Here is a 54,938-nt window from a genome sequence, read left to right as displayed (position 1 = left end):
ATTTGGAGTAACTTGAAGATAATAACCGTAAACATAACCAACTTGTCCATTAACTTCAACTTTGTACCATTCGCCATCTTTAGCAAGAACAGTAATTTTACTATTTTCATTTAAAGTTGAAATAATTGGTGAATCAATAGAAGCTTGTTGTCTAAAGTGAAGGAAAGTAGTATTAACAAGAGAACCAGTACCTATTCCTTGAACATTAGAGCTGCTATTGTTTGATTGTGAACCATTTGAACTATTTGAGTTATTATTTGAATTGTTACTTGAGTTATTTGGAGTAACTTGAAGATAATAACCATAAACATAACCAACTGTACCATTTACACTAACTTTATACCAAGCACCATCTTTAGCAAGAACAGTTATTGAATCATTAGGATAAATTGTTTCAATTATATTTGTTTGTATTGAAGCTCCATCTCTAAGATGAAGGAAAGTAGTATTAATAAGAGAACCAGTACCTATTCCTTGAACATTAGAGTTATTGCTTGATTGAGAGCTACTTGAGTTATTGCTTGAACCGTTTGGAGTAACTTGAAGGTAGTAACCGTAAACATAACCAACTGTACCGTCTACACTAACTTTATACCAAGCACCATCTTTAGCAAGAACTATAATATTACTATTTGTATTTAAAGTTTCAATTATATTTGTATTAGTTGAAGCTCCTTCTCTAAGGTGAAGGAAAGTAGTATTAATAAGAGAACCAGTACCTATTCCTTGAACATTAGAGTTAGTATTATTTGATTGTGAACTATTTGAGTTATTACTTGAGTTAATTGGATTAACTTGAAGATAATAACCATCAACATAACCAACTTGTCCGTTAACTTCAACTTTATACCAAGAACCATCTTTAGCAAGAACAGTAATTTGGCTATTTTCATTTAAAGTTGATATTATATTTGTATCAATTGAAGGACCTTGTCTAAAGTGAAGGAAAGTAGTATTAACAAGAGTTCCAGTTCCAATAGCATTAGTATTTGAGCTATTGCTTGTATTACTTGAACTATTACTTGAGTTACTATTTGAAAGTTGAATATAATAACCATCAACATAACCTATTTGACCATTAACTTCTACTTCATACCATGAACCTCTTTGTGCAAGAACATTTATAACGCTGTTTTCATTTAAAGTTTCAATTATATTTGAATCTATAGAAGGTTCTTGTCTGAAGTGAAGGAAAGTAGTATTGACAAGTGTAGCAGTACCTAAGGCATCTGGATTTAGTATTTTTACGTAAGAACTATCCACATAACCAGTAGTACCGTTTATAATAACTTGATACCATGTTCCGTATTGCGCTATTATATCCATCTTTTGATTTCCGTTTAATGTTTCAATTATTGGGTAGTTAAGACCAGCTCCGGATCTAAAATGAAGAAAGCTTGTATTAGTCACTTCTCCAATAACTTTAGTATTAGCTGAATTATTTACAGCTAATAAATTAGTATTATTATGCTTTGGTAAACTTGGCTTTTTTACTTCTGCATGAGCAGTTGTAGTATTACTAGCAACAACAGTACCTAAAATAGCTAAAGTAGCTAAAATCTCCTTTTGTTTCATAAATCCTAAAATCTCCTTCTTATGTATTTCTAATAAAATCTTCTCATGTAAATCTAAAGTTAATAAACATTAATAAAATTGTAATTTATAAATTTAATCAATACTTAAAATTATAATATGATTTAAATAAAATTTCATATTATGGTATTTATAAATAAATATCTGTTGGCATAATATACAAATGATTTTCTAATATATTCTATAAGTACTTAGTGATTAATAAGGTTAAATGATAATTTTATTAATAATATGTTAATTAATTGTTAAAAGTAAAACAATAAAGATAGTTTGACAATCAAAATATTTTTTTGTATTATTTATTGAGAAGTAAATATATTAATAAAATTAACAAATGAAGAGGTAAAAAATGAACAAGACTAAAAACATATACAGAGGAACTGTTGGAATTATAGTTCTAGCAGCATTATTACTTTCGCTTTTTGATCAATTAACTACTAATACTATTCCTACTATTGGGGGAAGGTTATTAGGATATATATCTTATTTCACTGAATTAAGTAATATAACAGTGACTATATGGTATTTTAATAAAGTATTTTTCAAAGAGAAGATTACATTTTTAAATAAAGATTCAGTAAGAGGTGCTATAACACTTTATATATGTGTTGCAGGACTTATATTTTTCTTAATATTAAATCAAGATTGGCATGCACATGGAAGAGTTAAATTAGAAGAATATACACTTCATGGATTTTCACCAATAGCATTTATTTTAGATTATTTATTATTTGAAAGAAAAGGAATATATAAATTTAAGAATGCTTTATTATGGCTTATATTCCCTATAATTTATTTATTCTATGCATTAGGAATAGGTGAGATTATAGATTCATATCCATATCCATTTTTAAATATGAATGTTATAACTATTATGGGACTAATACATAATTTAATATTTATATTAATACCAGCATTTTTAGTTCTAGGATTCCTTATAGTATCAATAGACAAGCTGTTAGCGGCATTTAAATTTAATAGAAATGGTGAAAGAATTGAAGCTTAAAAAAAGCAGTCTAGAAATAGACTGCTTTTTTATATATTAATGTAGTTATTGTTTAAACTTTGATTTGATTTTATCACTAAGTGAATTTGTTAAACATATAGTCTTATAATAAATCCAATATATAATATTAGAAGTAAATAGTATACCTTCAAGAATAGAGAAGAATACTAGAATTGCTGTTGAGATGAAGTTGCCTGAAGCAACAAAAATAGCAATACTTATTGATAAGGCTATAATAGTAGCTATATGAGAATAAAAAATTATATTTAATTTCTTTTTCTTTTTAATTAAAGTATTTTTTTTATTTTGTACTTTTAATTGAACATTATATTCTTTTTCTAAAACTGAATAAGTATTTTTATATTCATTAAGTTTTTCTCTTGCTTCAAGGGTTTCAAAATCTTTTAAGCTCATAAGTTCTAAGAAAAGCTCTAACCCCTCTTTTTTATTCATATCAAATTTATAAGATTCAGTATCTATATAATATAGTTCATCTTGAACTTTTTGAACTTCTTCAAGAGTAGAGTAATGTCTACCATTAAAGTTTTTAGCTTCAGTTTCTAAAACATGAAGTTTGGCTGTTATATCTGCAATACATTTATTGATTTCAGGATTTATAAATTTATGTTTTTTTATTTCTGAAACTTTTCTTTTTATATTTATAATTGCAGAGATTTGTATTTTTTCATCTAAAATTTCACTAAGCTTTATAAATTCTTTTAATTGATTTTGTTCTTCTAAAGCAATTTCTAATTCTTCAAAAGTATTATAATGTACATCATTATAAGTTTTACATGCAGTATCTACTTCAAAGAGTAGAGGTGCTATATTTTTATTAACAAATCCCATTGAATTAATCTTATCTAGGATTTTTTTTCTTTCATTAATATTTAAAGTATTTTGTGCAATTTTTTTTAGTCTATAAATATCTCTATATTCTTTTTCAGCTTGCTTTTTCTCTTCTATAGTAGCATACACAATTCCGGAAAATGTTCTAGCATCTTTTTCAAGAGAATTATATAAATCTAAAATTTCATTTTTTAATTTATTAAGGCCTTCATTTTCAAAACTATTTAATAGTAGAAGATCTATATCATTTTGTATATTTTCCACTATACCAGAAGTTTCAAGAGTAGCTTTGATTCTAGTTAGCGTATGTAGTGTTTCTACTTCTTTTGTTAAATCAGCGGTTATTTCTTTGTTAGAATTTAAAGTTTCTTTATTTAAATTTATCAAAGAATCCTTTGAGCTATTTTCCATATAATAACCTCCAAATTAAATCACATGATATATATATAATACCATTAAATTAAAATTAGTTTAAACATATATAGTAATTTTTAATTAATTTTGTATTAAAATATTAACTATTTATTCTCTAATTGATAAATAGTAATTAAATGATTAAAAAATCTAATTGAGAATATAATTTCAATACAAAAAATATGAAATTTTTAATTAATAAAACTAAATACAAAAAATAATTTAAATGAAAAAGATTATTTTTGTTTAAATTATTAAGAAATAGTTAATTATTAATTAATTTGTTGTTAACTCTTTATTTACACTTTGTAATCAATGTTATAAAATGTGAATGAATTGATTACAAATTAGTTTTTACTAGTGAAAATTAAAACAATACTATTAAGAAAAAAATAAATAGTTAGTTTTAGGAGGAGAAAAAATGCATATACCAGATAATTACCTTAGCCCATCTACATGTGCGGTTATGGGTGCAGTTATGCTTCCAGTATGGAAGAGATCAGCAACAAAAGTTAAAAATGAATTAAGTAAGAAGAAGATGCCTTTATTAGGAATATTTGCAGCATTTTCATTCTTAATAATGATGTTCAACGTTCCAACACCAGGTGGTACAAGTGCTCACGCAGTAGGAACAGTTATTACATCTTTAATACTTGGACCTTATGCAGCAATAATAGCAACAACAATAGCATTACTTATTCAATGTCTATTCTTCGGAGATGGTGGAGTTTTAGCATTTGGTGCAAATACATTTAATATGGCATTTGTAATGTCAATAGTAGGTTATAATTTATTTAGATTCTTAAAAAATAGAATAAAATCTCCAAAGGGAGAATATATAGCAGCATTTATAGCAGGTTATATTGCTCTTAACGCTGCAGCATTCTGTGCATCTATTGAGCTTGGAATTCAACCATTATTATTCCACACTGCATCTGGACAACCATTATACTGTCCATACCCATTAAGCGTTTCAATACCAGCAATGCTTTCAGCTCATGCAATTATTGGATTAATTGAAGGAACAGTAACTGTAGCTATATACTCATATGTTAAGAAGGTATCACCAGCAACTATTTACAAGGCAGAAGAAATAAAAAATGTAGCAGTAGAAAAAACTGGTTCAATCTTTAAAGGTCTTGTTGGTCTTATAATAGCAATGATAATCTGTGTACCAGTAGGTCTTTTAGCAACAGGTACAGCTTGGGGAGAATGGGATCACAGTGAATTAAAAGATAAAATAGGATTTATTCCTCAAGGAATGCAAACAGGATTTAGTTATCACGCAATTGGTGATGGATATGGATTTTCAGGTATGTCAGAAACAGCAGGATATATATTATCAGCTATAATCGGTGCTGCAATATTAATAATCTTATTCAAAGTGCTTTCAAGCTTTAAAAAAGAAGATAAAGTACAATTCTAGAATATTTTAATAATGATCATCCTTATTATTATGATAGGGGTGATTATTATTATAAAGGTAATTTTTGTATAAAGTTTAAAATTAAGAGAGGTAAATAATATGGAAGATAAAGAATGGCTCTTTAAAAAAGAAGTATATAATCCACCAAAGGATAAGGATGGATTTATAAATAAAACTATAATGGGGTTTATGGGTGTTTTATCAATGATAAAAAGGGAAAAAAATTATGAAGATGGTATTCTTTATAAAATAAATCCTATGGTAAAGCTATTTTCAACTTTACTTTTAATTATATTTTTATCATTATCAAGACAATCAGTATATACATATATAATTTCAGCATTCTTTCTACTATGTTTGGCAACAGTTCAAGCAGATGTAGTTAAAAGAATCTTAGCAATAAGTGTTACAGTACCTATATTTACATTAATAATTTTAATTCCTTCAATGATTATGGGAAATATACATAATAGTTTAATGATGGTTTTAAAAATAGCTATTACACTTATAGCAGTTAATTTACTTTCAAATACAACTAAATGGCATGATATAACAAAAGCATTTAAGATAATTAGAGTACCTGATATATTTATTTTTGTTTTTGATATAACAATAAAATATATTTATATATTAGGAGAATTTTCTTTAGAAATGTTATATGCTTTAAAATTAAAGTCAGTAGGAAAAAATAACAAAAAGATGACTTCAATTACAAGTATAATGGGAAACCTATTCTTTAAATCAAAGAATATGGGGGAAGACATGTATATGGCTATGGAATGCAGGGGATTTACAGGTGAATATGTTTCATATGGTAAGTTTAAATTTACAGCTATAGATGCAGTATATATATTAATAATAGCTATATTAATAGCGCTATTCTTTATCTTATAAAATAACTAGAGATAAATAAAAGGAGAGAAAATTTATGATAAAACTTGATGGAGTTTGCTTTGCATATAAGGATACAGTTGCTTTAAGAGATATAAATCTTGAAATAAAAGATGGAGAATCAGTAGCACTTATAGGACCTAACGGAAGTGGTAAGTCTACATTTTTAAAAGTTATAAATGGTTTAGTTAGTCCTAATAAAGGTTCATTTATATTTGATGGTGAAGAAGTAACTCATAAAAAACTTGAGAATAATAGCTTTAGTAAGAATTTTCATAAAAGAGTAGGTTTTATATTTCAGAATTCTGATGCTCAATTATTCTGTTCAACTGTTTATGAAGAAATAGCTTTTGGACCTAGACAAATGGGACTTCCAGAAGAAGAAGTGGATAAGAGAGTTAATGACTGTTTAGAAATATTAAATATAACAGAACTTAAAGAAAGACAGCCATATAATTTAAGTGGTGGAGAAAAGAAAAAAGTAGCTATTGCTAGTGTTCTTTCATTAAATCCAGATGTTTTAGTTTTAGATGAACCTATGAATGAAATAGATCCTAAAGGTAAAAGATTCTTAAGAGATTTCTTAAAGAAATTAAATGAAAGTGGAAAGACTTTAATATGTTCAACTCATGAATTTGGATATGTTGAAGGAGTATTTAAAAGAGCAATAGTGTTCTCATCTGATCATAAGGTAATAAGAGATGGAGATTATCACGAAATATTATCAGATAAAGAATTCTTAGAAAAGCATAATATATTATAAAAAAAGAGCTTGTATCAATATAGTTGATACAAGCTCTTTTTATTTTATATTGTAAGTAAGTGAAGTACTGATAAAATTATAAATGCTATTCCTATATATTTATGTCCTTTTATTGATTTATTAAATATTCTTGCTATACCAAGAATCACTAGAATTAATAAGCAAATAGCTGCTAATAAGCCCAATATGTATCCAATTGTCCATTTCCAACCCATATAGAAAGCTATATATACATGATATCCGATAATTGATAGACCTATTATTGATAGTGGTATATGTAAAGATTGAAATATTTTAGCCCAATATGATAAGAATTTTTTTATAGCTGTAATATTATCATTGTTTAGATGTTTTGATAAATTACTAGATTTATTTTTAAATATCTCATCTAATTTATTTATGTTTTTAGGGTTTATATTTTTAAGTAGTAATCTTAAAATGTATAAACTAATAGATCCACCAAAGATTATAAGTCCTATTATACCTGTATATTTTCTAATTATTGAAAGATGATGTATGTTATCAAGCATAGATCCATAAGCAGAATAAAGTATTAATGCTATTGAAAGTAGTATAAGTGGTGAGAATATAAGTGACCATTTTATTCTCTGTTTTACTATTTTATTAAATTTCATAAATTCACCCTCTAATTTTAAATTTAAATTCCTCAGTAAATTTATATATTAAAGTGCTAGATAAATCCTCACAAATTAATAACATAATATTATCTAAAAAAATAATACAATATAATATTTGCCAAAATATATGTATTTAAATCTATAAATAGAGTTATACATAAAATATTTTAGTAGTTAGATGATTATAAAAATTTAGCTTTGTATATATTATAAATAAAGTATTTTAAGTATAGACATATAAAATTTTAAGCTATAAAATTAAATGTAAATTTAATTAGATGAAGAATAGGAGTGACATAATTAATGTATGTAAATTTTTATACACAAGTTGTTGATAGTAAGGAAATAAAAGAGATAATAGAAAAAGAAAGTGATTATAGAGTTATTACAGATTTAAGCAAGGCTTCAAAGAGAGAAGATATAGTTGCTTATGAGCTTTCAATTTCAGTAGATATATTAAGAAAAATGTTAGAAGAGGATCTTGATTTATCTCAATGCACAGAAGATGAATTATTTGAAGAGTATTTAAATATTGCTGATGAAATGGCAACAGATTTAGCAGAATTTATGCCAGATTATGCTTTTATGGATGTTAGAGCTTATACAGTTGATGAAGTAGAAAATGTAGTAAAACTTGTTATGGCACTTGCTCCTGAAAGACTTGGAGAATTAAAGTTAAATGATGTTATGATAAGACTTTTAAAACAAGTAGGTTAATTATATTATATGGTGAAAGTATTTAAGTAAGGTAATTAGATTAAAAAGCCAGTTAAAGAGTTTCTTAATATATATCGATAATATATATTAGAAATTTCTTTAGGTGGTGAATAACTTGAGAAAAAAATTTATATTTATATTAGGGATATTTGCTATGACTTTTACAGGATGTACAGCAGAAGAAAATAGTGAAAATAAAGAAGAAAAAAATATTAAGGTTAATAGTCATATAGAAACTTATAAGGAAGTTACTCATGAAGAGGAACTTTTAATTGTAGCTGAAAATCAAGATATTAGTTCAGGAAAAATAGTAGAAACTGAAAAAGAATATTTTTATTCCTCTATTAAAGATAATAACAGAATTTATAGAGCTTATAAAAACACTTCAGGAATGGAAGGAAAATCAGAAGTATCTATGCTTACAGGAGTAAATCTAGTTTTAAACTCAGATAAAGTTTATTTTTCTAATACTAATGATAATTATAATATTTATTATTTTGAAACAGATAAATTTGATGAAAATTATGTTCCTACTAAAGTAAATAATATGAGAAGTAGAAATTTAGTTTCAGCTAAAGATGGAATTTACTATATTAATGAAGATGATAATGAAAAAATTTATTTTGTAAGCTATGATGGCGATATAGATGAAGCTATAACTCAAGAAAGAGCTGCGAAGTTTATAGTTTCAGGAGATATAATTTATTTTCAAAATGCAGATGATGGATATAATTTATATGCTATAGATAAAGTTAAAAAGGAAAGATATAAATTAACGGATTTTGCTGTTGATAGTTTTACAATTGTAAATAAAGTTATAGTAGCTAGTAATAGTGATGATAATAATAGTATTTATCTTATTAGAGGAACTAATGATATAAAAAAAATCTCTAATATATATGCTGCTAATATAAAAAGTACTTTAAGTGTGGAAAATACAGTAAATAAGGAATTTTATTTTATTTCTGATGATAAAAATTTATATAAAATGAGCCTAACTGATAGAAATGAAAAAGATAAAGTAACTTTAGTTAGTAAGGAAAATATAGAGGATTATTATTTTACTTCGGATAAAATAGTAATAGAGGATGAATCAAGAATTTATAAATCTATAAGAAATAAGTAAATAAAAATAGAATATCTAAATAGATATTCTATTTTTATTTACTTTGTTTTAATGAATATATTTGATTTAAATTTAGGATAATAAGAACAAGTGGATTTAATATTTTTATTAAGGATATTAAAGAAAAATATTAAATAATATTAAAGAATGTATAAATAATAATAATAATATGTACTATATGCTAAAAATAGACACAAAGCTGTAATAAAAAGTTATTATACTAAGCTTGTATTTAACTTACAAATTTATGATTTTATTTGGTTATGGAGTCAACCTTTAACCGCAGAAATGCTGATGACCCCTACATATTATTCCTTATTGCAAAATAGTGTAAACTAAAGATAAGGTTTAGCTTGTTTTATTTTTTAGAAAAACATGCAATGTTAGGAGGAAAAAAATATGACAAAATCATTATTAGTATTGGTAGTAGGTTGTGGAGGTTTCATAGGTGCAGCAACAAGATATTTAATATCTTTATGGGCTACAAAAAGTATTCCAGGTACTATACCATATGGAACATTAATAGCTAATATATTAGGTGCTATAATTATAGGATTCGTAAGTGAAATGGCTTTAAGAACAAATTATGTATCACCAACAGCTAAGACTTTTATTACAACAGGAATGATGGGAGGATTAACAACTTTCTCAACATTCTCATTAGAAACAATAACAATGTTATCAAATGGTAATATTGGATTTGGAACAATTAATATAGTTCTTAACTTATTCTTAAGCTTAATAGGAGTTGTTATAGGACAATTTATAGCTAAAGCTATTTTTTAATTTTTAAAATGGATATAAGAATATAAAAATATGTTATTCTAAAAATTTAAAACAAGATTAAGTTATAAATAAAAAATATAATAAATACAAGATGATATATAAGCGTTTTTATGGATTATTGATTTCTTACAGTACTATTTATAGCTAAGGTAAAAATTCGATAAGAATTTTTATTATGGTATATAGTTATAAGACCTAATACACAGAGAGATAAAGATGAATTTCAAGGAGTTGGAGAGATGTTTAATTTAAATCCTAAGGAAGATAAGTTCTACAAATTATTCAAGCAACAATCACAAAACACATTAGATGCTGCTGAACTTTTAAGAAAATTTTTAAGTAATATGGAAAATGCCGTTGTTCATTCTCAAGAAATACAAAAGCTAGAGCATGAAGGCGACAAAATAGTACATAAAATTATTGAAGAGCTTAATAATGCATTTGTAACACCTATCGATAGAGAGGATATTTATGCAGTTGCTAAAAAAATGGATGATATTATAGATCATATAGAATCTCTTTTACATAGCTTTATAATGTTAAATGTAAAAGAATGTACTGATGAAGCTAGAATATTTGCAGATTTTATAGTTTCTGCTACTAAAGAAATCAATGAGTTAATGCAAATCTTAGCTTATATGCATAAAGCTCATGAAAATAAAATCATAAATGAAAAGATAATAGCAATAAATAAAATAGAAAATGAAGCAGATGTATTCTTCAGAGAAGTAGTTGGAAAATTATTTAGAGAAGAAAACATTGATGTTTTAAACGTCATAAAGTGGAAAGATTTATATAAAGCATTTGAGAATACTATAGACTCATGCGAAACAGTTGCAAATATAATCGGAGGAGTTGTAATGAAACATGCATAGTTCATTATTAATAACTATTGTTATAATAGTTTTAGCATTAGTATTTGATTTTATAAATGGTTTTCACGATACAGCAACAGTAGTTGCTACTTCTATATCAACTAGAGCTTTAAGCCCTAAAGCTGCTATAGGATTATGTGCAGTATTTAATTTTTTAGGTGCTTTTATTAGTACAGCAGTTGCTAAAACTGTTGGTTCAGGAATCGTAGATGATAGGCTTATACCTTTATGGGTAATAGCAGCTGTTTTAGTGGCAGCTATTACTTGGGATCTATTAACATGGTATTTTGCTATACCAAGTAGTTCATCATATGCACTTATAGGTGCTTTAATTGGTGGTGCAATAGCATTTTCAAAATCATTCAGTATAGTTGATTGGGGAAATCTATTTGATGAAGTTATATTATGGCTATTCTTGTCACCTATAATAGGTTTAATAGTTGGATATATCTTTATGGTTATTTTAAATAAATTAGTAGGATCATCTAAGCCAAGAAAAGTTAATAAGTTATTCCAAAGATTACAAATAATTTCAGCTATTTTTATGGCTTTAAATCATGGTGAAAATGATTCACAAAAATCAATGGGAATAATAACAATGGCTTTAATAAGTGGAGGATTCCTTGGAGCGTTTAATGTACCTTTATGGGTTATATTCCTATGTGCTACAGCAATGGGACTTGGAACAGCTTTAGGTGGAAAAAGAATTATTAAAACTATGGGTAACGGAGTTACTAAATTAAACCCAGTTAGTGGTTTTGCAGCTCAATCAGCTGCCGGAGCTATAATAGCTATGGCAACTGCATTTAAAGCTCCAGTAAGTACTACTCAAATAATTACAACAAGTATTATGGGAGCTGGTGCTGAAAAGAGCATTAAAAGAGTTAAATGGGGAGTTGCTAAAACAATAGTATGGGCTTGGGTATTAACAATACCAGGAGCTGCAATATTAGCATTTATTTATGTTGAAATAGTAAAATTATTTATGTAAAGGCTTATCTATTAAAAGAAGTATTTCTTTTAATAGATGGGCTTTTTTTATTTCAAGAAGAAATTATTTTACTTTATGTTAATAGAATATAAAAAGTGATAAAATTAAAGAAAAAGTAATTTTACTTATATTGGTAATATTCATATATAAATTTATGGGGAGATTTAAATATGGTAACTAAGGTGAGAAAGAAAAAAAGGCTACCAAAAAGGGTTTATATTTTAAGAAGAATTTTAGTGTTTATACTATTTATTATTTTCATTATAGGTATATTTTTTGCATTTAAATTTTTTAGACAAAAATATAATGAAAGAAATAGTTATAGAAGTATTTATAATGTAGAACTTTCTAAAAAGGAACTTAGTAAATCTGAATTAGATTTAGATATTCAAAAAAGTAATTTTTTGTGGACTGAAAAATTAAATTATGTTAATAAGCCTAATCGTATAATAGTACATCATTCAGCAAAGACAGGATTAACTCCTCAAGATATAAATGCTATGCATAAGGCAAGAGGTTGGGCTGGTATTGGTTATCATTTTTATATTAGAAAAGATGGGACTATCTATGAAGGGAGACCAACAAATGCTATAGGGGCACATGCTTCTAATAATAATATTAATACTTTAGGAATTTGTCTTGAAGGAAATTTTGAGCAAGAAAAGATAGAAGATATTCAATTAGAGTCTATAATTAAGTTATCAACATATTTATCTCTAAGGTATCCAATAGAAAGCATGGTGAGACATGGAGATGTTAAAAGTACTTTATGTCCTGGCAAGAATATAGACGTTAAAGATTTAGAGAAAAGAATGATAAATAACATTAAAACTTTGGGTTAAATGGATTTGTGTGTATGTAAAATTGAAGCATTCTTATTTTATGTTATATATTAGCAATTTAATATATAAATATAAATTAATAAAAAATTAAAATGATTTTTACAAAAGCGTTACTAAAAGTGATGCTTTTTTTATTTTTATTTTGATAAATAGATGATTTAATATAATAATTATAATTTTATAGCTTGTTCTTTAGGAGAGCTTAAATAATAGGTTTTGAATTAGATAGCCTAAGATGATAAAATTTTTTATAGAGGATTTTCAGGAGGGCAAAATGAATAGTAAATTTCAAAAAATAATGGTTGCTATAATAGCCATTTTAGTTTTTGTTGTTACCTTTTTTGGATCTAGTAAAGAACAAGTAATTGTTGAAACAAAGAAGATAGTTAGTGATAGTAATAATATAAATAATAAATATTTAGTTGGAGTAGAATGGTTAAATGAGAATATTCATAATGCTAACTTAGTTATATTAGATATTAGAAGTAAGAAGCAATATGATGAAGGCCATATACCTGGAGCTATTAATGTTTCATGGAATCAATTTATAAGTAATAGTTCAAATAATAATGGTAATGAAAATAATACTAATAATGAGAATTCAAATAATCAGAATTCAGATAATGAAACATCAAATAGTCAGAATGTAAATACACAAAGTAATTCTGATAATCAAAATAATACTAATAGTAGCAATAATTCAACTACAGAAAATAATGAGAATAGTAATGGAGAAAGTACAAATAATTCAACTTCAGTAAATAATGAAGGAAATACTACTAAGAACTGGACAGCTTTATTAAATAAGAAGAAATTGAGTGAAGAGTTACAAGATCTTGGTATTACTCAAAAATCTATAGTTGTTATATATGGAGATTCAAATTCTCAAAACCTAGATGATTTAGGTAAGTTTTCTTGGATGTTTAGAATGGTAGGAATTGATTCAAAAATGCTTAATGGTGGATATGATAACTGGAAAGCAGAAGGTTTTGAAAGTATAAAGGGTGTACCACTTCCAAAGAAGAGTAATATAGAAATTGAGAATTTTGTTACTAATAAGGCTATTACACTTGATGAAATTAAAAAGAATATTTCTAAGCTTAAGATAGTTCAACTTGTTAACGATATTAAACCTAAAAATATCAATACAAATAATTCACAAACAAATGGAAATAGTAACAGTTCTAATGTGAATGGACAAAATCAAGTAAATAATTCAAGCTTAAACAATCAAGAAGTAAATTCAAATGTTGAAAGTACTTCTAATAGCAGTAATAGTGGTAATAATAGCAATAGTTCAACTAATACCTCTAATGGAACTAATCAAGCATATATTACTGAATCAAATTTACCACCAGCTGGTGTTACTCAAATAAAGCTTAGTGAGCTTTTAAATTCTAATGGAACTATAAAATCAGTTAATAGATTAGATAATTTATTTAATAATAAAGGTATCAATCAAAATGACATAATTTTATTCTACAACAGTGATAAAGGAAATATAGCGTTTATGTCCTTAATACTAAAGATGGCAGGATTTGATAATATTAAGTATTATAATGCTAATCTTACACAGGTTGCAGCTATTAGGAATGCGATAATTAATCAGCAAAATAATCCTAACTCAAATTCAGGATCAAACTCAAACAGTGGAAATTCAGCTAATACAAATAATGATAGTAATAGTAATTCTAGCAATAGCAATAATTCTACTGCAACAAGTAATAATAGTACTAATAGTAGTGCAAATAATAATTCTAACAATAGTTCAAATAATAATTAAAATAATTAGAAATGAAAAAAAACTATCCTATAGTGTTAAAACATTATAGGATAGTTTTTTGTATTTTATAGATTTAAGTCTTACTTTAAATTAAGGATATAAATATTTTATAGTATAAAAAATAGATTTAAGAAAATTAGATAAGTATTTTTGTAATATAGGATAAAATGTATAATGAAATGATAAATATATAGAATCTGAGATTAATAAAAAAGGACTATTTCATATTAGAATTAAATCCTAGTATGAAACAGTCCTTTGAGTTTATAATATCTTAGAAGATACCATCTTTCTTATAAACATATTGCAGAACTAATAAAGAAACTACTCCTATTAATGCTCCCACTATTATAAATACCATAGAAGCATTCCAGCCATAGTATTGAGTTATATAGCCAAGTCCATAATTAGAGAATGCAAATAGTACTCCAGCAACTCCAGAGAATCCATCAGCACTTCCTATTGCAAATTCAGGCACTACATCCATAACGCTGACACTTAAAAGTAAGAATGGACTATATGTACATATACTTATTAGTGAAGCAGATATTAATGTTAAGACATAGTTATCATTCATCCAGTATAAAATTAAAGCAAGAACAACACCTATCATAGATATTATTGCTAATGGAGCTCTATTACCTTTAAAGAATTTATCTGAAAGCCAACCAACAATTAATGTAACAGGTATAGCTGAATATTGATATGTGAATAATACCCAGTTACTTTCTTGAGGTGAAAAATGCTTAAATTCTGTTAAATATAAAGGAAGCCAATCAGCAACACCTCTTTTAATAACAAAAATAGAGAATATAGCAGGCATAAGTATCCAAATATATTTATTCTTTAATACATATTTTTTAAAGATTTCAAAGCTAGACATAGTAGTTACTTCACTATCTAGTTTATTATTTTCTTTAAATTCAGTCATTGATGGAAGACCTACTGATTCAGGGCTATCAACTCCTATAAAGAATATTAATATAATAAATACTATACTAATTATTGCAGGAATAAAGAATATCCATCTAAATCCACTAACACCAAATAGTAAAATTGCTAAATTTGCTAATGGTCCAACTAAACCAGCACCAATATTATGAGATATATTTACTATAGACATTGTAAATCCACGTTCTTTTTTAGAGAACCACTTACCAATTGCTATATGACCAGCAGGTGAAGATATAGCAACAAATACACCATTAAATAGCATTAATCCAACAAATACAGGAACACTTCTAGAAAATCCTAATAATACAGATGTTATAGATGCCCCTATAAGACCAAGAAGAATAGCTTTTTTGCTATTAACTCTATCTAAATATATACCTAGAACGATTTTTCCTATAGCATATGAGAATGAAAATGTACTTGCAATAAGTCCTATTTGAACTTTAGTAAAATGTAACTGCTTAACTAAAAATGGAGTAGTTACATTGAAATTTTCTTGATATAGACAGTAAATTGTATATGATAAGAATACCATTATTACAGCCCTTGTACTATATGTTTTATATTTATTTCTAATAACATTAGAATTCGTTTCCATATTTACCTCCGTTATATTGAAATACTTCAATATAAGAAATTTTATTTAAATTCGAAATTAACTATTGTTTATGATATTTTTTATGTAGTCTAAAAGTTTATCTGCTGCGATATTAGGATCATCAAGATCATTATTTATTTTATATATAGTATCATCAGCTTCTATATCTTTAAAATCTTCAGAATCGGATAGATATCTTGAAATAATTTGAGAACATTCTGGATTTGCTTCCCTAGTTAAACTTCTAAGAAGTCTATTTTTATCACTTGTATCTATATAAATAGGTATAAATCTATCTTTATAAGACGATTTCATTTGATAATAACCACTAGCTTCAAGAACTGTCACTGAATGATTAGTAAGATTATCTAAATAATCTTTTCTTAACCCATACCAATACTTTCCATATTCTATGAAGACTGCATATCCATTATTTTCTCTTAAATTTTGCATATATGATGATGTCTTATAAAAATGTTCTCTACCTTCAACTTCATTATCTCTAGGCTCCCTGTTTGTATCTAATACTAGACTTTTTATATTTAATTTACTTATAAGTATTTTTTCTAAACAAGTTTTTCCTGCGCCACTTTTACCGATGATTCCAAATATAAATTTCTTATTCAAAATATCACCCCTTTGGTTTTATTAATTTTAGTAGTTAACTTCGGTTGATAAATAATATCATATAATTTTATAGTTGAAAATTATTCGTAATTGATAATATGAAAAAATAATCTATAATTTATTAAAATGAGTATGCAAAATACTCTTTAAATATATGGTATTTTAAAAGTATTAATTAATTATATTTTAAATTAATAATATTACTATACAATTTTTTTATATGTTACATTATTAAATATAATAAATTAAATAATGTGTAATTTAATTTATTAATTGAATACTATAATAGATTTTTTATCTATATTAATTTGAGCTATTTACAAGTTAATAATAGCTTCTTAATGATAATAAAAGTAAAGTTAGAATATTGTTTTAAAAAGGTATTTATCTTTTTATAATTAAAAATTAAGTATTTTATAAAGGGACATAATATATAACTCATGTTACATATAAATATTAAGAATAGTTTATGTAAATGGGAGGCAAGGAATGGATGTTTTTTTTAAGACAATACAATCGATAACTTCACAGAATATTCTTGGTTGGTTTGTTATAGTAATAGTAATTTTCACCTTTATTATTGGATTAGTTTTAGCAGTTTTAATAAAAAGATATTATGTATCATTAACAACAGAAATTTTTGATTGCTTAAATGATGAGGGGGAAATACTTTTTGAAAGCCAAGAGTTAAATAAGATGGTAAGTGACTTTAAGAAAAGTGCAGCAAATGGAACAGATAATATAAATACAGAAGTTATAATAGAAAAAAATCTTGAAAATAAATTTATAAAATTTGAGGGTATGATAAATTTATTATCATCTATACTAACAGCGTTAGGATTATTAGGTACATTTTTAGGTTTAACACTTGCAATTTTTGAGACTAAAACAGCTTTAGTTGGAATAGAGAATATAAGTAATTTTACAAAGGAATTACAAGGACCGATAGCTAGTATGGCTACTGCTTTTTGGACAAGTATTTTTGGAGTAATAACATCAATTATTTTAAATCTTAAAAATCAATCTACAAAAGATGCTAAATTAAATTTTTATAATGAGATGGAAAACCTTTTAGATAATAGAGTTTTTGCAGAGCATGCTGTAACATTTAATACAGTTTTTGAAGAGTTTAGTAAAACAGTTAAGTTTACTATGTTAACTTTAACTGAGGAAATGACTAACTTATTTAAAAATGGGGTAGAGGAACTTGTAACTAAAATTAATTCAAGTTCTTTAGATTTAACTGAATCAGCAAATGGTCTTAAAGAATATATAAAAGAATTTAAGGGACTTGTAGAAACTTTTGATAATACTGTTCGTAGCTTTGAAGCACCAGTAGAGTCATTTAATAAGTCCATTAGTAATTTTGTAGTTGTATCATCAGAGCTTAGTACAAGTGTTGATAAAGGATTTAGAAATTTTGTTAATAGTGCAGAAAATCTTGATGGATCTATGATAAAGCTTTCATCTAATATTGATAGTTCATTTGAAGCTATGAGTAGAACTATGGATATTGCATTAGAAAATCTTTCAGCTAATTTAGGACAATGTTTTGGAATAGTTTCTAATCAATTTAGAGATTCTATGATTGAAATAGGGAATGGTGTAGATTCTGGTTTAACTAAAATAAGTGAAGCTATAAAAATTAATGAAGAGATGACAAAAGAAGTAAGTGAATCTATAATGTCTGAAAGTAGAAGTATTATAGAGAATCAGAAAGCTATGAAGTTAATTATAAATGAAATAAGAAAATATAATGAAATTCAAAATAAGGGTAATGCATACCAAGTTTTAATGTTAAATAAACATAGTAAAATGCTTGATGAAAGTTTTAAAAAGTTTAGTAGTAGTATAGAAAATATATCACCTTATCTTGCAGAAAAATTTTCAATTGCATTAAAGCAATATCTTGATGGAATAGGTATACAAATATCTGATTATTTAGAAGATGCTATAGGTAATGTTACAGAAGATATAAATCAAGCAAATAAAAATTTAGATGATACTATAAGTATCTTAGAATCATCATCAAATCTTATGAGAGAGACAACAGACATTAAAAATAGATTAAGAGGTAGAAAAGAATGAAGCTAAGAAGAAAAAGATATAGGCATATAGAAGAAAATCCATCCTATTGGCCATCTTTTGTAGATATTATGTCTATTACATCTTTAGTTTTTTTCTTTATTATGATATTAGCAATGGGATTTTTGACTGTATTTGTTGATGATATTTCTGCAAAGAGAGAAGTTTTATATGACAAAATAGAATATGAACTTAATCAAAATAAGGTTGATCCAAGCATAATTAGGTTTAATAGAGATGAAGGTAAAATTGATATTAAAACTGAAACTTTCTTTGATACTGATTCTGCAATGCTTAAAGATGATGGTAAACAAGTAGCAGCTATGTTTAGAGATGTTTTTTATAATCTTTTAGATGTAAAAGATATAAATAAAGAAATTGATTATATAGAAATAGTTGGACACACTGACTATTCAGGAGATACTTTTAGTAATAGAGAGCTTTCTACTATGAGAGCAGTAAACTTTTTAAATGAAATTATGCCAATGAATAGTGAACTTGAAAATAAATTTGGTGATAAATTTAAAGCATCTGGTATGTCAGAGTTTGAGACAAATAGAACAGTAGAAGAAAGAAATAGGAGTGAAGAAAATTATAATAAGGATGATTATATTCAGGATAGAAAAATAGAGATTAAAATGGTATTTAGTAATAAAGATTTAGAAGAGGCAATAAAGCAAAGACTTAATTCAAATAAAAAGAAATAAAAGTTATTTAAGAAGAGGAGGTTTAAATAAAAGCTCCTCCTTTTTGTTATTTATAGTTATAGATATATAACTTTATTTTTTAAAATTTTGTTAAGAAAGAATAGTTAAGGGAAAAATCAAATAGATAGATAGTATAATCAAGTTATTAAAGATTTAAGGAGATAAACAGATGAAGATTTCAGCTAGGGATTACATAACTATGTTTTTTTCATTTTTTAAGATAGGTGCTTTTACCTTTGGGGGAGGATATGCAATGATTCCTCTAATTGAAAAAGAAGTAGTTGATAATAAGGGATGGCTAACAAAAGAAGAGTTTATGGATGCATTAGTTGTAGCACAAAGTTTACCAGGCGCACTTGCAGTAAATTGTTCTATATATGTTGGTTATAAGATAGGAAAAATTAAAGGAGGAATTATTGCACTTCTTGGAACTATAATACCATCAGTTTTGATAATTTTAGTAATAGCAACAGTTTTAATGGATCTAAATAAGAATAAGTATGTTCAGTTGGCTTTTAAAGGAATTAATGGAGCAGTTCCAGTTTTAGTTTTAGTAGCAATAATTTCACTTGCTAAATCATTTAAGAGAACAATTTTAAATATAATTATGTGTATAGTTATAACTATACTTTTAGTATTCTTTAATTTAAGTCCAGTACTTGCAATTATAATAGGAATAATTTATGGAATTACTATGTGTAAGCCAAAGGAGGTTGAAAAATAATGAGTGTTTTATTAAATTTATTTTTAACCTTCTTTAAGATAGGAGTATTTGGATTTGGTGGAGGATATGCAATGCTTCCATTTATAGAGCAGCAAGTTGTTTTATCAAATTCTTGGATTTCTAAATCACAGTTTTTAGAGATAATAGGAATATCACAAATGACACCAGGGCCAGTTTCTATAAATACAGCAACTTTTGTTGGATATAAAGTAAATGGGGTTATTGGTGGACTTATAGCAACTCTTGGAGTTATAACTTTTTCATTTATAGCAGTTATATTAGTTAGTAAATCATTAAGTAAATTTAAGAATAACAGATATATTGAAGGAGCTTTATCAGGTATGAAGCCAATTTTAATAGCTCTAGTTATTAGTGCATTTATTTCACTTGCAAAAGAATCATATTATGATATTAAAAGTATTATAATTGGTGTTATTTCATTAGGACTTCTTTTATCTAAGAAAGTTCATCCTATTTTAGTAATAGTTATAAGTGCAGCTCTTGGATTAATTTTATATATGATTTAATAGAAATTTATTCATGATAATATAAGAAATCTTCATATGCTTGGAGAGTATATGAAGATTTTTTTATTATTAAGAGAAATATTTTTTATAAATATAGTTTGATTTTAATAAAAGTGTATATTAAAAAAGTTAATTTAAATTCTTTTATTAATTTCATCAGCTATTAATGCTTTTGAGATATACATAGCATTTATTATGTTCTTAAAACGAGTATGGTGTGAAGTACCCTCAGCAAATTTTATTTGAGCTTTTTCACATTTGCTAATAATTGAAGATACTGGGGGAAGTGCTTGTATTAATTCTTCTTTAGTATATTTATTTGTGATATTTTCATTTGTTATTAGTGACTGTGAAATATAGAGAGCTTTTATTCTATTCTTTAGTAGTGTGTGTTGAGAAGTACCTTCTACAAATTTTTTATGCATTTTTTCACAATTCTTGATAGTTGAAGATACAAGTTTTAGTGATCTTGACAAGTCTTCTTTTGAATATTTATCCATAGAATCTCACCTCAAATTCTTAGTTATTACTTGGTTTTATAATAAGCTAGTATGATAATACAATATAACTAATTTTGTCAACTAAACAAATTTTAATAATATTAAAATTACTTTGTTTATATTTAGTGTTATTTTTATGATAGAGTGTAAGGGAATTCCAAAAGGAGGTTTTTTATATGGAGAGGAAAGGAGTAAATAAGGGGATAATTATAGGAATAGTTATTGCTTTAATTGTAATAATATTTTGTATTTGGGTTAAAGTTTTAGCTGATGATAAAATATATAAATTAAATCAAAAAGGTGATATGGGAAAGTATCAAATTACATTAAGTGATTTTAGAAATACAAAATCTGCTTCAAATGGTCCAGCAAATGTTATTACTACTGATGGTAATCTTGTTATTGTTAATATGTCTGTTGTTAATATAGGTAATAGTCCATTAGAATCTTTAGCTCACTCAGAAATTACATTAAAAGCTGATGGAAATACTTATAAAGAAAATTCTTTAGATACTATGTCTATATCTAATTCAAATAGTTATAGTAATTTATTTAATATTGTAAATAGGCTAAACCCTGGCGTGAATAATACAGTTTCATTAGTATTTAGAACAGGTGAGCCTATAAAAAGTGGTATTGTGAAAATAAACTCTGGTTTTGACAGTATTTCATTTCAAGTATAGTTAAGTTATTTATTGAGTTTAATAAAAAAGTGGATATAAAAGTTAGACGTTATAGTTCAAAAGCTCTATATGTTTTATAGTAGATACTATAAAACATATAGAGTTTTTGTATTTATATAATAAGTTTTCAAGTTGATGTTACTAGATATCTTAAAAGCTTTGATAAAACTTTATAGTATTTTAATTGTTTAAAGGAAGTAAAGACTATAAAATATACTTATTATGGATTATATTAGATAATTATTTTAGATTTTATAAATGAGGGGATAATTAAATGATAAAAGTTTTGCTTGTTGAGGATAATGTAAAAATAGTTGAGAACATTACTACATATTTTAAAGAAGAGATGGATATTGAAAGTGTTTATGATGGTAGTGATGCGATAAATTACTTAAATTCATATAATTATGATATTGTTATACTTGATTTAATGTTGCCGGAAGTTGATGGAATGTCTGTTTTAAATTATATTTCAAAGAAGTCCTTAAATGTTGGAGTTATTGTATTAACTGCTAAAGAAGGATTAGGGGATAAGCTAAAGGCATTTAATTTAGGAGCTAATGATTACTTAACTAAACCATTTTATATGGAAGAGTTAAAAGTTAGAATTAATGCTATTTTAAAGAGTATGGGAAAGATAAAAAGCTCAAATTTAATTGAGTTTAATGATATGCAAATAAATATGAAAACTAAAAAAGTGTCTATAAGAGGTGAAGAAATAGAACTTAATGAAAAGCTATATAATTTACTTGAGTATTTAATAATGAATAAGGGTGTAGTTCTTTTTAAAGAGCAGATATTTGATAATATATGTGGCTATGATAGTGATGCATCAATAGAAATTATAGAAGTTTATATTAGTAGATTAAGAAAAATTTTAAGTCCTTTTGATTATGATAAATATATTATTACTAAGAGGGGAATGGGGTATATAGTAGATGAAGAGGCTTTTAAATAAATTCAGTAAGAAAAATATTTTTTATAAAACTAGAATAAATGTAATTATGATAAGTACTATTATAGTTTTTTTATGCTTGTTTATATTTTCTATAATAACTAAGATTTTATATACATCAAGAGTATTTAATTCAATAGATGATCAATTATTAGCTCAGAAAAAAGTTGTTGAAGATATTTCTAGAGCACATAACGATTTTATGTATCCTAAAAAGCAAGGGCCTATGATACATCCAATTCCACCTAATTTCATAGTAGCTGTTTATAAAGATAATGAAGTAATTTATGTTAGACCTAATGCATATTTTGATAAAGATACTTTACCGAGTATTAGTGATAAAGCTTTAGATAAAGTAATAAAGATAGATGCTAATGGTTATGAGTTTAGGGGAATTATATTTGAAGAAAATAATATTAAGATGGAGTTTCTTGTTAATGTAGATTCAGAGTTAGAGTCAATAAATCAGCTTATGACATCAATAATAATAAGTTTAATTATATTAAGCGTGATTGCATTAGTTTTATCCTATTTTCTTTCATCAAGAATAATAAAGCCTGTTAAATATGCTTATGATAAGCAAGTCTTTTTTGTTCAAGATGCTTCTCATGAGATGAGAACACCACTAGCTGTTATTAGAGGAAAGTTAGAAATTTTAGCTAAATCTGTTGCTAAAAAAGATACAGAAGAGAGTTATGAGAATATATCAAAAATTATGAGTGAAGTAAGAGCTATGGAAAAGCTTAATAATGATTTATTATTTTTATCTAAGGAAGATTTAGATTCAGATATTAAGACTAAAGAAATAGATTTATCTAAATTTATAGAAAGTATAAGCGAATTTTATTTTGATTTAGCTGAAGTTCAAGATAAAAAGTTTCAACTTTTTAGTAAAACCAATAATGTAAAGGTTAATTGGGATTATGATAAAGTTAAAAGAAGTATAATAATCCTTCTAGAAAATGCGTTTAAATATACTAAGGCTGATGGAGAGATTATTTTAGAAGTTCAAGAGCTTAATAAGAGTATTAAAATAACTGTAAAAGATAATGGGATAGGAATAAAGGAAGAGGATAAAGCACGTATTTTTGATAGATTTTTTAGAAGTGATGATGTTAGAGGAAAAAATATAAGTGGTAGTGGTATAGGTTTAAGTTTATTAAGTTCTATATCAAAAAGTTTAGGAGTAAAAGTTAAATTTACATCAAATTATGGTCAAGGTACAGAATTTGAATTACTTATTCCTAAGGATATTAAATAGTTTATAGAAGTTAAGTACACGATTTAATAAGTTAAATGCTTATTTAATCGTGTATTTTTATTTTTATATAAAACTTAATTAGCGTTAAGGAAACGTTAAGCTTTGTTATATAAAATGTAATTGTTAAGTGATTGGGGGTGATATTAATGGAAGATAAGAAGTTTAGACATGAGCTTAAGCATTATATAAATATGTCAGATTATTTAACTATTAAAAATAGATTAGTGCATATTATGAAGCTAGATAAAAATTCGAATAAGAATAGTGAATATAAAATAAGAAGTCTTTATTTTGATAATTTAAGGGATAAAGTTCTTATGGAAAAGATTAATGGTGTAAATCATAGAGAAAAATTTCGTATAAGGTTTTATAACAATAATTATTCCTTTATTAGATTAGAGAAAAAATCAAAGATAAATGGATTATGTAAAAAACAAAGTGAGTTTTTAACAAAAAAAGAGTGTGAGGACATAGTTAAGGGTAATATAGATTTTTTAAAAGATAGTAAAAAGCCTTTGTTAGTAGAGTTTTATACAAAAATTAAAGGAGATTTATTAAGACCTAAAACTATAGTTGATTATATAAGAGAAGCTTATATTTATGAAATAGGAAATGTAAGAATAACTTTTGATAAAAACATAAGAACAGGAATTTATGGAACTGATTTATTTGATGATAATTTAGCTACTATTGGTTCTATAGATAATAATATTGTTGTCTTAGAGGTTAAGTACGATGAGTTCTTGCCTGAAATAATACAAGATATTATACAAACTAATAATCGAAGGGCTTCAGCTATTTCAAAGTATGCTTTATCAAGAATTTATGGATAGAACTTATTTAAATAAGTGAATTTAAGGAGGAAAAAATAGTGGAACAACAATTTAAATTTGGAGATATTTTTAAATCAAGTTTTCTTGAAAGAATGAACTCAGTATCACTTTTAGATATGGTTATTGCTTTAGTACTTGCATTTATATTGGGATTATTAATTATGCAGGTATATAAGAAAACTTTTAAGGGAGTTATGTATTCTGAAGGCTTTGGAGTATCATTAATGGCCCTAACTTTAATAAGTACATTAATTATTTTAGCAGTTACATCAAATGTAATTCTTTCACTTGGTATGGTTGGTGCTTTATCTATAGTTCGTTTTAGAAGTGCAATAAAAGAGCCACTAGATATAGCCTTTTTATTCTGGTCTATAAGTGTAGGTATAGTTCTTGGTGCAGGACTTATTTCTTTAGCAGTTATAGGTTCAATCTTTATAGGAATTATTATGGTCTTATTTGTTAATAAGAAAACAGTAGACAACCCGTATATACTTGTTGTTAATTGTGAAAATGATAATAGTGAGAGAAGAGCTTTAGATTTAATATCAAATAGTGTAAAGAAATATGTAGTTAAATCAAAAACAGTATCACCTATAGGTGGCATTGAAATGAGTGTAGAAATTAAGCTTAAAGAAACAACAACAAGTTTTGTTAATGAACTTTCAACTGTTAATGGAATTTCAAATGTTGTGTTAGTAAGCTATAACGGAGATTATATGTCATAGTTTAATTTAAATTAAATGTATTAAATAAAACTTTATTATTTGAAAGTCCCCTAAAGTAAAATAATAAATTAAAAAGATTAGAAAACAAAAAAACATATTTTAATTAATAGATATCCCTATATATAAGGTAGGTCTGAGTTTTTGATCTAGAGTAGTTAACTCCTTAGCTTTATATATAGGGATAATAAATAGTTAATATATTTTATTGGGTAAAGAGGTGGTGAAATAGTTGTTAAAAGAAAAGTACAAAGGATATATTTCAATAATAGGTATTTTTTTAGCGCTTATTTTTGTTATATCATCAGTATTTTTTATAGATTCAGGATCAAAGGGAGAGGTAGCAGCTACAGTTACTAATATTTCTGATGTTTTAGATAAAGAAAAAGTTACAGATATAGATATTGATATAAAGGAAAGTGATTGGAAGAATTTAATTGAGAATGCGACTAAAGAGGAATATGTTAATGGTGATGTTACTATAGATGGTCAGAAATATTCAAATGTAGGGATTAGAGCTAAAGGTAATTCAAGTCTTAGTTCCGTTGCAAGAGATGATACAACTGATAGGTATAGCTTTAAGATAGATTTTGGTGAATATATTGATGGACAAACTTATAATGGGATAGAAAAATTAGCATTAAATAATATGATATCAGATGCTACATATATGAAAGAGTATCTTTCATATGATATGTATAATTTTTTAGGTGTGGCAACTCCTGAATATTCTTATGCAAATATAAATGTTAATGGTGAGAAGTGGGGGCTATATTTAGCTGTTGAGGTTATTGATGAAAGATTTGTTGAAAAAAATTATGGAACATCAGAAGGTAATCTCTATAAACCAGAAACTATGAATGTTGGTGGTAAGGATGAAGATAATGGACAAAAACCACAAGGAAATAAAAATATTGAGCAAAAACCAGAAATAAATAATGAAAATAATGGACAGGCTCCGATGGTGCCAGATATGGGAGGTAAAGAATTTGACCCAAATAATAATCCAAGAAATCAAAATGGAGAGATTCCAGAGGGCTTTAATCCTATGGAAAATAGTGAGAAAGAAGATTTTAATTCTGGCCAAGAAAATAGTCAAAATGTAAATAATAATCCTCCTAATAATATGATTGATAAAAATATTAATGGAGATATAAATGCTGAAAATAAATCTAGAGTAATGGGGATGCCAGGTGGTAAAGACAATAAAGGTGCAGATTTAAAATATATAGATGATAATTTAGATAGTTATTCTATTGTAAGAGAAAGTGCAGTATTCAAGAAAACCTCAGATAAGGATTTTGAAAAATTTGTTACTATGGTTAAAAATCTTAATGAGGGAACAGATATTGAGAAGTATATTAATGTTGAAGAAGTTTTAAAATACTTCGCAGTAAATACTTTCTTAGTGAATCTAGATAGTTATTCAGGTGGTATGTATCATAATTATTATCTTTATGAAAAAGATGGAGTTTTTGAAATTATACCATGGGATTTAAATACATCATTTGGAGGATTTGCTGTGAGAAGTGGTAGTAATGCAGTGAATTTCCCTATAAACTCTCCTGTTACAGGAAGCTTAGAAAATGCACCTCTAATAGGTAAATTATTAGAAGTTGATGAGTATAAAGAACTTTATCATCAATATTTAAATAAGCTTGTTAATGAATATGTTAAAAATGGAGAATTTGAAAGTTCTGTAATTAAATTAGATAAGTTAATTAATAATTATGTTAAATTAGATCCTACTGCTTTTTATAGTTATGAGGAATATAAAAATTCAATTCCACAAATAATTACTTTTGGTACAGATAGGGCTAAAAGTGTTGAGGCACAATTAAATGGAGAACAAAGTAGTACTGAATATGGAAATATATCTACAACTTTAGATTTAGCATTATTAGGTGGAATGGGTAAAGATAAAAATAATCAAAACTCTGAAAATAATAAAGCAGAAGAAGGGGAAGAACTTTCTAAAGAAATGGCTAATATGGTTCCAATGGAAAAAATGAAGGAAGTAAAACAAATAATAAATAATAAGACTTTTAATGAATTGAATGATGAGGAAAAAAGTAAATTAGCTGAGTTAGGAATAGATGAAAGTAATTTTGATAAAATTAATAGCTTTAATAATCAGAATAGAATGCCAAAAGAGCAAAATGGAATGGCTAGTATAAATAATGGAAACTTATTTAATAATAAATATATAATTAATGTAGGAATTTCTATAATAATATTATTAAGTAGTATTTTATTTATAAGCAAATATAGAAGAAAAAGATATTAATATAGTAAAAAATGCTGTATCAATTTGATACAGCATTTTTTTTATTTATCTTGTAGTTCTTCCTGTATATCTGCTTTAAGTTTTTTATCTTTTTTCTTTTTACCTTCTCGTCTATATTCAAATTTATCAAGTAATCTATTAGTATATATTTTTATTACAGAAGCAATTGGAGTTGCAAGTATCATACCAACGGGTCCATATAATGCTCCACCAATTGTAACAGCTAAGATTACAAGAAAAGCATTAAGACCAACTTTATTTCCTATTAAATGTGGATCAAGATACCAAGCATCAAATTGTTGTAATAAGAATAAGAAGATTAGACATATTATAGCAAGGCTAAGTTTTGCTGAGAATAAATTTACTAGGAAAGCAACTGCCATACCTATAAATGGTCCAAAGTAAGGAATCATATTAGTTATACCTACTATAACAGAAAGTAATAATGTATAATGAGAACCCATTAAAGCAAGACCAATAAAGGCTAGAACCCCTATTATAAGTGAATCAATAGCTTTTATTCCTATATAAGTTCCTACCATTTTATTTAAAATAGATAAAAATTCTAAGAAATATTCTCCAGATTTTTTACCTAAAATAGTTAAAGTGACTTTTTTTCCAAACTTTAAGAATAGTTCTTTATCACTAAGTACATAGATTGATATTAAGAAACCAAATACTATATTAACTACTGATGTTGTGATTGAAATTGCACTATTAAGTAAGTTATTAAAAATTGAACTAAAGAGACTAGTAAATATAGTTGTAAATTTACTAGAGAAACTTCCTAAATTAATATTAAGTAACATTTCCTGTGATATATGAGTTTTCTTCTCGAAAAATATCATAAATTCATTTGCTTTAGCTTGTACATCAGCAGAAATCGAAGGTAGAGAGTCTATAAGATCTACAATATTAATATATAATTTAGGGAAAATATAAAATGAACCTAATGCTATAAGCCCTATAAATAATATGTAAGTAAGTGCTATACTAATTCCCTTTGTTAAGTTACATTTTTTATTGAAAAACTTAACTAACGGATTAAGTATGTACGCTATAACAAATGCCAGTATAAAAGGATATATGATATTATAAAAATCCCCTAAAATTGATAAGATATTACCTGTGTTATCTAACAATTTTATTATTAAATAAGAACATGCAACTACAAGTACAAGTTTCACATACTTAGCATTTTCCTTATTAAATATATTCATTTAATTAACCTCCCATATATTTTTAATAAAAATTAAAGAATATACCATTTTTTAATATTATAAACAATTTATAAATAGATATAAATAATATTATACATACAAATTTTTATTTAACAATAAGTTAAAATATATAATTTCAATAATATTTTAGTTAGTAGAGATATTATTTCATTTATTAGTATTTTAATTTAACTTTAAGTAAGAGTTTATAATTTATTGAATAATTAAATATTTACATTAGATTTGTAAAAAATATACTTGCATATATGTTTAATTTGTTTTAACCTTAAAAGGTCGTATATAAATTATGAAATAATAAAGCCAATAAAATATCAGAAATTTTAAAAATTGCAATATAAATTGCAAAGTTCTATAGAAAAGTTCATAGTTTATTAAAATATTAAAAAAATAGACAGGGTCATAAAATTGACAATCTGTAACCAAATATAAAGATGTTACATATAAATGATAAATATTTTTAAAATATTAAAATAAATTGATAAAATAATAACAATATAGATAAGAATATAATGTTTAATTAAATTTTACAGTTTAATAGATTAAAGTATAATTAAATTAGTTATTTTAAAAAAAAGGTGGGAAAATAATGAGCAATACTAATGATAAGAAAAAATTAACATTAATACCATTAGTACTTATGATATTCACCTCAGTTTTTGGATTTGCTAATATGCCAAGGGCTTTCTACCTTATGGGATATGCAGCGATTCCTTGGTATTTATTTGGGGCGATAACATTTGTAATACCATATGCATTTATGGTAGCTGAATATGGGGCAGCGTTTAGAACAGAAAAAGGTGGAATATATTCATGGATGTCTAAGTCTGTCGGATCTAAATATGCATTTATAGGAACATTTATGTGGTTCTTTGCATATGTAGTTTGGATGGTAAGTACAGCATCAAGTATATGGATACCATTTGCTAATGCAATTTTCGGTTCAGATACTACAAACCAATGGAGTATTTTTGGACTAGGATCAACACAAACAATAGGTCTTTTAGCTATATGCTGGATTATATTTGTTACAATCATAAGTTCAAAAGGATTAGATAAGATTAAAAAAGTAACATCAGTTGCTGGTACAGCAGTTGCTTTACTTAATGTAGTTTTAATAGTTGGAGCAATATTAATATTTATTTTAAATAAAGGACATCTTGCACAACCTATAACATCAGCAAAAGATTTCGTAATGGGACCAAATCCTTCATATGGAAATCCACTTGCTATTATGTCATTTGCAGTTTTTGCAATATTTGCTTTTGGAGGAATCGAAGTAGTTGGAGGACTTGTTGATGAAGCTGATAATCCAACAAAAACATTCCCTAAGGCTATAACACTTGCAGCTATAATAATTGCAGTAGGTTATGCAATCGGAATATTTGTTTGTGGTATGTTTACTAACTGGAATAGCGCACTTTCAGGAAGTCAAGTAAACATGGCAAACGTAGCTTATATCTTAATGAAAAACTTTGGAGTTCAATTAGGTCTTGCATTTGGTACTTCAGCAGCAACAGCAGCAACAATTGGAGTATGGGTAGCTAGATTTGTAGGATTATCAATGTTTATTGCATTAACTGGTGCATTTTTCACATTAACATATTCACCAGTAAAACAATTAATAGAAGGTACACCAAAAGCAATGTGGCCAGAATGGCTTACAAAAGAAAGTAAGACAGGTATGCCAATCAATGCTATGATAGTACAATGTATCATTGTTGTTATTATGATATTCTTAACATCATTTGGTGGACAAAATGCATCAGCATTCTTCTCAAAATTAGTTCTTATGACTAATGTTGCGATGACTATTCCAAATATGTTTATAGCTGGAGCATTCTATTCATTTAAGAAGAAGAAAGAAATTGAAAAACCTTTTGAAATGTTTAAATCAAAGGGATCAGCGCTTATAGCTACTTTATCAGTAGTAATTGTTGTTGGATTTGGTAATGTAATGACTATTATAGAACCACTTATTGAAAAAGGTGATTGGCAATCAACATTATGGATGATAATGGGACCAATAATCTTCTCAATAGTAGCAATAATACTTTATAAGAGAGCTGAGAAGCATATGAATTAATAAAAAAGAGTTATCTAAATTTTAGATAACTCTTTTTTTATAGTTATATAAATATATTTTTTATTATCATCTAATTTGCAATTTTTATAGTATAAAATAAGGGAAAATATAGGGGGAGAATTGTATGGAAATAAAAACTATAATAATCAGATTAGTTGTAGCAGTAATTATTGGTGGTATTATAGGATACGATAGAGAAACACATAATAGAGCAGCAGGATTTAGAACTCATATTTTAGTTTGTGTGGGAGCAGCTATAATTGGACTTACTGAACAAAAAATTGCCTGGGAAATTGTCAATTATAGTTCTGAATTGTCGACTAATAGTGCTTTAATACAAATTAGTATGGGAAGATTAGGAGCACAAGTTGTTAGTGGAATAGGTTTTTTAGGTGCTGGAACAATTATTTATAACAAAGGTACAATAAAAGGACCTACAACTGCTGCGTCTCTTTGGGTTGTAGCTTGTATGGGACTTGTTACAGGGTATGGATATTTAGAAATAAGTATATTAGGTGTTTTATTTTCATTAATAACTCTTAGGTTTTTAGGGGTTATACAAGAGAAGTTTATCAAGAAAAATAAAGAATAAGATTTATTATCATATTACTTATAAAAATGAATATATTAATTGTATGTTGATTGTTATAAGGTTTAAAATATATTTTTAAATCTTAGATAAAATAAAAGGACTAGCTGCTAAGCTAATCCTTTATAAGGTTAATTTATTTTACAGGCTTATCTTTATGTGGTGGTTGGATTAAGCCTGTTTTTTCTTTAGTTAAATTAACATCTACATTAATATGTGCTTTGCATTTTACACAAACGATACCTATAACTACTATAATAGCAAAAAATGTAATACAAAATATAGCTAATGAAGTATTATTAGTTATTGAAAGTGCAAATGCACCAGTACTAATGGATATAGCTATTTTACTGCTATTATTCATAATAGATTCCTCCTAAAAAGAAATTTCCTATTTAAGAATTAAGGTGAATATAGTAAGGAAGGGACTATATTCATAGTAGTAAGCTATTAAGGAAAGTTTTATAGTGGAAAAATTATAGATTATGAAAAGTTATAAGAAATATAGAGTGATGTTAAATATAGAAGTTTTAAAAATATTATTTAAAAAGCAGGAAGCACCACAATATAGTTATTTTAGAATGATTAAGAATTAAATAGTAACTATATTACTATATTATGAAATTAATATTGTTTATATAATTATTCTTGAATAAAAATTCACTTTTTTTTATTGATATAGTTTGACAGGAAAAAGGCATCTTAGATACTAATAAGTATCTAAGATGCCTTTTTTGTGGAATATTATATAAAAATCTTATCAAGAACTCTACCATCAATATTAACTAATGTTTCACCCATAATTTTGGAGATAGTAGGAGCTTCATCTATAAGTTTCATAGGGCCTATATTAAAATCTTTTTTAACTGATTTATCTTTGACCATAAAAAATGTTCCGTTATCATATTGTGAAGGATTATAGCCATGAGTTGCTTTATCATGCTTTTCATCTGTACTTTCTACAGCGGGAGTAGTAAAGTCATTTATAAAGTAATATCCTTTTTTAGCTTCTAACATTAAAGAACAGTTAGGATCAGCACCTAATTTTTCAGCTTCTTTTGAAGTAAGAATTTCTTTTATGCAGTCATCATTTTCACTTGAAAATTTCTTTAATGCATCTATTACTTTATTTAATAGAGCTTTATTATGTTTATCTTTAAGATAAACATAGGCTGCACCATCACAAGTATTTAAGTAAACTTCCCATGAGCCTACATTTTTATTATCCTTAGTTAAAGTAAGCCAATTTTTATTAAGGAATAAGTTATTAAGTTTTATAACACTATGAGTATTCATCATACTATGATCACCTAATAAAATAAGTGTTGTATCATCAAATATATTTAAGTCCTTTAATGTAGATAAAACTTCTCCAAGTCTTGCATCATGTCTTCTAAGAGCAGACTCAGCTTCTTTAGAATCATAACCAAATTTATGTCTAGTAGCATCAACATCAGTTAAGTGAAGAAACATTACATCAGCATTATGTTCCTTAAGTGTATTAAGAAAGCAGTTAATTGTATAATTATCAAGTTCTGGTTGATTTATACCATTTCTTAAATGAGCAAATTTCTTATTTAACTTAAATTGATAAATTGGGTTTCCATTGAGAGCTGAAACTAAAATTTGATTTTGCCATTTTCTATTTGCAAAAACTTCAGGCATATTATATTTAATATTTGATTTACAGCTAACAGGCCATAATATTGATGAACAAGTTAGGCCATTTCTTTTAGCAACATCAAATAAACTATCAGCTTTTACCTCTTTTTGTTCCCAGAACCAATCAGAATTGTTACATCTATTAGGTTGTATTTTTATATTATTAATTACTCCATGATTTATAGGTTTCATTCCAGTTACTATACTTGTATGTGCTGGATATGTTAAAGAAGGATATATAGTTTCTACCTCTTTGGAGTAAGATGTTTCTTTTATAATGCTTGAAAAGTTTGGAAGTGTACAAAGAAAATCGAAATCACTTCCATCAACAGCATCGAAAGAAATAATAAGTATTTTTTTCTTATTCATTATTACCTCCTGAAATGTGTAATATATCTTATTATATATTTAAAATTTATGTAATGTGATATTATAATTTGTAGTTAAACAAAATATTATAAAAAATATTAATTTGTGATAAAATAATATTTAATTTAGTTGTTAATTGGTTAAAATAGAGTAACATAAAATATTAGTTTAGTATATTATATATCATCAAGGAAGGGGAAGTATTTATGGTATTTAAATTTTGTCCGCTTTGTGGAGAAAAATTAGAACTAAAAGATAATTATGATGAGGGATTAGTTCCTTATTGTAGTAAACATAAAGAAGCTTTTTTTGATTTACCTAAGCCATGTATTGTAGTGGCAGTTTTAAAGGGAGAAAAAGTTTTACTTTTAAAACAAAGTTATATATATGAAAATTGTAAAGTTCTTTTATCAGGATATGTTGGAGTTGATGAAAGTGCAGAAGAAACAGTTTTAAGAGAAGTTAAGGAAGAAGCTGGCATAGATATTTCTAATATTGAGTATTTAGGTAGTGATTATGTAGAGGGAAAAGATTTATTAATGCTTACATATGTGGCTAAATATACAGGGGGAGAAATAAAAAAATCAACAGAGGTTGAAGGAATAGCATGGGTGAATCTTTCTGAAGCTTTAGAGGAAATGAAAGATGATAAAATTGGCCAAAGAGTAATTAGAAAAGTTTTAGAAAAAAAAGCTAAGAATGAAATATATCCATTTAAACACAATGAAAACATTTTAGAAATATAAATACGTATGTTTTTTAGAAATTTTTAAAAAAAGTTCTTGAAAATAATTAAATTTGTGGTAACATTATATCTAAATCTAAGTATAATATAATGAAAACTTAATAAATAAAACTTTGTAGAGGCGCTGAAATCAAGAGTAATTGTTAGGAGTCGGGAGGCAATGATCAGCAATGAAAGGGAAATTAGCCGAAGGGAAATATTGCGAGATATTTTTCTGGCCATTTTTAGAATATAAACTTGGCTGTCACGTTTAGCTAATATTTAAAATTAGCTAATAGAAGAATAAAAACTTTTAAGTGGAGTGCTACTAAGTGTTATTTTAATTAAGGATTTGCCAAGCCAAGTAAATTTCTTGATTTAAAATAGCATTTATATAGATACCCATTACGAGAGTAATGGGTTTTAGTTTTATAGGGATGCATTTTAGTAAAGTGAGAGAAATTTTATTTAAGTAAGTTTGACTTATATATCAAAATTGGAGGTTAAAATCATGAATTTATTTGGGGCTATGGAAATTAAAAATAACGAATTTTATGTAGGTGGTATAAGTGCAAAAGAGCTTGCCAATCAATATGGTACTCCACTATATGTAATGGATGAAGGTTTAATTAAAAAAAATTGTAGAGATTATTTCGAGAACTTTATGTGTAAAGAAAGAAAAAATAGGGTAGCTTTTGCAGGTAAAGCTTGTATGAATATGGCTATATGTGAAATTGTGAAAAATGAAGGTTTATATTTAGATGTAGTATCAGGTGGGGAATTATATACTGCATATAAATCAGATTTTCCTATGGAAAAAATCTATTTTCATGGAAATAACAAAACTTTTGATGAAATAGAACTTGGTGTGAAGCTTGGAGTTGGAACATTTGTTGTTGATAACTATACTGAGCTTGAATATTTAGATAAATTAGCAAAAAAGTATGATAAAATTCAAAATATATATTTAAGAATTACTCCAGGTATAGAAGCTCATACACATGAGTATATACAAACAGGGCAATTAGATTCAAAATTTGGAATTGCTTTAATGGATAACAATGTTATAGATGTTGTTAGACATATATTAGAATTTGAAAATATTAAACTTGTAGGTCTTCATAGTCATATAGGTTCTCAAATTTTTGATTTAAAGCCATTTGAAGATGAAGTTGAGATAATGTTAGAGCTTATGAATAACATTTATAAAAATTGTGGAGTAAGATTAGAAGAACTTGACCTTGGTGGTGGATTTGGAATCTATTATGCTAATGGTGATAATCCAAAAACTACTGCTGAATATTGTAATGCAATTTTAAATAAGGCAGATGAAGTTTGTCATAGACTTAATTATCCTATGCCTGTTTTAAGTATAGAACCAGGAAGAAGTATTGTAGGTAATGCAGGATTAACTTTATATACTGTTGGAGCTATAAAAACTATTCCAGGAATAAGAACTTATGCTGCTATTGATGGTGGTATGGGAGATAATATAAGAACTGCTTTATATGAAGCAGAATATGAATGTTTAGTTGCTAATAGAGTTGAGGGCGAAAATGAAGATGTCACTATTGCAGGAAAGTGCTGTGAATCAGGTGATATTATCATTAAAAATGCATATATACCAAAGTTACAAACAAGAGATATTTTAGCTGTATTATCAACAGGGGCTTATGGATATTCAATGGCTAGCAATTATAATAGAATACCAAGACCAGCAATGATTATGGTTGAAAATAATAATTCTAGAGTAGTTTGTAAAAGAGAAAGTTATGAAGATCTTATAAGAAATGAATATAAGTAATTAATTTATTAAAGAGGAATTATCTAAAGATAGTTTCTCTTTATAAATTTTAGATATAGTTAATATAAATTAATTACTTGAATTAACAGTTTTTGTATAAATATAATGATTTTATTAGCTTAATAGAAATAACTTAATTTTTTGGTTAATTAAAGTAAAAAAATATTAAATATGTATGAGAAAATGTTTAAAAAATATGATATACTTATTAGTAACAAAAAATTAATCAGAAATCTTGAAGGACAGGATATTTGAGTTTTATAATTGATAGGGTAAAAATAAATAAACGATATTTTTTTAATACATTTGACATTATATTGATAAAAATAAATGGTAAAATGTAATAATAATTTTAGAGGATAAGGGTCAATCATAGTAATAGGATAAAGTTTTAAAAGATTAATTATAATTCAAAGTGATTAGTCAATATTTCTGAGTAAGTTTGGAGTAAACTAAACTTTAATAGAAAGGGAAAGATGCTATGAGCACTGGAAACAGTAATGTGTTTGTTAAATTATTTAAAGATTGGATTATTCCAATATTAATAGCAGTAGTATTTGCATTTTTAATAAACAAATTTTTAGTTTTTAAGGTGGAAGTACCAACAGGATCTATGAAACCAACTATTGAACCTGGTGATCAAATATTTGTAACTAGGATTTATAACCCTGAAAAGATAAAAAGGGGAGAGATAGTTGTATTTAAGAAACCAGGTGAAAAAGATCTTTTAATTAAAAGAGTAATAGGACTTCCTGGAGATACTGTTGAAATAAAAGACGGTGGAAAAGTTTATATAAACGGTAAACTTTTAGATGAGCCATATGTTAAGTACACGGATCCTTTAGGAGGAACATTCCATGTTCCACAAGGAGAATATTTAATGCTTGGGGATAACAGAGCAAATAGCAGAGATGCAAGGTATTGGAAAGATCCATATATTCCTGGCAGTGATATTGTAGCAAAAGCTTGGCTTAGAGTTTATCCTTTCGATAGAATAGGATTTTTAAACTAAGTCATTTAAAAATACTTAAGAAAGGAAGCGATTAAATGTTTAAGGGTAATAAAAAGCTTAAATATGTTTTGATATATGGTGTAATAGTTCTAGGTATTATAGTTAGTTTCAATTATGCCAAGGTTGGAATGTCAACAAAACAAATACCATACAGCCAATTTAAAACAATGCTAAAGGATAATCAGATTGAATCTGTAGATTTCTCAAATGGTGATATAAAAATAACACCTAAACCAGGAACACCAGAGGCTGGAAAAATATTATATACAGTAAGTGTAGGTGAAGGACCTCAATTAATAAATCAATTAGAAGCAGCTCATGTAAGCTTTGAAGCAACACCTGCTCAAAGTTTTCCAATAATTGAATTATTATTATATTGGATAGGACCACTAATATTCTTCTTAATAATAGGAAGATTTATGTTTGGTAAGATGGATAAGAAAATGGGCGGAGGAGTTATGTCCTTTGGTAAAAATAATGCAAAATTATATGCAGAAGATCAAACTGGTAAAACTTTTGATGATGTAGCTGGTCAAGATGAGGCTAAAGAATCATTACAAGAAATTGTTGAATTTTTACATGATACAGAGAAATATGTTTCAATAGGAGCTAAGCTTCCAAAGGGAGCTTTACTAGTTGGACCTCCAGGTACAGGTAAAACATTACTTGCAAAAGCAGTTGCTGGAGAAGCTAAAGTACCATTCTTCTCACTTGCAGGATCAGATTTTGTTGAAATGTTTGTTGGTATGGGTGCTGCTAGAGTTAGAGACCTATTTAAACAAGCTGAACAAAAAGCTCCTTGTATAGTATTTATTGACGAAATTGATGCTATAGGTAAAAGTAGAGAAGGTGCTATGCAAAGTAATGATGAAAGAGAACAAACATTAAATCAGTTATTAACTGAAATGGATGGTTTCGATTCATCAAAAGGTGTAGTTATTCTTGCTGCTACAAATAGACCAGAAGTTCTTGATAAAGCTTTATTAAGACCAGGTAGATTTGATAGAAGAGTTATTGTTGATAGACCTGACTTAATAGGTAGAAAAGCAATATTAGAAGTTCATGCTAAAGATGTTAAAATGTCTAAAGAAGTATCATTAGATGCTATTGCTAGATCTACTCCTGGAGCAGTTGGAGCTGATCTTGCTAATATAGTTAATGAAGCTGCTTTAAGAGCTGTTAAGCATGGTAGAAAATTAGTTATACAAGAAGATTTAGAAGATGCAGTTGAAATAATAATTGCAGGTAAAGAAAAGAAAGATAGAATAATGAATGAGCGTGAAAAGAGAACAGTGGCATATCACGAAGTTGGTCACGCATTAGTAGCTGCAATGCTTAATAATACAGACCCAGTTCATAAGATTACTATAGTTCCAAGAACAATGGGTGCTTTAGGATATACAATGCAACTACCAGAAGAAGAAAAATATCTTGTAACTAAAGAAGAAATGATGGATCAAATAGCAGTTATGCTAGGTGGTAGAGCTGCTGAAGAAGTTGAATTTAAGAGAATTACAACTGGAGCATCAAATGATATAGAAAGAGCTACTCAATCAGCTAGAAATATGATTACTGTTTATGGTATGAGTGATAGATTTGATATGATGGGTCTTGAATCAGCAACAAATAGATATTTAGATGGTAGAATGGTTACAAACTGTTCAGAACAAACAGCTACAATTATTGATGAAGAAGTTCTTAAGATAATAAAAGAAGCTCACGCAAATGCTATAAGAATTCTTGAAGAAAATAAGGACTTACTTGATAAAATCTCTGAAGTTCTTCTTGAAGAAGAAACAATTATGGGTGACAGATTCATGGAAATAGTTTATGAAAAGTATCCAGAAAAGAGAGAAAAAGTAGAAGCTGCTAAAAAAGAAAAAGAATTCTTAAAAGAGCAAGCTAAAATTAAAAGAGAAGAAAAAGAAAAGCTTCAAAAAGAAATCGAAGAACAAAGAAGAGAAAAGATTGAACAAGAAGCTAGAGCTTTAGAAGCTGAAGAAAGAGCTAAAATTGTAGATGAAGAAGAAAAAGCAAAAATGGTTGCTACAAGTCTACTTGAAGATAATTCAGCGTTCACAAAGTCAGATGATAAACATGTAGAAAAACAAGAATCAAATAATAAAGATGAAGATATATTCTTTAAAGATAATGATTCAGAAAAATAGAATCTACAATAAGGAGGATGTTTCATAGGAAACATCCTCCTTGATTTTGTCTAATCTATAGAAGCTTTTAAGGTAAAATAGATAAAATTCGTGTTATAATGGATATACTTAAAATATAGAACGTAGGAAAGGATTTGATGAAGTGTCAAAAGATATAGAATTTTTAGTTGAAGAAAAAAAGTTAGAGGATACTTTAAATATTATTTCAGAAGAAATGTTATCCTACATTAATAAAAGAAAATTTTTAACAGAATATATCGTAGAACAAAGAAAAAATGCTATTGATGAGTATAGAGATGATGAAGATAAACTTATAGAATATTTTGATCATGAAAAATATGTGAAGGAAGAGTCATTTAAAACTATTGATAAAAAATTAAAAGAACTTACTATCTTAAAGGACTCACCTTACTTTGGAAGAATTAATTTTACTGATATAGAATTTGATGAAATAGGTACTTTATATATAGGTAGATTTGGAGTTACACCAGAAGGTAGTTTTGAACCAACTGTTGTTGACTGGAGAGCTCCTATTGCAGGACTTTTCTATAATGGAGGTCTAGGTAAAGCTAGTTATAAAGCACCTAGTGGAGATATAGAGGTTGATATAACAGGAAGAAGACAATTAATAATTAAAAAAGGTCAATTAGAAGGTATTTTTGATTCTGCTGTTGATGTTAAAGATGAAATATTACAAATGGTTTTAAGTAAAAATAGTTCAGAAAAGCTAAAAGATATTATTATGACAATCCAAGAAGAACAGGATAAAATAATAAGAATGCCAAGAACTAAGAATATAGTTGTTAATGGAGTTGCTGGAAGTGGTAAAACTACTATAGCACTTCATAGAGTTGCATATCTTCTTTATAATAATAGACAAGAACTTGAAGGAAAAGTTCTTATACTTGGACCTAATAGTATTTTCATGGATTATATTTCACAAGTTTTACCTAGCCTTGGTGAGGTTGGTGTTAAACAAGAAACTTTCTTAGGCTTTGCTATTAGTGAGATAGGTGAAGATATAGAAATAATGCCTTATGAAGATTATCTAGAAAAAATAGTTCAAAAAGATAGTGAAATTATTGATAGAGAAGTTTATAAGAGCTCATTTGAATTTATAGATGATTTAGATAAATATGTTGATGAAATATCAAAAGATTACTTTAATATAAAACCAGTTGAGTATTATGGAGAAGAAATAGTTAGTGTTGAAGAAATTAAGGAATTATTTGAAAAGCACTATGCGTATATGCCTTTATTTAGAAGAGCTGAAAAGATAAGAAGAATCCTTACAGTTAAGATAAAGGATAAGAGAGATGAAAAGTTTAGAGAGCTTGTAAAGGAAATAAAAGAGTTAAAAGAATCTTTAACTGATGAAGAATTATTAAGAGATGAAAATGATATAGAATTTAAGAGAAAAATCAGAGTTAGAGAAATTATTAGAGAAGTTATGAATAGTAGAAAAGTTCTTGATGAATGGATAGTAACAGAAAGTATAGTATCTATTTATAATAAATTTAATGAAAATAGACTTTTAACAATAAATGACCTTGCACCTATTTTATATCTTATGATAAAGCTTGAAGGTAAAAAGGCTAAGAGAGATTATAGACATGTTGTAATTGATGAGGCTCAAGATTATTCACCATTACAATTTAAAGTTATAAGAGAACTTATAGGAAGTAAGTATTTCACAGTAGTTGGAGATGTTAACCAAAGACTTATAAAATATTCAGATAGAGCTTCTATGTTAGAGCTTGGACAAATATTTAATGATGTTGAAACTGAAATTTATAATTTAAATAATAGTTATAGAAGTACATCAGAAATAATGGAATATGCTAATAAGTTCTTAGTTGAAGATAAGATAGTTCCATTAGTTAGAAGTGGAGAACAAGTTGAATCAGTTTTAGCTAATAATAAGGAAGAATTTAAAGATAATTTATTAAGAAAAATTAAGAAACTAAATGCTTCAGGGCTTGAAAGCGTAGCTATAGTAACTAGAAATGGAGAAAAACTAGAAGAAGTTTGGAATCTTTTAAAAGAGGATATTCATTTAGTTAAGTTTGATAATGAAGATGTTCTTTATAAAGGAGGAAATCTTATAATACCATCTTATTTTGCTAAAGGATTAGAATTTGATGGGGTTATAATAGCGGATTTTGAAGAAGATATTAAGAATGAAGATTTAATAAAATATATTATGTGTACAAGAGCTTTACATAGCTTAAGTGATATAGTTTTAAAGAAATAATGATAAAAGAGGCCGTATCAGATTGATTTAATAAATCAATTCAGATACAGCTTCTTTTTTTATTTATTAAAAAACTAATATATTAAGTTTTAATTAGGAAAGCTCAATTCTATAAAGCTTTTTGATATATGTAATTACTTATTTTTCTTTGATTTAGTGTATTTACTTTTGTTGCGAAAATATAAAAATTTATTTTAATACAGCCCTTTCTTATTACCAATAATTTAAAAGTGTAGGTTTTAAAAATACTTAAAAGTTAAATAGAAAAAATATTAAATATAAAATTGGTAAATATAAGTAAAAAATAAATAAATATGATATAATTTTATTAAATGGTATTTGGAGGGGCTATGAAAGAGGCTATTAAAAAAAATAGGATTTTGTTAATTTTTACTATAATTTTTAGTATTTTATTTTCTCTAATAATGGTTAGTTTATCTTTACTTATGCAAAGTTTGATAGATAAAGTTACTATTAGAGATATGGAAGGATTTAAAATGATTTTATTCTATACTGTAGCATATTGTATAATTATTGCAACATTATATTTTATCTATAGTATTTTTAGTAAGCTCTTTATAAAAAACATTACTGAATTTATAAGGAATAAAATTTTTAATGGACTTTTTAGATATAACTATAAAGATTTCATTTCGAAGAATACAGGAGAATATATTTCAATATTAACAAATGATATTAAGTTAGTAGAAGACAATTATATTATACCACTTCTTTTGACACTTCAATATTTAGTAACTTTTATAACTACTATAATTATTTTACTTTGGCTTAGCCCATTAGTTACTTTATGTTTATTTATTACAATGTTTATTATGTTTTTAGTACCCAATATATTTAATAAAATATTACAAGAAAAGCAATTATCACTTTCGAATCAATTAACTTCATTTACAAAAAAGATTAAAGATATATTTTTAGGATATGACATTATTAAAAGTTACAATTTAAAAGAACCTATGAAAAAAGAATTTGGCGAAGAAAATAATATATTAGTGAGAAAAAAGTTTGAAGCTGATAGATTATTTGTGTTAAATGAAACTATATCACAATTTTTGGGGATTACAACTCAATTTATAGCAATAGCGTTAGCGGCTTATTTAGTGATTATAGGAAAATTAAGTATGGGGATGTTAATAGCTATTGTTCAGCTTTCAGGTACTTTTGTACAACCTGTTATTATGATAATTGGGAATGTTCCAAAGATAAGAAGTATGAAAGAGGTACTAAATAGAATAGATAGTTTTATTAATTATGAAAATGAAAACTTAAATGGAGAAAAAATTCCTGAGTTTACTGAAAAGATAGAAGTAAAAGGATTAACTTTTTCGTATGATAATAAAAAAAATATTTTAAAAGATTTAAATTTAATTTTAGAAAAAAATAAAAAATATGCTATTGTAGGTACAAGTGGTTCTGGTAAATCAACATTAATTAAACTTTTAATAGGTTATTATGGAGATTATGAAGGAAAGATTAGTTTTGATGGAGTAAATATAAAAGAAGTAAATATTGAAGAATTAAATAGGATGATCTCTGTAATCCATCAAAATATTTATATGTTTGATAAAACAATAAAAGAAAACATTTGTTTATATAAGGAGTTTTCTGAGGAAAATCTTAATAACGCATTAAGATTAAGTGGAGCTGATAAATTTATAGAAAAATTAGAAAATGGATTAGACTCGATGGTTGGAGAAAATGGTAATAATTTATCAGGAGGACAAAAACAAAGGTTAGCGATAGCAAGAGCAATATTGCAACAAAGTTCAGTCCTTGTTTTAGATGAAGGAACTTCTGCTATAGATATGCAGACAGCATATGATATAGAAAGTAAATTGTTAAATGTAAAAGAACTGACATTATTAACAATAACTCATAAACTTAGTGAAGAGTTATTAGATAAATATGATGAGATTATATTTATAGATGATGGAACTATAGTAGAAAAAGGTTCATTTAAAGAACTTTTAGAAAATAAAAGTAAATTTTTTTCATTTTATAATTTAGAAACTTTATAAAAAATTAAAGTGTTAAAAAATTATCTTAAGATAAAGGTATACGATTTCATTATAATAATTATAATTCCTAAAAAGGTAATTTTTTAAGTGTAAGGAGAGGTTAGATGGCAAATATAGTTCTTGTTACTCATGGTACTGGGGGAGATGTAAAACCATTTATTAAATTAGGTAGAATTTTAAAAGATTTAAATCACGAGGTAACAATAATTACCCATTGTATATATCAAGAAGAGGCTGAAAAAAATTTTTTGAATTTTGTGGCTCTTGATAATTATGAAGAGTATAAAGAAAGAATAGATAAGCTTTTTACTTTATCAGATGCTATAAAAGAATTTAAAAAATATAATGACTTTAATAAAAAATATTGTGGATTTAGTCAATTATATAAAGAATATAAAATTATAAGAAATTATTGCAAAAAGAAAAATACAATTATTATATTTAGACACCGATTTAGTTTAGCAGGATTATTAGCAGCAGAAAAAGAGCAAATACCTGCTATTTCTTTATTCCTAGCTCCCAATTATATACAACATTTGAAATTACATGAAGAAATTATAGGGGAAATAATGAAAAAAGAAATAAATAAAGTAAGAGAAAAAATTAAATTAAAAGATATAGATAATTGGACAGAGTGGATGTGTTCTACAAAACTTAAAATCGCCCTATGGCCTGAGTGGTATGCAAAGGAAGAAGTGGAAAGTATAAAAAATACTATAGCGATTGGATTTCCAGAGAAAAGATATAAAGTGAAGAAAGAGCTTCCTCAAAATATAAAGGAGTTTTTAAATAAAGTAGATAAAGTAGCTCTTATAACAGCAGGTACAAGTAATGCTATAAATCCAGAATTTTATAAAGTAGTTACTAAGGCCTGTGAAGAATTATGTTTAGCAGCTATTTTAGTAACTGATTTTGATGAATTTGTTCCTAAGAAGTTAGGGAAAAATACAATTAGATTAAGAGTAGCACCTATAAAAGAAATTCTACCTTATATGGATGTTGTTATTCATCATGGAGGAATTGGAACTGCTAGTGAAGCATTAGTGGCAGGAACGGCACAATTAATTTTAGCACATTTAGCTGATCGTCCTGATAATGGAAATAGATTAAAAAATATAGGTGTAGCTAAGGTACTTCCAGAGATAAGCTGGCAAAATGAAAATATTAAAAATGCCTTGGAGGAGATAATTTATTGTAAAAAATTAGAAAGAGATTGTAAGCTAATGAAGGATAAAATCTATGAAGAAAACATAGAAAATAATTTAGAAAATATTATTAATAAAGTTTTACAAAATAAAGAAATTTATAAAGTAAATAATTTATCTAAAGTTAAAGATGTAGTAATAGAAAAAGAAAAAGTAAGTTCAACTGATAGAAATATGATAGAAGCTAAAAAAAGAAAAATGATATTAGAGATTCTTAAGAAAAAGACTAGAAGTTAAAAAATTAAAGGGGGAAGAGAGATGGCAAATATAATTATTACCACTCATTGGGGAGAGGGGGATGTATTACCCTTTATAGCAATTGGAAAGGAACTTAAGGATTTAGGACATAGTGTAACAATATTTACTCATTATTGTCATGGAGAAAAAATAAAAAGAGAAAATATTAAGTTTATTCCATTAGAAAGTTCACGGGAGTGTAAAGATTTTTTTGATGCATTAATTAGTGTTTCTAATAGAGTATCAGAAATTAATGAGATAGAGGAGTTTAGAAAAAAATATGAAAATAAGGAAGTTTACCTTAAAGAATATAATTTATTAAAACCATATTGTGAAAATAAAGATACCATAATAATAGCAAAAAATAGGTCAAGTATAGCAGCGTTACTTTTAGCAGAACAATTGAATTTACCTTTAATTTCTGTTTATATGAATCCTTATGAGTATGAGAGTATTAAAAGTTTTCATGATTTAAAAGAAAAAGAACTTCTTAAAGAAGCTAATGGATTAAGAGAAGAAATAGGACTTCCTTCTATAAAGAGTTGGATTAATTGGCAATTTTCACCTAAAGTTAAAATTGGATTATGGCCAAGTTGGTATAAAAATGAAATTATAAACTCTTTAGAAGATATTAAAGCAGTTGGGTTTCCGTTGAGGGATTTAGACTTAAGTAATATATCACTAGAATCACCATTAAAAGAAATTTTAGAAACAAAGCCAGAACCAGTGATAGTATCAGGTGGATCAAGCAATAAAATAAAAAATATATTTTATGAAACTGCTATAGAAGCTTGTTCTAATTTAGATAGAAAAATTATTGTAATAACAAAGTATAAAGAGCGATTACCTAAAAAATTACCTGAAAATATTTATTATTTTGAGTATATTCCATTATATCAATCATTAACTAATGTGAGTCTTATTATTCATCATGGTGGAATAGGAACTATAGGTAATGCTATTAAGACTGGAGTACCACAGTTAATTTTAGCAGATTGTAATGATACTCCATTAAACGGATCTATTGTTAAAAAAATTAAAGTTGGTGATTATCTGCCTCCATCTAAATGGCAAAAGAATGAATTAATAGAAAGAATAAATAAATTACTTAGTAAAGAATTTAAAGAAAAGTGTGAAAATTTTGCTAAGGAGCATAGTGACGAAAATGCTTTTGACTTAATTGTTAAATTAGTGGAGGAAGCGGAAAACAATGAAAAATATTGTTTGAATTATGAATTATTAAATAGTGATAAAAAAGAAAATTTAAAAAATTCAACAGATACAAGAGATTTTAGTAAAAAATTATTATCAGAGAAAATGCAAAAGTATTTATTAAAAAAATTAAAAAATAAATAAAAAGGAGCTGTATATTATGAAAAAAATAGTTGATGAGAAATATGAAAATAATGTAGAAGTTTTAAAGAAAAGTGATGAAATGCTTATTTTGAATAGTTTTAATAATAGGTATAGAGAATATGATAAAGAGCAGACAATAGTAGATTTATTTGAAAAGGTAGCAAAAAAAGTTCCAGATAATATTGCAATAATATTTGAAAATCAAGAAATGAGCTATAGAGAGCTTGATAAAAAAGCAAGTTCTCTAGCGAGTATATTAATAGAAAAAGGAATAGGACCTGAAGTTATCGTTGGAATAATAAGTGATAGATCAGAAAAATTGATAATTGCTATATTAGCAATTTTGAAGGCTGGAGGTGCCTATTTACCAATAGATGCAGAGTATCCAGAAAGTAGAATAAATTATATATTAAAGGATAGTAATGCAAAATTAGTTTTAATAGAAGATAAATTTAAGGATAAAGTGAAAACGGAAATAGAGTTAATTGATTTAAATACTGAAAGTTTATATCAACATAATAATAAAAAGTTAATAAGTAAAGCTTCTGGGGAAAATTTAGCCTATGTAATATATACATCAGGTACAACAGGAAATCCTAAGGGGGTTATGATAGAGCATAAATCTTTAGTGAATTACTCTTTATATGCAAAGAATAATTATTTAAATAGTGAAAATTTAACTATGGCTTTTTATACATCAGTTTCTTTTGATTTAACTATTACATCTATTTTTTCTCCATTAATAAGTGAGAATAAAGTTAGGGTATATAGGAATGAAGATATTAATTCTTTGATGGAGAAAGTATTTAGTTTAGATAATAATAATGTTATAAAAGTGACGCCAGCACATTTAACTTTATTGAAAGAATTACCGAAAGTTAATGAAAATGTAGAAAAGATTATTGTTGGAGGAGATGAATTAAAGGAAGAATTAGTAAATAATACAATGAAACTTTTTGGTGGAAAAGTAGAAATAATAAATGAATATGGTCCTACAGAAGGAACTGTAGGTTGTATAGCACATAAATATGAAAAAGATAAAAATTATGGTGGCTCAGTATTAATTGGAAAGCCAATTGATAATTTTAAAGTTTATATCTTAAATGAAAAAAATAATATAGTACCTATAGGTACAGTAGGTGAAATTGCGATTTCAGGGGATGGAGTTGCTAGAGGATATTTAAATAATAAAAAATTAACTAGTGAAAGATTTTTAGAAAATCCTTTCCAAAATGATGAGAAAATTTATAAAACAGGTGATTTAGGAAAATGGACTTTAGAAGGGAATATAGAATATCTAGGAAGAAAAGATGAGCAAGTTAAGATTAGAGGTTATAGAATCGAACTTGGGGAGATTAATAAGGCTATAAAAAAAGTTCCTGGTATAGAAGATGTAATAGTAGTGGCAAGAGAAAATAAACTTGGAGAAAAAGAATTAAATGCCTATATTATCTCAGAAAATAAAGAAATTATTAAGGATATTAAAGAAGAAATTAAAAAATGTTTACCTGAATATATGATTCCAGCAAAATTTATGATTATGGAAAGTTTCCCTTTAACCGATAATGGGAAAATAGATAAAAAATCTCTTCCAGAAATAAAAGAAATAATTGATAGCAATTATGTTGAGGCAACAAATCCATTAGAGGAAGAGTTAGTAGATTTATGGAGAGAGCTTTTAGATATGGATAAGATAGGAATAGATGATGGATTCATTGAGGTTGGAGGACATTCACTAATTGCAACTAAAATGGTTTATAAAATAAATGAGCTTTATAACATTGATTTATCTTTAGTAGAATTTTTAACAATAGGATTAACAATAAGAGAATTATCAAAACTTATAGAAGAAAAATTATTTAGTTCAATTAGTGATGAGGAATTAGAAGCTATGTTAAGTGAAATAGGAGAAGAATTTTAAGTTAAAAAAGTAGTTTGGGAGGAGTAATATGGAAAATAAAAAAGAAGAAGTTTTAGAGAAAAAAGCTTTATTGAAAGCAATTTTAGAGAGAAAAAAGAAAAATAACAATTTAGAAACTAATAAAATTCAACTTTTACCAAGAAAAAAAGATGAAAATTCTTTTATTGCATCTTATGAGCAAAAAAGATTGTGGCTTATGTATAAATTAAATCCAGATAGTATTGTTTATAATTTATTTTTAGGATTTAGAATTTATGGAGATTTAAAAATAGATTTGTTAGAAAAAGCTTTATATGAAATGGCTATGGAGCAAGAATCTTTAAGGACCAAATTTAAAGATATAAATGATGAGTTAACGCAAATAATTCAACCAGATTTTAATGAAAAAATAAATAGAATTGATTTATCTAAAAATTCTAAAGTGGAGATTGATAGAAAAATTAAAGAAATTTATGAAAAAGAGTTATATAAACCATTTAATTTAGAAGAGGGACCTCTAATTAGGTTTTTATTAATTAAAGTAGGAGAAGATGAGAGTATATTTATTACAGTAGTTCATCATATTATTTTTGATGGATGGTCAATGGGAGTATTTTATAGAAGCTTAACTGAGAAGTATAATAGATTAACTAAAGGTAAAAGTATAGAAATTAAAAATGAAGAGATTAAATATGCTGACTATGCAGTATGGCAAAGGAAAGAGTTATCACAAAAGAGATTGGAAAAGCAGTTTGAGTATTGGAAGAATAAACTAGAAAATATTGAGCAAAGTGTGGAGTTTCCAATTGATAAAAAAAGGCCTGTTGAAGCATCTGGCAAAGGAGATGTGATATTTTTTGATTTAGAAGATGAAATAGTGAAAGAGCTACGAGATTATTCTATAAAGAATAACTTTACTATAAATACAGTTTTATTAGCAGTTTATAAAGTTTTAATTTATAAATATAGTAAACAGAAAAATATTACAATAGGAACTACTGTTGCAAATAGAAAAATAAAAGGAATAGAAAATATAATAGGATTTTTTGTAAATACTGTAGTTTTATCAACAGAAATAGATGATGACATGTATTTTTTAGATTTTCTTCAAAATGTCAGAACAACTACACTTGAAGCTTATGATAATGAAGAATTTCCTTTTGATCAGTTAGTTGAAAGAATTAATCCTGTAAGAGATAACAGTAGAAATCCATTTTTTCAACTTATGTTCACTTACCAAAATTTAGGTGGATCAAAATTGGAATTAAGTGGAGTAAGGGTAGAACCAGAAGCTCTAGGAAGTAAAAGATCATCATTTGATATAACTCTTCAAATGGAGGATGATGGAACGGCAATTAAAGGTGTATTTGAATATAATACAGATTTATTCTATAAAAAAACTATAGAGAAGGTTTCAAGGGAGTTTAAAGAAACTTTAAAAATAATACTTAAGGAAGAAAATAAAAAGATAGGTGATATTTCAATAATAAATGAAAAAGAAAAAGAGAAAATTTTAAATCAATTTAATGATACAGATTTTATCTATGAAGATGAGAAAACTATAGTAGATATTTTTAATAGACAAGTAGAGCAAAATGGAGAAGACATTGCTGTCGTTTATGAAAAGGAGAAATTAACTTATAAAGAATTAAATGAAAAAGCAACAGCTTTAGCTAAAGTATTAAGAAAAAATAATATTAAAAAAGATGAAATTGTAGGATTGATGTTGGATAGATCTCTTGAGATGATCATAGGAATAGTAGCTATTTTAAAGGCTGGAGCAGCTTATTTACCAATAGATCCAAACTATCCCCAAAATAGAATAGAATATATTTTAGGAAATAGTAATGCACGTTTATTAATAAGTACAAAAGAGCTTAGTAGAGAAATTCAATTTAAAGGCAAAATTATAGATATTTCTGAAAAAGAGTCTTTAAAAAATGATGAAGAAATTTTAGAGAATATAAATAGTAAAAATGATTTAGCTTATGTTATTTATACATCAGGAACAACAGGAAATCCAAAGGGTGTAATGATAGAGCATAAAAGTGTTATTAATTTAGTAACCAACTTAAAAAATATTGTTTATGATAATTATAGTAAAAAATTAAAAGTTGCATTAGTAGCAAATTATGCTTTTGATGCGTCTGTTCAACAAATATTTGCTTCCTTATTATTAGGACATTCATTATATATTGTTTCTAATGAAGCTAGAAGTGATGGAGATAAATTAATAGAATTTTATTTAGAAAATAAAATAGATATAACAGATGGTACTCCAATACATTTATCTTTAATGGCAAATTCTAATCTATTAGAAGATCAGAGATTACAACTGAAACAAATGATAATAGGTGGGGATAAGCTTTTAAAGGATCTTGTAATTAAAATATTTAGTAAGTTAAAAAATGATGTAATTATAACCAATGTTTATGGTCCTACTGAATGTACTGTAGATTCAACTTACCAAAATATAAATAAAAATAATATAGATAAATTTGAAGATATTCCAATAGGGAAACCATTAAAAAATTATAGAGTATATATTTTAGATAATAAAAATAAATTACTTCCAATTGGAGCAATAGGAGAACTTTATATAAGTGGAGATGGTTTAGCTAGAGGATATTTAAATAATGAAAAACTAACTAGTGAAAAATTTATAGATAATCCATATGAAAAGGGAGAAAAACTTTATAAAACTGGAGACTTAGCAAGGTGGCTTATTGATGGAACTGTTGAATATTTAGGTAGGGTTGACCATCAGGTTAAAATTAGAGGATTTAGAATAGAACTTGCGGAAATTGCTAATGTAATAAGAAAAATTAAATCTATAAAAGATGTAGCAGTAATAACTAAAGAGGATGATAAGGGAGAAAAGAATATTTATGGATATTTAGTTTCTGATGAAAAGATTGAAATTAAAGAAGTTAAAAAAGAGATTAGAAAAGAATTACCTGACTATATGATTCCTACTTATATGATGCAGATAGAAAAAATCCCTATAAATACAAGTGGAAAGCTAGATAGAAAGGCATTACCTAATATAGAGTTTGTTGATTTAGGGAGATATATTCCAGCAAGAAATGAAGTAGAAACTATTGTAAAAGACATATTTGAAGAAATTGTTGCTGTCGAAAATTTAAGTATTGATACTGATTTCTTTGAAGTTGGAGGACATTCATTAAGAGCTACAAAACTTACAAATAGAATAGAAGAAGAATTAAAGGTAAAAGTTCCTATAAAAAGTATCTTTACTGAGAGAACTATTGAAGGAATAGCAAAATATATAGAAGAAATTAAAGGAAAAGAGATAGATGAGATTAAAAAAGTAGAGGAAAAAGAGTTTTATCCTATGTCTTCTGTTCAAAAAAGAATATATTTACTTTGGAAAATGGATAAGGACAACCTAGCTTATAATACCCCTTCATACTACAAGTTAGAAGGTGATTTAGATTTAGATAGAGTAAAAAGTTCTTTAGAAAAGCTTATAGCTCGCCATGAAATTTTAAGAACAGCCTTTTTAATGGAAAAGGGAGAGCTTCTTCAAAAGATTTTAGAAAAGGGAACTGTGGATTATTCCTTTGAAGAAAGTAATAAAGAATTACTTGAAATATTTGATGATTTTGTAAAACCTTTTGATTTAGAAAATGGAAACTTAGTAAGAATAAAGGTTATAAAAAAGGATTTTAATAATTATCTTCTTATAGATATGCATCATATTGTTAGTGATGGCATGAGTATTGGTATTTTTATCAGAGAATTTTCAAATCTTTATAATGGTAAAAATCTTAAGGAGCTTAAGTTACAGTATAAAGATTATAGTCAATGGATGGAGAAGAAAGATTTAAAAATCCAAAGAGAATATTGGATTAATGAGTTTAAAGAGGAAGCACCAGTAATAAATTTACCCTATGATTACATTAGACCTGTAGAGCAAAGTTATGAAGGGGCAGATACTAGTATTTTGGTAGATAAAGAAGTAAAGGATGGAATCATAGAGCTTTGTAAAAATACTGGAACAACAGAATATATGGTGCTTTTATCAACCTTTATGATTCTTTTAAATAAGTATACAAATCAAGAGGATATTGTGGTAGGAACACCTATATTAGTAAGAAATAATAAAGAGATGGAAACTATGATGGGTATGTTTGTAAATACCTTAGCGATGAGAGGAAAGCCAGAATCAAAGAAGAGCTTTAATAGTTTTTTAAAGGAAGTAAAGGAAAGTTGTATAAAGGCTTATGAAAATCAAGAATATCCATTTGAAGAATTAGTAGAAGCTGTTTCAGTAAAAAGAGATTTATCTAGAAATCCATTATTTGATGTAATGTTTGGTTTAAAAAATAATGAAACGGTAAGTTTAGATTTAAATAATCTTAAAACTGAACAATTATGGGGAGCAGCAAAAGTATCAAAATTTGATATAACAGTGATGATGGAAAGTAAGGAAGATGGTTATTTTATAGGTGCAGAATATTCTACAGCATTATTTAAAGAAGAAACTATAAAAAGATTTTTATTTCATTTTAATGAATTACTTAAAATAATTTCTAAAAATTTGAATAATTTAATTGGAGAAATTAAAGTCATAACAAAAGAGGAAGAAAAATTAATTGATGAAAGCTTTAATAATACAAAGACTGAGTATGAAAATAAAGGTTCTGTAATAGAATTATTTGAGGAAAGAGTAAAAGTAAATCCAAATAAAGTAGCATTAGTATTCGCAGATGAAGAAATAAGCTATGGAGAACTTAATGAAAGAGCAAATTCTTTAGCTAGGAAGTTAAGAGAACACTCTATTCAAGAAGATTCAGTAGTAGGAATTATGGCTAATCGTTCAATTGAAATGGTAATTTCTATAATAGCAACTTTAAAGGCTGGCGGAGCATATTTACCAATAGATATAAACTATCCAAAAGAAAGAATAGAATTTATCTTAGAAAATAGTGGATGTAAATTACTTCTAACAGAAAAGGAATTAGTTAAAGATATAGACTTTAATGGTGAAATTCTTCATTTAGAAGATAAAACTCTCTATGAAGGAAATAGAGAAAATTTCTTAGTAGAAAGAACAGCTGAAAGTCTTATATATATTATTTATACTTCGGGAACAACCGGAACACCTAAGGGTGTTATGTTTAAGGATAGCAGTTTAGCTAACTTAATTAACTTTGAAATAAATGATACAACAATAGAACTTGATAAAAAAGTACTACAGTTTGCTAATTTATGTTTTGATGTGGCAAGTCAAGAGATTTTATCTACTTTAGTAGCAGGGGGAGCACTTTACTTAATTAAAGAAGAGTTAAGAAAAGATGTGGATAGACTACTAGAGTTTGTAACTAAAAATGAAATTAAAACAGTATTTTTACCAACAGCTTATTTTAAATTATTACAATCAGAAAAAAATTATATAGAAACTATTATTAAAAATACTAATCATATAGTGGTTGCAGGAGAGCAGTTAACTTTGACTTTAGAAACACAAAATCTTATAGCGGAAAATAAAGTGAAACTTCATAATCATTATGGTCCTTCTGAAACTCATGTTGTAACTACTTTAACTATAGACTCTAAGAATAATATAAAGGGAATTCCGACTATAGGAACTCCAATTGCTAATAATAAAATATTTATTTTAGATAAAATGATGAATAAAGTTCCAATTAATGTACAGGGAGAAATGTATATTTCAGGTGACTCTGTAGCAAGAGGATATTTAAATAGGGAGGAACTTACAAAGGAACGATTTATAGAAAATCCATTTGGAGAAGGAAAACTTTATAAAACTGGAGATTTAGCAAGATGGCTTTCAGATGGAAATATTGAATATTTGGGAAGAGCAGATCAACAAATTAAAATAAGAGGTTTTAGAATAGAGCTTGGAGAAATTACAAATGCAATTTGTAAAATTAATTATGTAAAAGATGCTGCCGTTATAAATAAGAAGGATAGAAATGGTGAAGAGGCTATTTATGCTTATATAGTTTCAGAAAAAACTGTAGATATTAAGGATATTAAAAAAGAACTTAAAAGAGAGCTTCCAGAATATATGGTTCCTGCTTATATGATGGAAATAGATAGTTTACCTCTTAATAGAAATGGAAAGTTAGATAAAAGAGCACT

42 protein-coding genes and 2 riboswitches are annotated in these 54,938 nt (G+C 26.3%); of the genes, 33 read left to right on the top strand and 9 right to left on the bottom strand.

The features are described 5' to 3' along the window. On the bottom strand, nucleotides 1-1,575 hold a 1,575-nt coding region (locus BN8917_RS14430; protein ID WP_159426747.1), incomplete at its 3' end, for an SH3 domain-containing protein. Nucleotides 1,576-1,942: 367 nt separating this feature from the next. Here BN8917_RS14430 and BN8917_RS12535 point away from each other — a divergent pair. After that, complete coding sequence (locus BN8917_RS12535) at nucleotides 1,943-2,599, top strand: Pr6Pr family membrane protein (RefSeq protein ID WP_066874883.1); 657 nt, start codon at nucleotides 1,943-1,945, stop codon at nucleotides 2,597-2,599. Nucleotides 2,600-2,644: 45 nt separating this feature from the next. Here the strand turns inward: BN8917_RS12535 and BN8917_RS12530 are convergent, their stop codons facing one another. After that, nucleotides 2,645-3,859, bottom strand: coding sequence for a hypothetical protein (locus BN8917_RS12530; protein WP_066874881.1), 1,215 nt, complete (start codon nucleotides 3,857-3,859; stop codon nucleotides 2,645-2,647). 424 nt (nucleotides 3,860-4,283) lie between these two features. On the opposite strand from BN8917_RS12530, the gene cbiM reads away from it, so the two are divergent. The 3 genes from cbiM to BN8917_RS12515 all read left to right on the top strand — a co-directional run bounded on the left by cbiM (nucleotide 4,284) and on the right by BN8917_RS12515 (nucleotide 6,942). Further along, entirely contained in the window at nucleotides 4,284-5,288 is a 1,005-nt protein-coding gene (gene cbiM / locus BN8917_RS12525; RefSeq protein WP_066874880.1) for a cobalt transporter CbiM, read from the top strand. Between the two features lie 99 nt (nucleotides 5,289-5,387). Then, on the top strand, nucleotides 5,388-6,182 hold the full coding sequence (locus BN8917_RS12520) for an energy-coupling factor transporter transmembrane component T family protein (protein ID WP_066874879.1): 795 nt from the start codon (nucleotides 5,388-5,390) through the stop codon (nucleotides 6,180-6,182). A 34-nt stretch (nucleotides 6,183-6,216) separates the two neighbouring features. After that, nucleotides 6,217-6,942, top strand: coding sequence for an energy-coupling factor ABC transporter ATP-binding protein (locus BN8917_RS12515; RefSeq protein ID WP_066874877.1), 726 nt, complete (start codon nucleotides 6,217-6,219; stop codon nucleotides 6,940-6,942). A gap of 44 nt (nucleotides 6,943-6,986) precedes the next feature. Here BN8917_RS12515 and BN8917_RS12510 read toward each other — a convergent pair whose 3' ends face one another. Next, on the bottom strand, nucleotides 6,987-7,577 hold the full coding sequence (locus BN8917_RS12510; protein WP_066874875.1) for a hypothetical protein: 591 nt from the start codon (nucleotides 7,575-7,577) through the stop codon (nucleotides 6,987-6,989). 306 nt (nucleotides 7,578-7,883) lie between these two features. Here BN8917_RS12510 and BN8917_RS12505 point away from each other — a divergent pair, with 306 nt between their 5' ends. The 7 genes from BN8917_RS12505 to BN8917_RS12475 all read left to right on the top strand — a co-directional run bounded on the left by BN8917_RS12505 (nucleotide 7,884) and on the right by BN8917_RS12475 (nucleotide 14,700). Beyond that, on the top strand, nucleotides 7,884-8,297 hold the full coding sequence (locus BN8917_RS12505; RefSeq protein WP_066874873.1) for a hypothetical protein: 414 nt from the start codon (nucleotides 7,884-7,886) through the stop codon (nucleotides 8,295-8,297). 115 nt (nucleotides 8,298-8,412) lie between these two features. Then, entirely contained in the window at nucleotides 8,413-9,423 is a 1,011-nt protein-coding gene (locus BN8917_RS12500; RefSeq protein ID WP_066874871.1) for a DUF5050 domain-containing protein, read from the top strand. A 250-nt stretch (nucleotides 9,424-9,673) separates the two neighbouring features. Continuing rightward, nucleotides 9,674-9,734: riboswitch (Fluoride riboswitch) on the top strand. 88 nt (nucleotides 9,735-9,822) lie between these two features. After that, nucleotides 9,823-10,209, top strand: coding sequence for a fluoride efflux transporter CrcB (crcB, locus tag BN8917_RS12495; RefSeq protein WP_066874870.1), 387 nt, complete (start codon nucleotides 9,823-9,825; stop codon nucleotides 10,207-10,209). Nucleotides 10,210-10,448: 239 nt separating this feature from the next. Then, nucleotides 10,449-11,084 (top strand): DUF47 domain-containing protein, encoded by a 636-nt coding sequence (locus BN8917_RS12490; RefSeq protein ID WP_066874869.1) that lies wholly within the window; start codon nucleotides 10,449-10,451, stop codon nucleotides 11,082-11,084. Further along, nucleotides 11,077-12,075: an inorganic phosphate transporter gene (locus BN8917_RS12485; RefSeq protein ID WP_066874867.1), complete on the top strand. Its 999-nt coding sequence runs from the start codon at nucleotides 11,077-11,079 to the stop codon at nucleotides 12,073-12,075. Before BN8917_RS12490 ends, BN8917_RS12485 begins: the two co-directional genes overlap by 8 nt. Before the next feature lie 170 nt (nucleotides 12,076-12,245). Next, nucleotides 12,246-12,917 carry a peptidoglycan recognition protein family protein gene (locus tag BN8917_RS12480; protein WP_066874865.1) on the top strand — a complete coding sequence of 224 codons (672 nt, stop codon included), beginning with the start codon at nucleotides 12,246-12,248 and terminating at the stop codon, nucleotides 12,915-12,917. A gap of 274 nt (nucleotides 12,918-13,191) precedes the next feature. After that, nucleotides 13,192-14,700 (top strand): sulfurtransferase, encoded by a 1,509-nt coding sequence (locus BN8917_RS12475; RefSeq protein WP_066874864.1) that lies wholly within the window; start codon nucleotides 13,192-13,194, stop codon nucleotides 14,698-14,700. A 274-nt stretch (nucleotides 14,701-14,974) separates the two neighbouring features. Here BN8917_RS12475 and BN8917_RS12470 read toward each other — a convergent pair whose 3' ends face one another. Both BN8917_RS12470 and BN8917_RS12465 read right to left on the bottom strand, forming a co-directional pair. Then, nucleotides 14,975-16,252 (bottom strand): MFS transporter, encoded by a 1,278-nt coding sequence (locus BN8917_RS12470; protein ID WP_066874860.1) that lies wholly within the window; start codon nucleotides 16,250-16,252, stop codon nucleotides 14,975-14,977. Between the two features lie 57 nt (nucleotides 16,253-16,309). Beyond that, nucleotides 16,310-16,879, bottom strand: a complete 570-nt coding sequence (locus BN8917_RS12465) for a nucleoside/nucleotide kinase family protein (protein ID WP_066874859.1) — start codon at nucleotides 16,877-16,879, stop codon at nucleotides 16,310-16,312. 489 nt (nucleotides 16,880-17,368) lie between these two features. Between BN8917_RS12465 and BN8917_RS12460 the strand changes: the two genes are divergently transcribed. The 4 genes from BN8917_RS12460 (at nucleotide 17,369) to BN8917_RS12445 (ending at nucleotide 20,922) form a co-directional block, all read left to right on the top strand. Then, the gene (locus tag BN8917_RS12460) at nucleotides 17,369-18,967 is read left to right on the top strand and encodes a hypothetical protein (protein WP_066874858.1); all 1,599 of its coding nucleotides are present in this window, start codon (nucleotides 17,369-17,371) and stop codon (nucleotides 18,965-18,967) included. Next, nucleotides 18,964-19,671 (top strand): OmpA/MotB family protein, encoded by a 708-nt coding sequence (locus BN8917_RS12455; RefSeq protein ID WP_066874857.1) that lies wholly within the window; start codon nucleotides 18,964-18,966, stop codon nucleotides 19,669-19,671. Before BN8917_RS12460 ends, BN8917_RS12455 begins: the two co-directional genes overlap by 4 nt. Before the next feature lie 169 nt (nucleotides 19,672-19,840). Further along, on the top strand, nucleotides 19,841-20,395 hold the full coding sequence (locus BN8917_RS12450) for a chromate transporter (RefSeq protein ID WP_066874856.1): 555 nt from the start codon (nucleotides 19,841-19,843) through the stop codon (nucleotides 20,393-20,395). Further along, nucleotides 20,395-20,922: a chromate transporter gene (locus BN8917_RS12445; protein ID WP_066874853.1), complete on the top strand. Its 528-nt coding sequence runs from the start codon at nucleotides 20,395-20,397 to the stop codon at nucleotides 20,920-20,922. The genes BN8917_RS12450 and BN8917_RS12445 overlap by 1 nt, the downstream gene beginning before the upstream one ends. A gap of 134 nt (nucleotides 20,923-21,056) precedes the next feature. Here the strand turns inward: BN8917_RS12445 and BN8917_RS12440 are convergent, their stop codons facing one another. After that, nucleotides 21,057-21,422, bottom strand: a complete 366-nt coding sequence (locus tag BN8917_RS12440; protein ID WP_066874851.1) for a hypothetical protein — start codon at nucleotides 21,420-21,422, stop codon at nucleotides 21,057-21,059. 176 nt (nucleotides 21,423-21,598) lie between these two features. Between BN8917_RS12440 and BN8917_RS12435 the strand changes: the two genes are divergently transcribed. From BN8917_RS12435 to BN8917_RS12410, 6 genes are all read left to right on the top strand, one after another. Then, on the top strand, nucleotides 21,599-22,105 hold the full coding sequence (locus BN8917_RS12435) for a DUF4352 domain-containing protein (protein ID WP_066874849.1): 507 nt from the start codon (nucleotides 21,599-21,601) through the stop codon (nucleotides 22,103-22,105). Between the two features lie 274 nt (nucleotides 22,106-22,379). Beyond that, on the top strand, nucleotides 22,380-23,063 hold the full coding sequence (locus BN8917_RS12430) for a response regulator transcription factor (protein WP_066874847.1): 684 nt from the start codon (nucleotides 22,380-22,382) through the stop codon (nucleotides 23,061-23,063). Further along, nucleotides 23,044-24,321, top strand: a complete 1,278-nt coding sequence (locus BN8917_RS12425) for a sensor histidine kinase (RefSeq protein ID WP_066874845.1) — start codon at nucleotides 23,044-23,046, stop codon at nucleotides 24,319-24,321. The genes BN8917_RS12430 and BN8917_RS12425 overlap by 20 nt, the downstream gene beginning before the upstream one ends. Nucleotides 24,322-24,467: 146 nt before the next feature. Beyond that, nucleotides 24,468-25,154: a polyphosphate polymerase domain-containing protein gene (locus BN8917_RS12420; RefSeq protein WP_066874844.1), complete on the top strand. Its 687-nt coding sequence runs from the start codon at nucleotides 24,468-24,470 to the stop codon at nucleotides 25,152-25,154. A gap of 92 nt (nucleotides 25,155-25,246) precedes the next feature. After that, nucleotides 25,247-25,879: a DUF4956 domain-containing protein gene (locus BN8917_RS12415; RefSeq protein ID WP_066875503.1), complete on the top strand. Its 633-nt coding sequence runs from the start codon at nucleotides 25,247-25,249 to the stop codon at nucleotides 25,877-25,879. A gap of 229 nt (nucleotides 25,880-26,108) precedes the next feature. Further along, entirely contained in the window at nucleotides 26,109-28,163 is a 2,055-nt protein-coding gene (locus tag BN8917_RS12410) for a CotH kinase family protein (protein WP_066874843.1), read from the top strand. A 41-nt stretch (nucleotides 28,164-28,204) separates the two neighbouring features. On the opposite strand, the gene BN8917_RS12405 is transcribed toward BN8917_RS12410, so the two are convergent. Next, on the bottom strand, nucleotides 28,205-29,383 hold the full coding sequence (locus BN8917_RS12405; protein WP_066874842.1) for an AI-2E family transporter: 1,179 nt from the start codon (nucleotides 29,381-29,383) through the stop codon (nucleotides 28,205-28,207). A 607-nt stretch (nucleotides 29,384-29,990) separates the two neighbouring features. Here BN8917_RS12405 and yjeM point away from each other — a divergent pair. After that, complete coding sequence (gene yjeM, locus BN8917_RS12400; RefSeq protein WP_066874839.1) at nucleotides 29,991-31,487, top strand: glutamate/gamma-aminobutyrate family transporter YjeM; 1,497 nt, start codon at nucleotides 29,991-29,993, stop codon at nucleotides 31,485-31,487. Between the two features lie 124 nt (nucleotides 31,488-31,611). Next, entirely contained in the window at nucleotides 31,612-32,079 is a 468-nt protein-coding gene (locus tag BN8917_RS12395) for an MgtC/SapB family protein (RefSeq protein ID WP_066874837.1), read from the top strand. Between the two features lie 133 nt (nucleotides 32,080-32,212). Here the strand turns inward: BN8917_RS12395 and BN8917_RS12390 are convergent, their stop codons facing one another. Further along, nucleotides 32,213-32,440: a hypothetical protein gene (locus BN8917_RS12390; protein ID WP_066874835.1), complete on the bottom strand. Its 228-nt coding sequence runs from the start codon at nucleotides 32,438-32,440 to the stop codon at nucleotides 32,213-32,215. Nucleotides 32,441-32,820: 380 nt separating this feature from the next. Beyond that, nucleotides 32,821-34,107 (bottom strand): alkaline phosphatase family protein, encoded by a 1,287-nt coding sequence (locus BN8917_RS12385; RefSeq protein WP_066874833.1) that lies wholly within the window; start codon nucleotides 34,105-34,107, stop codon nucleotides 32,821-32,823. A gap of 206 nt (nucleotides 34,108-34,313) precedes the next feature. Between BN8917_RS12385 and BN8917_RS12380 the strand changes: the two genes are divergently transcribed. The 10 genes from BN8917_RS12380 to BN8917_RS12335 form a co-directional block, all read left to right on the top strand. After that, nucleotides 34,314-34,853 (top strand): NAD(+) diphosphatase, encoded by a 540-nt coding sequence (locus tag BN8917_RS12380; RefSeq protein ID WP_066874831.1) that lies wholly within the window; start codon nucleotides 34,314-34,316, stop codon nucleotides 34,851-34,853. A 107-nt stretch (nucleotides 34,854-34,960) separates the two neighbouring features. Beyond that, nucleotides 34,961-35,167: riboswitch (Lysine riboswitch) on the top strand. A 175-nt stretch (nucleotides 35,168-35,342) separates the two neighbouring features. After that, nucleotides 35,343-36,635 (top strand): diaminopimelate decarboxylase, encoded by a 1,293-nt coding sequence (gene lysA / locus BN8917_RS12375; protein WP_066874829.1) that lies wholly within the window; start codon nucleotides 35,343-35,345, stop codon nucleotides 36,633-36,635. Between the two features lie 481 nt (nucleotides 36,636-37,116). After that, a complete protein-coding gene (lepB, locus tag BN8917_RS12370) occupies nucleotides 37,117-37,647 on the top strand; it encodes a signal peptidase I (RefSeq protein WP_066874827.1) in 531 nt (176 codons plus the stop codon). Nucleotides 37,648-37,682: 35 nt separating this feature from the next. Then, on the top strand, nucleotides 37,683-39,815 hold the full coding sequence (ftsH, locus tag BN8917_RS12365; protein WP_084748640.1) for an ATP-dependent zinc metalloprotease FtsH: 2,133 nt from the start codon (nucleotides 37,683-37,685) through the stop codon (nucleotides 39,813-39,815). A 142-nt stretch (nucleotides 39,816-39,957) separates the two neighbouring features. Continuing rightward, the gene (locus tag BN8917_RS12360; protein ID WP_066874825.1) at nucleotides 39,958-42,069 is read left to right on the top strand and encodes a HelD family protein; all 2,112 of its coding nucleotides are present in this window, start codon (nucleotides 39,958-39,960) and stop codon (nucleotides 42,067-42,069) included. Nucleotides 42,070-42,401: 332 nt separating this feature from the next. Then, the gene (locus BN8917_RS12355) at nucleotides 42,402-44,108 is read left to right on the top strand and encodes an ABC transporter ATP-binding protein (protein ID WP_341472960.1); all 1,707 of its coding nucleotides are present in this window, start codon (nucleotides 42,402-42,404) and stop codon (nucleotides 44,106-44,108) included. A gap of 104 nt (nucleotides 44,109-44,212) precedes the next feature. Next, entirely contained in the window at nucleotides 44,213-45,550 is a 1,338-nt protein-coding gene (locus tag BN8917_RS12350; protein WP_066874821.1) for a glycosyltransferase, read from the top strand. Between the two features lie 21 nt (nucleotides 45,551-45,571). After that, nucleotides 45,572-46,906: a glycosyltransferase gene (locus tag BN8917_RS12345; protein ID WP_066874819.1), complete on the top strand. Its 1,335-nt coding sequence runs from the start codon at nucleotides 45,572-45,574 to the stop codon at nucleotides 46,904-46,906. A 16-nt stretch (nucleotides 46,907-46,922) separates the two neighbouring features. After that, on the top strand, nucleotides 46,923-48,827 hold the full coding sequence (locus BN8917_RS12340) for a non-ribosomal peptide synthetase (RefSeq protein ID WP_066874817.1): 1,905 nt from the start codon (nucleotides 46,923-46,925) through the stop codon (nucleotides 48,825-48,827). 28 nt (nucleotides 48,828-48,855) lie between these two features. Further along, nucleotides 48,856-54,938: non-ribosomal peptide synthetase (locus BN8917_RS12335; RefSeq protein WP_141668669.1), on the top strand; the 6,083-nt coding region annotated here is incomplete at its 3' end.

Source organism: Clostridium mediterraneense (assembly GCF_900091705.1).
Taxonomy (GTDB): Bacteria; Bacillota; Clostridia; order Clostridiales; family Clostridiaceae; genus Sarcina; species Sarcina mediterraneense.
Note: the sequence above shows the minus strand (reverse complement) of the source record. Positions and strands in the feature narration are given on the sequence as shown.

What these genes read in the sequence shown, in the direction of transcription:
- BN8917_RS12535 (WP_066874883.1), top strand. Translation starts at nt 1,943, where the DNA reads ATGAACAAGACTAAAAACATATACAGAGGAACTGTTGGAATTATAGTT.
- BN8917_RS12530 (WP_066874881.1), bottom strand. Translation starts at nt 3,859, where the DNA reads ATGGAAAATAGCTCAAAGGATTCTTTGATAAATTTAAATAAAGAAACT.
- cbiM (WP_066874880.1), top strand. Translation starts at nt 4,284, where the DNA reads ATGCATATACCAGATAATTACCTTAGCCCATCTACATGTGCGGTTATG.
- BN8917_RS12520 (WP_066874879.1), top strand. Translation starts at nt 5,388, where the DNA reads ATGGAAGATAAAGAATGGCTCTTTAAAAAAGAAGTATATAATCCACCA.
- BN8917_RS12515 (WP_066874877.1), top strand. Translation starts at nt 6,217, where the DNA reads ATGATAAAACTTGATGGAGTTTGCTTTGCATATAAGGATACAGTTGCT.
- BN8917_RS12510 (WP_066874875.1), bottom strand. Translation starts at nt 7,577, where the DNA reads ATGAAATTTAATAAAATAGTAAAACAGAGAATAAAATGGTCACTTATA.
- BN8917_RS12505 (WP_066874873.1), top strand. Translation starts at nt 7,884, where the DNA reads ATGTATGTAAATTTTTATACACAAGTTGTTGATAGTAAGGAAATAAAA.
- crcB (WP_066874870.1), top strand. Translation starts at nt 9,823, where the DNA reads ATGACAAAATCATTATTAGTATTGGTAGTAGGTTGTGGAGGTTTCATA.
- BN8917_RS12490 (WP_066874869.1), top strand. Translation starts at nt 10,449, where the DNA reads ATGTTTAATTTAAATCCTAAGGAAGATAAGTTCTACAAATTATTCAAG.
- BN8917_RS12485 (WP_066874867.1), top strand. Translation starts at nt 11,077, where the DNA reads ATGCATAGTTCATTATTAATAACTATTGTTATAATAGTTTTAGCATTA.
- BN8917_RS12480 (WP_066874865.1), top strand. Translation starts at nt 12,246, where the DNA reads ATGGTAACTAAGGTGAGAAAGAAAAAAAGGCTACCAAAAAGGGTTTAT.
- BN8917_RS12475 (WP_066874864.1), top strand. Translation starts at nt 13,192, where the DNA reads ATGAATAGTAAATTTCAAAAAATAATGGTTGCTATAATAGCCATTTTA.
- BN8917_RS12470 (WP_066874860.1), bottom strand. Translation starts at nt 16,252, where the DNA reads ATGGAAACGAATTCTAATGTTATTAGAAATAAATATAAAACATATAGT.
- BN8917_RS12460 (WP_066874858.1), top strand. Translation starts at nt 17,369, where the DNA reads ATGGATGTTTTTTTTAAGACAATACAATCGATAACTTCACAGAATATT.
- BN8917_RS12455 (WP_066874857.1), top strand. Translation starts at nt 18,964, where the DNA reads ATGAAGCTAAGAAGAAAAAGATATAGGCATATAGAAGAAAATCCATCC.
- BN8917_RS12450 (WP_066874856.1), top strand. Translation starts at nt 19,841, where the DNA reads ATGAAGATTTCAGCTAGGGATTACATAACTATGTTTTTTTCATTTTTT.
- BN8917_RS12445 (WP_066874853.1), top strand. Translation starts at nt 20,395, where the DNA reads ATGAGTGTTTTATTAAATTTATTTTTAACCTTCTTTAAGATAGGAGTA.
- BN8917_RS12440 (WP_066874851.1), bottom strand. Translation starts at nt 21,422, where the DNA reads ATGGATAAATATTCAAAAGAAGACTTGTCAAGATCACTAAAACTTGTA.
- BN8917_RS12435 (WP_066874849.1), top strand. Translation starts at nt 21,599, where the DNA reads ATGGAGAGGAAAGGAGTAAATAAGGGGATAATTATAGGAATAGTTATT.
- BN8917_RS12430 (WP_066874847.1), top strand. Translation starts at nt 22,380, where the DNA reads ATGATAAAAGTTTTGCTTGTTGAGGATAATGTAAAAATAGTTGAGAAC.
- BN8917_RS12425 (WP_066874845.1), top strand. Translation starts at nt 23,044, where the DNA reads ATGAAGAGGCTTTTAAATAAATTCAGTAAGAAAAATATTTTTTATAAA.
- BN8917_RS12420 (WP_066874844.1), top strand. Translation starts at nt 24,468, where the DNA reads ATGGAAGATAAGAAGTTTAGACATGAGCTTAAGCATTATATAAATATG.
- BN8917_RS12415 (WP_066875503.1), top strand. Translation starts at nt 25,247, where the DNA reads ATGAACTCAGTATCACTTTTAGATATGGTTATTGCTTTAGTACTTGCA.
- BN8917_RS12405 (WP_066874842.1), bottom strand. Translation starts at nt 29,383, where the DNA reads ATGAATATATTTAATAAGGAAAATGCTAAGTATGTGAAACTTGTACTT.
- yjeM (WP_066874839.1), top strand. Translation starts at nt 29,991, where the DNA reads ATGAGCAATACTAATGATAAGAAAAAATTAACATTAATACCATTAGTA.
- BN8917_RS12395 (WP_066874837.1), top strand. Translation starts at nt 31,612, where the DNA reads ATGGAAATAAAAACTATAATAATCAGATTAGTTGTAGCAGTAATTATT.
- BN8917_RS12390 (WP_066874835.1), bottom strand. Translation starts at nt 32,440, where the DNA reads ATGAATAATAGCAGTAAAATAGCTATATCCATTAGTACTGGTGCATTT.
- BN8917_RS12385 (WP_066874833.1), bottom strand. Translation starts at nt 34,107, where the DNA reads ATGAATAAGAAAAAAATACTTATTATTTCTTTCGATGCTGTTGATGGA.
- BN8917_RS12380 (WP_066874831.1), top strand. Translation starts at nt 34,314, where the DNA reads ATGGTATTTAAATTTTGTCCGCTTTGTGGAGAAAAATTAGAACTAAAA.
- lysA (WP_066874829.1), top strand. Translation starts at nt 35,343, where the DNA reads ATGAATTTATTTGGGGCTATGGAAATTAAAAATAACGAATTTTATGTA.
- lepB (WP_066874827.1), top strand. Translation starts at nt 37,117, where the DNA reads ATGAGCACTGGAAACAGTAATGTGTTTGTTAAATTATTTAAAGATTGG.
- ftsH (WP_084748640.1), top strand. Translation starts at nt 37,683, where the DNA reads ATGTTTAAGGGTAATAAAAAGCTTAAATATGTTTTGATATATGGTGTA.
- BN8917_RS12355 (WP_341472960.1), top strand. Translation starts at nt 42,402, where the DNA reads ATGGTATTTGGAGGGGCTATGAAAGAGGCTATTAAAAAAAATAGGATT.
- BN8917_RS12350 (WP_066874821.1), top strand. Translation starts at nt 44,213, where the DNA reads ATGGCAAATATAGTTCTTGTTACTCATGGTACTGGGGGAGATGTAAAA.
- BN8917_RS12345 (WP_066874819.1), top strand. Translation starts at nt 45,572, where the DNA reads ATGGCAAATATAATTATTACCACTCATTGGGGAGAGGGGGATGTATTA.
- BN8917_RS12340 (WP_066874817.1), top strand. Translation starts at nt 46,923, where the DNA reads ATGAAAAAAATAGTTGATGAGAAATATGAAAATAATGTAGAAGTTTTA.